The following is a 57,671-nucleotide window of genomic DNA, read 5'->3' on the forward strand; positions in this document are numbered from 1 at the left end:
AATGTGCAAGAGATGGTTGAAGCCCTGATCGGCCGTTCCCTGCCGCAGGACTGGCCGGATCAGGTCCGCATGCGGGACCTGGAAAGCTTCGAGGCCGGCGTTGCGGCCATCCCCGGGATCTCCGGCGTGCTTGACGCGCTGGACACGGCCGGGCTGCCCTATTGTGTCGGGTCTTCCGGACGCTATCAGAAGGTGCGCACGACCCTTGGCAGTGCGGGCTTGCTGCCGCGCCTGGAAGGCCGGCTCTTTTCAGCCGAAGACTGTGCCCGTGGTAAACCTGCGCCTGATGTGTTTCTTCTGGCGGCCCGCAGCCTCGGCTTTGCGCCGGAGGCCTGCGTCGTCGTGGAAGACAGCCTGCCCGGCGTTAAAGCCGCCCGGGCGGCAAATATGCGCGTTTTTGCCTATGTCGATGACCCATCCGCTGACCGGGCAGCCCTACAAAAGGCCGGGGCGGTCCTGTTTGAGCAGATGAGCGAACTGACCGGGCTGATTTTTCCGCAAGCAGGCTGTTCTTGAAAAAAGGTTCTCCGCAGCCTGTTGTCCGGAAAAGTCCGATCCCTTAAAAATTTGCTCAACGGGTCCTATTTTGAGATCCGGTCAACAAGAGCATTTTTGAAAACGTTCCCCGTTTCGATGCGCCTCCCAGACAGGCTGTGCATGACGGGGTCCAGGGAGAGACGGCATGACACTGAAAACATTCGGCCGCGGAAAAATCTATTCCTCCATCACGGAGACCATCGGCGACACGCCCATCGTGCGCCTGAACCGTCTGGCCAAGGCGCATAACGTGCACGCCAACCTTCTGGCCAAGCTGGAATTCTTCAATCCGATTTCCAGCGTCAAGGACCGGATCGGCGTTGCCATGGTGGAGGCCATGGAACAGGACGGGCTGATTGAGCCGGGCCGCTCAACCCTTGTGGAGCCAACCTCCGGCAACACCGGTATCGCACTTGCCTTTGTCGCTGCCGCCAAGGGGTACCGGCTGGTTCTGGTCATGCCGGAAACCATGTCCGTGGAACGGCGCAAAATGTTCAAGATCCTGGGGGCCGAGCTGGAACTGACCGACGGGGCCAAAGGCATGAAAGGCGCCATCGCACGCGCTGAGGAATTGCTGTCGGAAATCGACGGCGCGGTCATGCCGCAGCAGTTTAATAACCCGGCCAATCCGGAGATCCACCGCAACACCACGGCAGAGGAAATCTGGAATGATACCGACGGCCAGATCGATGTGTTCGTTTCCGGCATCGGTACCGGCGGCACCCTTACCGGGGTTTCTGAGGTGCTGAAAGGCCGCAAACCGGAGCTTCATGTGGTGGCTGTGGAACCGGCGGACAGCCCGGTTCTGTCCGGAGGAACACCCGGGCCGCACAAGATCCAGGGGATCGGCGCAGGCTTTGTGCCTGGTGTGTTGGACACAAGCCTCTTTGATGAGGTTCAAACCATAGCCAATGAGGATGCGTTTGCCATGGCCCGGGAAGTCGCCGCAACAGAAGGCGTTCCGGTCGGTATTTCATCCGGCGCGGCGCTGACGGCTGCCATCCGGGTTGGCCAGCGGGACGACATGGCGGGCAAGAACATTGTGATCATCATCCCGTCCTTTGCAGAACGCTACATGACCACGGCCCTGTTCGAAGGGTTTTGAGCCCCTAACACCAGGTTTTGAAGCGGGCCGCGATCGCCTGACGAAAACCCGCTTGTCTTTTGCGTTGAAGTCTCTGATCTCAAACAGCGCAAGGCACATCCGACAAAATGTTGTTTGCCCTCAAAAAACACCCCCGGCCCTTGACCGGGGGCGTTTGTTTCCTGTCCGGGGGTGTCAGGACAGGTGATGCACTTCCTGCAAACCGTAGACCGGTGTCTCAAGACCCTCCATCCGCGCTTTCAGCTGCAAGGAGAGATACTGGGAATAGTGCCGTGACTGGTGCAGGTTGCCGCCATGGAACCATAGCGCCTCCTGCTGCGTCGGCTTCCACATGTTGCGCTGTTCGCCTTCCCAGGGGCCCGGATCCTTGGTGGTGTCTGACCCCAGACCCCAGACCTTGCCGACCCTGTCCGCCATGTCCTGGCCCATAAGGTCGGCCACCCAGCCGTTCATGGAGCCGTAGCCGGTCGCATAGACAATCACGTCCGCTTCCAGCCGGGTGCCATCGTCCAGAAGCACACCGTCCTCGGCAATCTCGGTGACCTGCCCCCGCTTCAGCTTGATCTCGCCGTCGATGATGAGCTGGCTGGCGCCGATATCGATGTAGTAACCGGATCCGCGGCGCAGGTATTTCATGAACAACCCGCTGTCATCATCGCCCCAGTCCAGCCAGAACCCGGCCTTTTCCAGCCCTGCATAGAACACTGCATCGCGCTTTTTCATTTCCGCATAGGCCGGGATCTGAAATTCGTGCAGAATGCGGTAGGGCAGGGACGCGAAGACCAGATCCGCCTTTTCGGTGGTCATGCCGGAGCGCACGGCCTCTTCGGAATACAGCGCCCCAAGCCCCACATCCATCAGGGTCTCGGATTTGACGATATGGGTCGACGAGCGCTGCACCATGGTCACATCAACGTCGTTTTCCCAAAGGGCTGCGCAGATGTCGTGGGCAGAATTGTTGGAGCCGACAACAACAGCTTTCTTGCCGCGATAGGCATCCGGACCAGGATGTCTGGATGAATGGTGCTGGTCGCCCCTGAAGCGCTCCATGCCCGGAAAGGCGGGAATATTGGCTTTGCCGGACATGCCGGTGGCCATGACCAGCTGCTTCGGCCGCAAGGTGATTTCCCGGCCATCCCGCTCCACCACAAGGGTCCATTCCTTGCGCTGCGGATCATAGCTGGCAGATTTGGCCAGGGTTGAACTCCAGTAGTTCAGCTCCATCACCTTGGTATACATTTCCAGCCAGTCGCCGATCTTGTCCTTCGGACTGAAGACCGGCCAGGTGTCCGGAAACTTGATATAGGGCAGATGGTCGTACCAGACCGGATCATGCAGGCAGAGAGACTTGTAGCGGTTGCGCCAGCTGTCTCCCGGGCGGGCATTCTTTTCAATGATGATGGTGGGCACTGAGAGCTGGCGCAGGCGGGCCCCCAGCGCGATGCCGCCCTGGCCGCCGCCAACAATCACGCAATAGGGTTGCTCCATGTGGCCAAGCTCGGCCTCTTCGCGGGTCCGCTCTTCCTTCCAGGTGGTCCGGTGTTTAGACGCCCCGTGTTTGGCGCCGAGCGGCCGGTTGAAGCCCTTGGGCTCTTCATGGCCCTTCAACTCAACCATGGTCGTCAGCAGCGTCCAGATCTTGCCATCTTTCAGCCGGATCAGCCCGTAGCCACGGGCCAGCGCCGTCTCAAAGCGGATCCAGGCGGTGACAACGCCGCCTTCTTCGGCCGGAATTTCCCCGTCCGCCAGCTGCCAGTTGGCCGGGGATGCCGCGCTCAACTGGTGGGTCAGCATATCCCGGACCTGGTCCTTGCCTTCAACGGTCTTGATGTTCCAGGTAAATGCGATCAGATCCCGCCAGTAGCAGTCGTCCTGAAACAGATCCACAGCCTCCTCGATCCGCCCCGCCTCAAGGGCCGCGCCGAATGTGTCGAGAAAGGTTTGGGTTTGATGCACCAATGGTGTGTCGAGCATTTTGTTCCTCCCTGAATGCGCAGGAAGGATCGCAAAGCCAGCTCCTTGATGGCGACTGAATTCAGCCCAAAATGCCAGCACGCGGCCGGATTTTTTCAATTCTGTTGCGCACGCAACAACATGCAACACATCCGCACCAAGGATTGGCAAAAAAGCTCAGGACGGGTCTTTGCCAATCAAGCCGGCCTTGCGCATCCGCCGGAGTACCGTGGACCGGTTGACCCCGAGCCGCCGTGCGGCCTTCGACATGTTCCCCCCGCAAGCCTCCAGAAGCGTTTCAAGCTCCGCCCTGGGGTCCTGCTGCTGCGGCCCGGCCAGGGGGTAGACCGGCAGGTCGGCAACATCGATGACCGGCCCGTCCACAATCGCCAGGACCCCGTGAAGCATATTGGCAAGCTCGCGGATATTGCCCGGCCAGGCCCGTCCGCCTAGCTCCGTGCGCGCGGCCGGAGACAGGCGGACATCCCGGGGCGAACGCCGCAGCAACCGGTCCACCAGCCAATCGAAATCTTTCCGGTGGCGCAGCGGCGGCAGAACAAGTACGGCTCCTGCCAGACGGAAATAAAGATCCGGCCGGAGGCCCTTGAGCTTCAGGGCGCTTTCCGGATCCCGCCGGGTGGAGGCAATCGCGCGCAGGTCGCTGCGCGCGTCCAGAAGCGCCAGAAGCTCTGCCTGCGCCTGCCCGTCCAGATCCTCAACCCCGCGCAGGAACAAGGTTCCGGCCGGAGCCGTGGCAAGCTCAGCCAGCTGTCCGGCCTTGAGCCCGCAGCAGCACAGGCTGTGAAAGGACCGGTCCGACGGGCCCAGCACATGGATTGCCCTGGCCAGATAGTCTTTGCCGGTTCCCGTTTCACCGCTCAGCAGCAGGGGCAGCCGGGTGGGGGCCAGCCGGGCAGCCTGGGCGGCCAAACCGGCAAGGGCCGCATCCGGTCCACAGAAGCTGCGCATCGGGCCCGGCAGCCCACGTGCCACAGGCCCCGCCGGATGCCGGGCCGCCTGCGGGGCAATCGCATGGGCATAGAGCCCCCGGCCATCCCGCAAGCGCAGCACCCTGTCTTCCGGCGGGCGCCCGCGCATGAGGGCGGGCAGCTCGTTGATGTCCAGATCCAGATGCATGTCAATCCGGGACCCGATCAATCCAGACCGCCCTTGGGGCGCGAAAAAATCCTCCGGAGCCAGAAGCTCGCGCGCGCCCCGGGTCATGCCCGTGATGCGGCCGCTGCCGTCGAGGGCAATAGCGGCTTCCGGGTCCACATCCAGAAACTCCGCAGAAGTGGAAAAACGCAGCACCCATTCACGCCGGGTCATGGCCATGAGATTGGCCATTTCCACCCGGCGGGCCGAGGCGGTGACAAGGTTCATGGCCAGATTCTGACTTGATTTCGGACTGGGGGAGCGTAGCAGGGAAATATCCAGCACGGCAGACAGGTTTCCGTTCGTGTCATAGATCGGGGCCGACGTGCAGGAGAGCGGCGTGTGGGGAAGGCCGAAATGGTCTCCCTGATGGATCGTGACCGCCGTGCCCGTGACCAGACACGACCCGACTCCGCAGGTTCCGGCCAGACCTTCCGACCAGTCGGAGCCAAGATAAAGCCCCGCCTGACGCAGGTCTTCCTCAAAACGGGGATCGCCAAAAAAGTCGACGCAGATGCCTTTCGAATCCGCCAGCAGGAGCACATAATTCTGTCCTGCAACCTGCTTGAACAGGCTCCGCAGCCCAGACCGGGCCGTTGCAATCAGCCGTTCGGACTGTTCCTGATGTTCGCGCAGCTGCTGGTCCGTGACGATATGGGCCGGTTCCGGGCGGGCCGGATCCATGCCGTAGGTCTCCACGCAGCGCCGCCAGCTTTCTGACACAAGCGTATCCCTGCCGGTCTCGTGTCCCTGCAAGACCCGGTCGATTTCGCTGACATGGTCTACGTCGCGCATGCCATCCTCCCTTGGCATTGCACATCACGATACCTTTGAAGCGCTCTGCTGTACACTGCGGCGCCCGAAAGGATGCTATGTCTTCTCTGCAGCCCGGCCGATCCGCTTTTCCATGCGCGTTGCCGCCGAAAAACCGAACACATGGCGAAGCGGACCGGTTTTTTCCTCTGACACTGCCTCAAACCCCATCCGTTCATAAAGGGCCCGCGCCCGGGGATTGGTGTCGACCACATCCAGGCGGACCTTCTTCAGCCCGTCCTGGGCCGCCTTGTCAAACACACTTTGCAAAAGCGCGCTGCCAATGCCCTGGCCACGGGCGGCGGCACTGACAAAAATGCCGTCCATCAGCAGCCCGTCCGGTTCAACCGTCCGCTCCAGGCCCTCCAGAAGCAGCGCCCGCCAGAGTCCTCCAAGGGCACCATAGGTGCTGCATAGCTGCCCCAGCGATCCATCGGTCAAGGCCCCCTCTCGGGTCTTGAAGCCTGCAAGACCCAGCAAGGTGCCGTCGGGCGCACTGGCTCCGATTGCAAAGGCCGGGTCCAGGACCGCCTCCAGAAACGCAAGCGCCCTGGGAGCCGGCCGCAGGACAAAGCCGAGTTTGCCCGCAAAGGCGTCCCAGAAGAGCTGCGCCGCCGTCCCGCGCTGGTCTTCGGAAAATCCTGGATGCAGCAGAAAGGTGTCAGGCATTGGTGAGGCAGCGCCTTGCCGCCGGGCTTCCGTCACCGGCGGCCTCAGCGGACAATAACCGCCGTTCCAGTGGCACTGACCATCAGCATGGAGCCATTCTGGCCCACGGTTTCATAGTCAAGATCCACGCCGATCACCGCATTTGCCCCCATGGCCTGTGCCTGCTGACACATTTCGTTGATTGCAATGGTGCGCGCCTTAGCCAGCTCTTCCTCATATGCGCCGGAACGGCCTCCAACGATATCGCGAATTCCGGCGAACAGGTCCTTGAACAGGTTCGCGCCGAGAATGGCCTCCCCGGTGACAAGGCCCTTATAGTCCAGATCCTTGCCCTGAACGGTGTTGGTGGTGGTCACGAGCATCGGGGTCTCTCCTCATGTGAACTCTGCCGGACAATAGGTCTTTGAGACATGGGTCTGATTCGCTCTGTCTTCAATCTGGCGGAGCAAAATCTCCGGGGCCCCCACCTTGCGGACTATATTGTGGCAAGCTGCCAGCGCCTGAACGTCGCCCCGCAACAGGTCAAGTTTGAAGTTACCGAACAGGCCCTCATCCGGGACATTCAAGCGGCGCGGGAAATCATGAGCACGCTTGGCCAACACGGGTTCCGCTTTGCGATTGACGATTTCGGCATCGGCTATTCCAATATGCTGACCCTCAGCCGCCTGCCGTTTCACACGCTCAAGATCGACAGGTCCTTCACCCAGGACGTGACCGGCAACCCGGAGACCCGGACCATTGCAGCCGCAATGATCAAGCTTGGCCAGGCCCTGAACCTTGATGTTGTCGTGGAAGGGGTGGAAACGGACGAGCAGGCCAGGATCATGCGGGAGCTCGGCGGCCACATGGCCCAGGGGTATCTTTATGAACGCTCCGGGACGCTTGCGTCCCTTGATCTTCAAGGCCATGCCAAATGCAGCCTCCAGAAAGCGCCGTCCCGCACCTGACAGGGTCTCACCACCGGCTGGACCGGCGGCCTTTCCCGCCCCTTTGTTCAAGGAGTGCTGTCACGCCGCCTGCCTTGACACATCCCGGCCCCGGTAGCTGAGGGCTTCGGCAAGGTGAATCCGGCCGACCTGATCCTTCGCATCCAGATCCGCCAGCGTGCGGGCCAGTTTGAGAACCCGGTGATAGCCCCGGGCGCTGAGGCGCAGCTTTTCAGCTGCATCGCGCAGGAACGCCAGACCCAAAGCGTCCGGCTGAGCCATGGCCTCCACGGCAGCGGCAGGGGCCTGGGCATTGGTGCGGCAGAGCAGACCCAGGTTCAAGAAACGGTCTTCCTGCAGGCGCCGCGCCTCGGCCACCCGTGCAGCCACAGCCGCAGACGGTTCCGCCTCTGCCGGGCCGATCAGATCGGTGGCGGTGACGGCCGGAACATCGATGCGCAGATCGATCCGGTCCAGAAAGGGCCCGGAGACCCGGGCCTGATAGTCCGCGGCGCAGCGCTCACCCCTCCGGCACTGGTGGCCCGGCTCGCCCGCATGACCGCAGCGGCAGGGGTTCATGGCCGCGATCAATTGAATGCGCGCCGGATAGGTGACCCGGTGATTGGCCCGGGCGATCACCGCTTCGCCGGTTTCCAGGGGCTGGCGCAGACTGTCGAGCACTTGCGGGTTGAATTCCGGCAGCTCATCCAGAAACAGTACGCCGTGATGGGCCAGAGACACTTCACCGGGCCGGGCGCGCAGCCCGCCGCCCACAAGGGCGGCCATGGAGGCGGAATGGTGCGGCGCCCGGAAAGGCCGCCGGTCGGTGAGCTTGCCTTCTGCCAATTCGCCAGCCAGCGAGGCGATCATGGAAACTTCCAGAAGCTCGCGCGGGGTCAGCGGCGGCAGGATGGAGGGCAGGCGGCTTGCAAGCATGGATTTGCCCGAGCCGGGAGGTCCGGTCATAAGCAGGTTGTGGCCTCCGGCCGCTGCGATTTCCAGCGCCCGGCGGGCGCTTTCCTGGCCCTTGACCTCGGCCAGATCGGGCAACGGCCCGGTATTGCCCTGAAGCTTTGCCGCCGGGCGGCTGAGGATCTGCGTGCCCTTGACATGGTTGGCCAGCTGGATCAGCGAACGGGGGGCCAGAATGTCCATGTCCGGATCGGCCCAGGCGGCTTCGCTGCCACTGGCCTCCGGACAGACCAAGCCCTTGCCGAGCCCGTTGGCGCCCATGGCCGCAGGCAGGACACCGGCGACAGGTGCCAGTGTGCCATCCAGGGCCAGCTCTCCCAGCACCACGTACCCCTCCAGAAAGTCCCCCGGCAGGGCGCCGATAGCGGCCATCACCCCAAGCGCAATGGGCAGATCGTAATGGGACCCTTCCTTGGGCAGATCGGCCGGAGCCAGATTGACGGTGACCCGTTTGGCGGGCAACGCCAGCCCGGAGGCAGAGAGGGCGGCCCGCACCCGCTCCCGGCTTTCGGCCACCGCCTTGTCGGGTAGGCCCACAATGGTAAAGGCCACCATGCCCGGACCGACATGGACCTGAACATCCACCGGCACCGCCTCGATGCCCTGAAAGGCAACCGTCGTGACCCGAGAGACCATAGCCTGTCCTCACCCTTGGGAGCGTGTCGCGTTCATCCGGATTCAAATTGTTTCGTCTTTTGCGTTGAAATCTCTGATTCCAGACAGCGGCAGGCACCTGATTTGCTGCAGTTGCGCCAGGAAGGGAACCATAGTGATGCGGGAGAATCAAGAACAAAAATGGAACAAATTTGCCTATGTCAAGGCCTTGTCTGACCGGGAGCTTCTCAACCGGCCCGCAGTTCCGGGAGATGGTATTGAAGACGCGACATCTTCAAACCCTTCATGACAATCAGACTGCTCAGGAGGCGAAAACGCGGAACGCGCTGGCCGTTTCGCTGTTCTGGGAAGCCGCCACCAAAACCTGTTCCAGATAGGCCGGGATCTGAAAATCCGCGCTTATGGTCAAGCCGTTCAGCTCAAGCCAGTCCGACAGGAGCGCAATCATCTTGTCCGGGTCTTTTTCAAACATGGCGCGGCACAGCTCTGTATCGAGCTGGCGCTCCTCCGTCTGCAGCTTGGAAACGATCATCGGCATGTTCACACTTTACTACTATAACGTGCTGTTATGATGCCTGCGTTTTGAGGCAAAAACCAGACGATTGCGGTTATGCCGCTCTGCGACATCATAATTCGCTGTTATGTATTCCTTAAGGTGATCCCCTGCGCAGGCGGCCGCAGGACCGCCATCCCGCAGCACAATAGGCCCGAGCCGGCAAACAGCATCGTATGGCCCAGAACCGGAATGGCAAACCCGCCCACAACAGGGCCGACCGCCTGGCCAAGCGAAATCAGGAAAAATGTCAGGCCGAAACCGATGGATGGGGCATCCCGGAAAATGCGCATGCTCCACATGCCAAAAACGGCGGTCATGACGATGAAGCCGGAGCCGAAAAAGGCGGCGGAAACATAAATGCCATAAGCAATGCCGATCAGAAGCGGCAATGTGGCGATTGCCGAGCCGACGACAAGAGCCAGAACCCAATAGGTGGTAGTCAGACCCCAGCGGTTGACCAGGCCGCCGGCGAAACATCCGGTGACCCCGGCCATGCCGAGCACGATCCAGAACAAAATGGCGTCGCGCCCGTTGCCGGTCAGCGCCAGTAGAAGTTCCACCGCATAGGTCCAGTAGACGGCAGAAAAGATCCCGAACAGAAAGGCGGCCACAAACAGGGGCCTGGCCGCCGTTTGCAACAGAAAGCGGGGCGACAGGGCCGCTCTGGCATTGGAGGCCCGAAGCCCCTGCCGGGGCAAGGTCCACAGATTGCAAAAGGTGATTAGCAGGGCGAGCCCGGCAAAGACGAACCAGGCCAACCGCCAGTCTTCCCCGGCAAACAGCGCCAGCGGCCCGGCCAGCGCCACCCCAAAGCCCGTGCCGGAATTGATCCAGGCATAGATGGCGTTCTGGCGGTGCGGTTCCGTGTGCCGCACAATCACATCGGAGAAGGGTGGATAGGCGAGCCCCGGGCTGGTGCCCGCCAGAAAAACACCAACAGCAAGGGTCCAGGGATCGGGCGCGGCTGCAATGATGGCCATACCGGTGGCAGCCGCCAGACCGCCGAGCAGAATGGGCAGCCTCGGGCCGAACCAGGTTGACAGGCCGGAGCCCAGAAATGTGGCCAGCAGATATCCGGCATAGGACAGGCCCGCAATCAGGCCAACCGTTTCCGTAGACAGACCGAATTCCAGCCGGATCTCGGGCAGGAACAGACCAAAACAATAGCGGGCCAGCCCATAGGTTGCCGCGACAATGGCCAGACCCGCGACCGTGAGGCCCCGGGCTTTCCGGGCCGCTTCATGCCCGGCGGGAGAGCTGGAAGTGAAGTGTCTCGTCATCGGTAAAGGTCTCACCGGCAATCGTGAAAGATCCACCTTGCTCTCTGTAACGGCGATATTGGTCGAGAGTGAGTTTCAGGCAGAAGTTGGAGACGTGCAAGGCTCTTGTTTTGGTTGTGGTTGAAAATTCCTCTCCGAGGATCGCCACTTGCGCCGTCTCCCCGCCCGCAAACGGAACCGGCAGCACGAAGAAGCGGTTTAGGGTGGGCAGGCTGCTGTCCACTGCCTGTTCAAAGGCAATCCTTGAGAAGCGCTGCATGGCCCGGTGGGAATAAAAGGCCGGAATCCGGTCACGGTGATGTTCAGTATAGAGCTGGCTTTCCGAAAGGAGCAGATCGCCGGGCCGGGCGATCTGTTGCAGCCATTCATTCACGACGAAGGGATCGTCATTGCCTTCCTGAAAGCCGAGCATGGTGATCACTGCCGCCGGGGCACCGCTGCCGCGCCCCGGCCCAGCCACATCGCTGAGACGGAACTCTTCAAAGGAACAGGTGACGAATTGCAGCGGCGTTCCGGGCAGAAGCTCTTCCAGCGCCGTGCGCATATGCGCCACCGACATGGGGTTGATGTCCACGGCGATATAGCGCTCGATCCTGACCCCGAGGGCCTGAAGGGTTTTCACGATGACACCGGTTTTGACCGGTTCCGGCCCCAGTTCAACATAGATCAGGGGTTGTCCGGCGGCTTCTGAGGCAATCTTTGCGCAGATGCGGTCCAGCGCATCCTTGAAGGACATTCCCTGCGGACGCAACCGGCCGAGCGTGTCAGAGGCAACGCCCACCTCGTTCAACTCCCGCATGAGCTGGAAAACCTCGTCCAGGTGGCCGGTGTCTTCACCTGGCTCCCCATCGGCTGCATATTTGACCCGGTTGTCCTGAGTGACGATGCGGTCGAGGCTGAATTCGGTATGGGAGGCAAGGGACCGGTGCACCCTGGCTTCAAGCGACAATGTGGCTGCGGCCACACGCTCTGGTTCTGACTGACTGACAGGAAACGCAAGACTCATTTCGGGAACCCATTCTGATGGCGGGACTTCACGGTTTACGGGACTATGGCAGGTGCATAAAATTTATAATTGAACAACTTCATAATAGAACGTTATGCTCGCGACCAAGGCGATCACCCCTTGGGAAAACCCGCCAGATCTGATCAGGATCCGGCCTGAAAGCGGGATGACACAGAATGACAATCGGCCGTTTCAACATTGAGTTGCTGGAAGCCTTTGTCGCCGTAGCGGAAGCTGGCAATGTGACCCATGCAGGCGGGAAGTTGAACCGCACCCAGCCTTGTGTCAGCACCCAGCTTCGGCGCCTGGAAGAACGGGTCGGCAAGCCCCTGATTGAGCGCACTGCGCGCACCATGAACCTGACCCCCGCCGGACGAATTTTGTATCAGCATGCCACGGAAATCCTGAAATCACATGAGGAAGCCCGGCTACGCCTGTCCGCCCCCGAATTGACAGGCACGGTGCATGTCGGCCTGCCGGAATGGTTCGCAACCGGCCAGCTTCAATCGATTTTCTGCAACTTCGTGCGCATCCATCCCAACGTCAAACTGGAAATGACGGTGGCCGACAGCGCAACCCTGCACGAGATGCTGTCCCAGAACGAGATCAATCTGGCGATCGCCCTTGTGCCCCAGGGCAAACCGGAACCCGCCGGGATCGTGGAGGAGCAGCTCCATTGGGCCATCAGCGATGACTGCGCCCTGACGGACCCGCTGCCTCTGATCCTGTTTCCCGAGCCTTGCCCATTCCGTGAGCTTGCTTTCCGGGCCCTCGCCAGCTCCGGCCGCCACTGGTACGAGCGTATCACCACAACAAGCGTTGCCGCTGCCCAGGTGGCCGTCACTTCGGGTGCCGGTGTCTGCTGCCTGCCCTCCGGCGCCATTCTGGACGGCTTCCGGCTCCTGCGCGATCAGGACGGATTCCCGGCCCTGCCCTCTGCAGAGCTTGCCATCTACACCCCGTCCAAGGCCCGCTCGCCGATTGTCGATTATCTGGAAGAGCACCTGACCAAGCTTCTGGAAAGCGTCATCACGCCGCGCTCCGCCCTTGCCGGGAAAAATCAGCCGGATCTCCGGGTCATCTGAACCAGGCCTATAGCCCCGTGCGGTTCACCGGATTTGTGTTCCGCCGACTGAAATTCAGAGTGTTCAACGCAAAAGAAAAACCAGAGTGCCTCCATATGAAAGCCACAGGCATCAAAGCACTCGGGTAGACGCTAGTCTCTGACTGTTTTCCCGGCACAAGATGACGGCGATTGATCAACTTTTCGACTGGCCTTTTTGGAAGTCCCTTGGCAGCATTCTCTTGAAAACAACGAGAGAGAGTGGTGTCATGTGTGATCTTTGTGTTTTGAACTCTGTCAAAGAGCGGATGTTATCCTGGCGGGACTTTTTTAAAGCGGCTGCGGTCAGTGCCGGAGTTGCTGCCGGCGCGTCGGTCTCCGGGGCCCTGCCGGCCCTTGCCGAGGTTCCGTCAACAGTCACGGACATGACCCACGAGCTCCATGACGGCTTTCCGACCTTTGCTGGAGGGCAGCAATTCTTTGCCGAGCAGCTGACCGAATTTGCCAAGGACGGCTACAATCTGTTCGACATGCGGATCAATGAACATACGGGCACCCATCTGGATGCGCCGTTGCATTTTTCCGCTGATGGCCATTCGGTTGCCGAAATCCCGGTGGCCAACCTTGTCGCACCGCTCTGCATTGTCGACGTCAAGGCGAGAGCCGCCGAGAGCGCCGATGCGCAAGTGACCCCGGACGACCTGAAAGCCTGGATTGCCGCAAATGGCGACATTCCCAAGGGCGCCTGTGTGGCCATGAATTCCGGCTGGGACGCCCATGTGGCCACGGAGAAATTCCGCAATGCGGATGCGGACGGCGTGATGCATTTCCCCGGCTTTCATCTGGAAGCGGTGCAAATGCTGATGGATGAGGCGGATGTGGCCGGTATTGCCGTCGACAGCCTGTCGCTTGACTTCGGCAAGTCCGCCGATTTTGCAGTTCATTATGCCTGGCTTCCCAGCAACCGCTGGGGTCTGGAATGCATCGCCAATCTGGATCTTCTGCCTGCCAGCGGCGCCACGCTGATTGTCGGCGCCCCGAAAAACCGTGGCGGCACCGGCGGTCCTTCCCGCGTGATGGCACTGGTCTGACCCGCGTCTTTCACTCCCAAAGCACAGCCCCGGCCTTGCGCCAGGGGGCCTTTCTACGGCTGGAGACGGTCCCGGCGCGAGGCCGGGACGACAGATACGTGTACTACCAAGTGCAGTTGATCGTGACCCGTTTGACCGGGCCGGGGTCAGCCCATATCCCTGCCCAAAGCCCCGGCTCTGGCCCGGGCTCTGGCGCTGTCAACACAAGCCGCGTTGTATCGGCTTTGCCTGTCGCAGCCTGAAATCAACGATCTCAACGCGCAAGACACAACAGCCTGAAACCGGATGAATGCGGCGCGCTCTAATGCGCCTCGTCCCAATTGTCTGCTGCACGGGCATCGACCTGGAGCGGAACGGACAGTTTCAGAACCGGGTCGCAAGCATTTTCCATGACGTCCCGGACCACGGGCAGGGTCGCCTCGACCTCGGCGTCCGGCACCTCGAAAATCAGTTCGTCATGGACTTGCAGCAGCATCTGCGCGCTCAATCCGGCGGCAGAAAGACTCTCTTCCATGCGCACCATGGCCCGGCGCAGGATGTCGGCGGCCGAGCCCTGGATCGGCGCGTTGATCGCCGCCCGTTCATAAAAGGCACGCATGTTCGGGTTCTTGGTGTTCACTTCCGGATAATGGGCCTTGCGGCCGAAGATCGTGGTGACACAGCCATCCGCATGCACCTGTTTCTTGACCGCTTCCATATAATCCTTGATTCCCGGGAAGCGCTCGAAATAGGTCTTGATATAGTCGCCCGCCTCGCCACGCGAAATGCCGAGCTGGTTGGCAAGGCCGAAGGCGGAAATGCCATAGATGATGCCGAAATTGATCGCCTTGGCCTGGCGGCGCACCATCGGGTCCATGCCCTCTATCGGTGTGCCAAACATTTCGCTCGCCGTCATGGCATGAATGTCCAGCCCGTCTTCAAAGGCCTTTTGAAGCTGCGGAATATTGGCCATATGGGCCAGGACCCGCAATTCGATCTGGCTGTAATCGGCGGAGACAAGCTTGTGGCCCTTGTTGGCCACAAATGCCTGACGGATCTTGCGGCCTTCTTCCGTGCGCACCGGAATATTCTGCAGGTTCGGCTCGGACGAGGACAGGCGGCCGGTGGTGGTCGCCGCCAACGCATAGGATGTGTGCACACGGTTCGTTGACGGATTGAGATAGCCGGGCAGGGCGTCGGAATAGGTGGATTTCAGCTTGGAGAGCTGACGCCAGGCAACGATTTTCGACGGCAGGTCATGGCCTTCGGCGGCCAGATCCTCCAGCACCTGGGCCGAGGTGGACCAGGCGCCGGTCTTGGTTTTCTTGCCGCCGGGCAGGCCCATCTTCCCGAACAGGATATCACCGAGCTGTTTGGGCGAGCCGATATTGAAGGTCTCCCCGGCCAGCTCGTAGATTTCGGCTTCGCGCGCGGCCATGCCTTGGGCGAAATCTCCGGACAGACGCGACAGCATCTGCCGATCGACAGAAATGCCCCGCTGTTCCATGCGCGCCAGCACCGGCACCATCGGCCGTTCCAGCGTTTCATAGACAGTGGCCATATGTTCGCTGGCCAGGCGCGGCTTCAGGATCAGCCACAGGCGCAAAGTGACATCCGCATCTTCGGCGGCATAGGCGGTCGCCTTGTCGACCGGCACCTTGTCGAAGGTGATCATCGACTTGCCCGAACCGCAGACCTCCTTGAACGGGATCGGCTTGTGGCCGAGCCAGCGCTCGGACAATTCGTCCATGCCGTTGCCGCCCTTGCCCGCATCCACCGTGTAGGACAAGAGCATGGTGTCATCAGCCGGGCCGATATCGATGCCGTGGCGGGTCATGACCAGCCAGTCGTATTTCAAGTTCTGGGCGATCTTCAGAACCGCCCGGTCCTCCAGCATCGGTTTGAGCACCTCAAGCGCCTTGCTCAAGGGGATCTGGTCCGGCAGCAGACCGCCGCCGCCCAGAAGGTCGCCCTCCCCATCCACATGGGCCAGCGGCACATAACAAGCCTTGCCCGGTTCGGTGGCCAGGGACAGGCCGACCAGATCCGCCTGCATGGCATCCAGCGATGTGGTTTCCGTGTCAAAGGCGACATAGCCCTTCTCAGTGGCGGCAGCGCACCATTCCTTCAAACGCTCCACGGTGGTGACCGTCTCATAGGCGCCGGGCGCCACCGGCAGAGCGCCAATGGCCTGGGCCCGGCTTTCCGCAAGGCTTCCCGGTGTCATCAGGCCGTCCACGCCACCGCTTTCGCCACCGGCCGCCGCACCGCCCTGCACGCTTTGGGCCCGCTCGGCCATACGGCCCTTGTGATCGGGCACATCCCAGCCGGGAACCTCGAACTCCGTTGCGCCCACGCCCGCCAGATCCGCGCCGGTGGTCTCCGCCACCCGTTTGGTCAGGGTCGTGAAGCCCATGGCCTTCAAAAAGCCCACTGCCTTGGGGCCGTCCACCTCGGTCACCCCCAGGCTGCCGACAGGAATCTCCACCGGCACATCCTGCTTCAAGGTAACCAGTTGCTTGGACACCCGGGCCTGATCGGCAAATTCGATCAGGTTTTCCCGGCGCTTCTTCTGCTTGATGGTCTCTGCCTGGGCCAGCAGCGTTTCCAGATCGCCGAATTCGTTGATCAGCAGCGCGGCGGTCTTCAGGCCTATGCCCGGTACGCCAGGCACGTTGTCCACGCTGTCGCCCGCCAGCGACTGCACCTCGATCACCTTGTCCGGGCCGACGCCAAATTTCTCAAACACCTCCGGCTCGCCAAAGACCTTGTTTTTCATGGTGTCGATCATGCCGACCTTCGGCCCGATCAACTGCATCAGGTCCTTGTCGCCCGAGACAATCGTCACCCGTGAGCCCTGCTCCGCGGCCTGGCGGGCATAGGTTGCGATCAGATCATCGGCCTCAAAGCCTTCCTGCTCCACACAGGGCACGGAAAAGGCCCGGGTGGCCTCCCGGATCAAGCCGAATTGCGGCACCAGATCCTCCGGCGGTTCCGGACGCTGCGCCTTGTACTCGGGATAGATCTCACTGCGGAATGTTTTCGAGGAATGGTCGAAAATCACCGCGAAATGGGTCGGCTCGTCGCCTTCCTCCGGGGTCAGGCCCTCCTGCAGCAGCTTCCAGAGCATGTTGCAGAAACCGGAAACGGCCCCGACCGGCAGCCCGTCCGGCTTGCGCGTCAAGGGCGGCAGCGCGTGATAGGCCCGGAAAATGAAGGTGGAACCGTCAACCAGAATAAGATGGTCGTCAGCAGTGAGGGCAGGGAAGGAATCTTGCGTCGACATGGCGCGGATCATGCCTGCCCCACGCGTCTGAGAAAAGTCCTAAAGACAAAAATTCCGGACCGCTCAGCTCACTCAGCCGCCTGCGGCCGGCGCCGGCCGGAAAAGGTGCCGGTCAGATGGGCCCAGGCAGGCCGTTTGAACAGGAACCAGCCCAGGTTTGTCTTGCATATGATCCAGTAGAGGATCACCGGGCTGACCGTGGCGGTGACCGTGACAATCAGCGACACAGTGCCGGTGTCGAACACACCAAGCTTGAGGAGGATCACCCGGGCAAGGCCCATTGGAAAGAAAAACGCCAGATAGATAACAATGGAGTTCTCGCCGAAATGGCGCAGAAAGCCGAGCCTGCCCCAGTTCACAATCAGCGCGCTGGTCAGGATAATCGCACCTGCCCCGGCCACACCGAGGCCAAGGGCAAGCCCCGGAAGATGCGCCCAGCCAAGATAGACAAGGCCGCCATTGATCAGGCTCCAGCCGGACAGATAGGCAAGGCTCACGCCGATCCGCTCCCGCGCCCAGGCGGCCAGACGGAAGATCTGCGGGGCGAAAACATAGCCCGCATAGAAATAGACAAATCGCGCCGCGAATTCGTCGATCAGCAGGATCTGCGTTTCGATGGACGCGATTTGCAGGCAGGCGCCAAAGGCCAGCATGAGCTGCCAGGGAATGCGGGCGTCATGGGCAAGCTTCGTGACCACAAAAAACACCGGCAGCATGTAGATGAACCAGAGCGTGCCGAAGGGCTCCACGAAGCTGATCAGATAAAAGGCAAATGCGCCACCGGCACCCATGTCCTGGATGAAGACAGGCGCCTTGACCATGAACTGGATCGTCATCCAGAGCACATAAAAGTAAGCGAAATGCACGACCTTCCGGTCGAGATAAAGCTTCCAGTCCCGGGTGATGACATTGGACAGGAACAGGCCGGAAATCAGAAAGAAATCGGGCATGCGGAAAGGAGCTGCGAAGGCAACGATCACATGCATCCAGCCTGTGCTGCCTGCTGCGGCTTCCACCCCGAGCACCGAATGCATCATGACGACAAAGACAATGCAGATGCCCTTGGCCGTATCGACCCAGTCAACGCGCCCTGCACTCATGGCCCGCACCTTCCTCCTTGCACCAGACACTCCTTGCCGGGCGAAGCAAGAGCTTTAACCGAAGGCCGTAAATATACTGACTACGGGCGCCCTCACTTTTTAGTGACTGGCGCGGCGGTTTTTCTGCGGGTCCAGAAAGGATCGCAACATGCGGCATTGAAGGCTTCGGGCCGAAAGGCTTCAGGACGGCTCACCGCCGGCGCCATCCTTCCACGGGCTAATCCTGGACTGGCCCCGGGCCCGGTCCGTTGCGGCGGGCCCGTCCTGCTTTTCCGACCAGTCCTGCGCGTCCAGATCGACCACATGCTCGTCCGCCCGGTGGCGGCCCGGCCCCGGAGCACCGCCTGGAACAATCACCACGTTGGAGCGGGAAATGATGAAGCTGGCGAGGGCTGCCCGCACCGGCGGCACGAACAGAAGCAGGCCGACTGCATCGGTTACAAACCCCGGTATCAGCAGCAGAATGCTGGCCAGAACGATCATCGCCCCTTCCATGACCTCATTGCCCGGCGCATGTCCTGCATCCAGTTCGCGCTGCATGCGCATAAGCAGGGACAGGCCCTGCTGGCGCAGCATGACCGTACCTGCCATGGCGGTCAGCACCGTCAAAAGGATGGTCGGCAAAACACCGATCAGGCCCCCTACCCAGATGAACACAGCGATTTCAAGCAGGGGCAGGAAAATAAGGGCCGCAATGATATAAAGTCCCACGGGACCTCCAACGTCTGATAAGCTGATCCGTCATAAGCTGGGAGTCCAACCTAAACCCTGGGGACGGACCCATGATGAAGGTGATTTGGGTCGTCCGGACTGTTTTTGCCACCAAATCATCTTCATTTTTGTGTCCCTACTCTAGACAGTCACTGGCAGAAATGCGAGCAGCCACTTGCAGGAAAGACAACCATTGCGCAATTTTCAGTATTGCCCTCAGGTCTGGATGCTGGTTCAAGAACCTCCTAAATAAGGTGGTAACAGAAATAGGCTGCGGTCAGCGCGCAGCCGGATGTGCAAGGGGCGGCATAACCTGCCTCCAAGGGTAGCCGGAAGTTAAGATGAATGAGATTTTCGATCCACTGAACCTCCTCCTGATGGGACTGGCGGTTTTTATTCTGTTCAGGCTGAGATCCGTTCTGGGCAAACGCACCGGCAGCGAACGCCCGCCCTTCGACCCTTATTCCAAACCGGAGAAGCCGGGCAGCCAGACCCAGGGCCCCGACAATGTCATTCCGATGCCGAACCAGGGTGAGCAGCCGGCCGAGACCCCCATGTCCCCGGCCCCGAACGAGGATATTGTGATCGACAAGATGGCGCCTGAAGGCTCCGCCCTCAACAGCGCGCTGAAGCAGATCCTGTCCGTGGACCGCAGTTTCGAGCCGGAAGAGTTCCTGCAAGGGGCCCGGGCCGCCTATGAGATGATCGTCATGGCCTTTGCCGATGGGGACAAGAAGGCCTTGAAAAACCTGTTGTCTCCCGAGGTGTTTGACGGCTTCGTAGGCGCCATTGAAGACCGTGAGAAGCGCGGCGAGACGATTGACTCCACCTTTGTCGGCATCGACAAGGCCGAAATCGTGGAAGCTGCCCTGAAAGACGCAATGGCCCAGGTGACCGTGAAGATCCACAGCCAGCTGATTTCCGCAACCCGCGATAAGGCGGGCGATGTGGTCGACGGCGACCCGGCCAAGGTCACCGAAGTGGTCGATATCTGGACCTTTGCGCGGGACACAACTTCCCGCGATCCCAACTGGAAACTGGTTGCAACCGAATCCGCAGAATAGACATGCGCTTGAAGACCCGGATGCCGGGGCGGGCGGTCCTGCCCCTGATCCGGCAAAGCCTGAAAGGCGCGGTTCTGGCCGCGCCGCTTTTCTTTGCAGGACCTGTTTCAACCATGGCCTCAAGCGCCAAACTTCCCGACCGGTTTGAAAAAACAGCCTTTTCCGCCCTGCCGGGCTGGGAGAGCAGCGCGCCCCTGGCCGCCTTGACCAGTTTTCGGCGCTTTTGTCCGACCGGCACGGCTGGGACAAACGCGCCAGAGCTGCCCGGATATGGACCAAAGGGCATTGCCGAACTATGCGCGCATCTGCAAGGGGCCGCCCTCAAATCGGACGCAGACGCCCGCCGCTTTCTGGAAGCTTTTTTTCAGCCGTACCGGGTAAAACAGGCCGGGTTCGTCACCGGTTATTTCGAGCCGGAAGTGGCCGCCTCGCGCACCAGAACCGGGGCGTTTACGGTTCCCCTTTTGAAAAAACCGGCTGGCCTTGTGAGCGTTTCAAGCCGCAACCGGCCCCCGGGCTGGCCCGCAGAGCTGAGCCACGGGCGCCGCACCAAGGCGGGCCTTCAAGAAATGCCGGACCGGGCGGCGATCATGGATGGCGCCCTTGACGGCGAAGGGCTGGAGCTGGCCTGGCTTGCCGATCCAGTGGACGCCTATTTCATTCACGTTCAGGGCTCGGCACGCCTGCGGCTGACAGACGGGTCGGTGATGCGGGTCGGCTATGCGGGCAAGACCGGACACCCTTATACGGGCATCGCCCGGCTGCTGGTCAAACGCGGGGAAGGCACTGCGGAGGCGTTCACCATGGCCGGGCTGAAGGCCTGGCTGGCGGCACATCCGGACCGGCGGGACCCGCTGTTCAAGGAAAACCGGTCTTACATATTCTTTCGGGAAGTGACGGAGACCGGCCCGCAGGACGGGCCGGTTGGCGCTGCCGGGCTGCCGCTGACCGCAGGACGCAGCCTTGCGGTTGACAGCCGCTACATTCCCTATGGCGCCCTGGTCCATGTCTCGGCCGGGATATCCGGATTTGACACAAAGACCAAAGAGTTCTCCCGGTTGATGGTGGCCGATGATACCGGTTCGGCCATCAAGGGCCCGGCCCGCGGGGACATTTTCACCGGCTCGGGCAACGAGGCAGGTGCCCTGGCCGGGTCGATCCGCCATCAGGCGGTCTTCACCCTTTTGCTGCCCAAGGCCGCCCCTGCTGGCGGGGCCACGGACTAGGCAATGAGCAAGCGGGGCAAAAAGGGCAGCCTGTCTCCGGAAGACAGGGACCTGTGGGGCAAGGTCACCAAGACCCTGACCCCTCTTCATCCTGAGCGGGCCAAGCGCCTGGATGAGGAGCTGGCCCGGGCAACAGAGGCGTTGCCACCCAAAACAGACAAAGCCCCGAAAACGGAAACAGCCATTCAGGCTCCCAAGCCGAGACAGCAACCGCCCGCCTTGCCGCCCCTGCACCAGCTGGAAACCCGGTACCGCCGCAAGATCGTGCGCGGCGTCCAGGCCATTGACGCCCGCATTGACCTGCACGGCCTGACCCAGCATCAGGCCCATGACCGGCTGCGCGGCTTTGTTTATCAGGCCCAGGCCCGCGGCCATAAGGTGGTGCTGGTGATAACGGGCAAAGGGGCTGGCCCGGGCAACGCCTATATGGACGAACGCGGCGTTTTGCGCAGAATGGTGCCCCAGTGGCTGGCCATGCCGGACCTGCGGCCCGTGGTGCTTGGCTATGAGCAAGCGCATCAGAGCCATGGCGGGGCGGGGGCACTCTACGTCCGGATACGCAAAAGAAGGTAAGACCGTGACACCTCTTGGGGCAAAAATAAGGGAGTTGCGCGCAAAGCGCGGCGTGTCGCTGAAGGAAATGGCCACGGCCCTGTCGGTTTCCAGCGCCTATCTGTCCGCGCTGGAACATGGCAAACGGGGCAAGCCCACCTGGTTTCTCGTCCAGCGCATCATCACCTATTTCAACGTGATCTGGGACGAGGCGGAGGAAATCCAGCGTCTGGCGGAACTGTCCGACCCCAGAATCACCATCGACACGGCCGGGATGCACCCCAGGGCGACGGAACTGGCCAATCAGCTTTCGCTGAAGATCGGCGGCCTGTCGGAAGACTCCCTCACCGGCCTGCTGCACCAGCTCAGGGTCGCTGCCGCCAAGGATGATATCTAGGGGGTGTCGCGTTCAAATGCTTCCAAACCGCTTTGTCTTTTGCGTTGAAATCTCTGATTTCAGGCTGCGAAGGGCAAATCCGGTTCATCGCAACACGCTGCGGATGTGAGCGTTCATCCGGATGCCTGAACACCTTTCAAGGTAAAAGACGTCAGCAGCCGGGACGGCCTGCTCCCAAACGGTGTCCGATCTGCGAAAAATCCCTTGAAAACAGAACATATGTGATCTGATTTTCAATATGTGCCCGTGGCACCAGATAAAAGGCCCAGGCGTTTTTGCCCTCTTTCCGGCCGAATTCGGAATTGACGACCAGATAATGTCTTTTGGGAACCGTCAAGGAAGACCGGTTGCCGAATTGCGGGCGTGCCGCCTCAACCCAGCCGCTATCCGCCGCAAACGGTTTGCCGTCGATCATGTATCCGCTGGCGGTCAGGGAAAAGACCTGCCCCTCACTTGCCGTGACCCGGCGGATGTAGCGTGTCTCTTTCGCACCGGCTGTGAAAGTGACCACATCTGCGGGACAGATGGTTCCGGCCTTTTGACGCGCGTAAATTGTTCTGGTTTCCAGCCCCTTGACCGTGTGGTTGAAGTCCGTGGTCAATGGCTTGAACTGATACTGAAGCGCGGCGCACAAGACGATAAATCCCAGCCACGGGGACACGCCCATGACTGTCTGCCGGTTTATGTCCGGCCAATGTGTGGGAAGCAAGTTCAATTCAATACCTTTCGAGTTTTACGTTCTGTTTGGTTTTGTACAAAAACCCAAGATAGCCCGGAAGCTGAACCAAAATAAATATGAATACAAATACGTAATACATATCAAATCTTAAAATTACATCATTTCCGATCAGTATAGCTATAGCACCTTCCAGAAAATCTGTAGCATAACTTGCATAAATTGTGGCAAATATCAGAGCCGCGACACCTCCGAGCACACCCAGATAGCTGTTCACCAAACAAAAAAACGACATCAGCGCGTTGAAAATATAGAAAACCGGATAGTAATAGAGATAGCTTGCAACAATGAGGACTCGCATGTGCCGGTCGCCTGGCTTCAGACGCAGGGCTATCCTTGCGTATTTCCGGGCGGTTGCCAGTTTGCCCAGCAGCATGCTGTTCATGGCAAGCGACTTGTTAAGCTCAAGATCTTCCGGGAAATACGGATGGGCGGCTTCCATCAATGGCTGTGCCCGGTACATGCTTCCTGTTTTGTGATACAACATTCCGTGTTCACGCTTGTCGTTCATATCCAGAGCGTCTGCATCAAACCCATCCAGATATTTGTTCAGCTTGTCTGTCCGGCCCGCCAGCGCATCGAGCCCACCCTCCATGGAGTCGATGTAGTCATGGCAATCCGGAAAGTCGATCTTGAACTTTTCAACTGCTCTGCGGACAGCTTTCTTCCACCTGAGATGAAAGAGAGCGTCAATTTCCAGAAACCGCAATTCAATACTCTCCGGAAATTCAGGCAGTGCATTGCGGCAGATGCGAAGGGCTGCTTCATACTCTTCCGCCTCACACTCAATCTCAACCCGCAAGCACCAGCTTTCAAGATCGTAGGGTTCTGTTTCGAGCGCCTTGTTAACGAGCTTGCGCGCGCCTTCAAAGTTCTCTGCCTTCAGCAGAGCCCGCGCGGTGTTAAGGGAACGGGTCACGGCTTACCTCGCATATTTCTTCAAGAACGCGGTCAGATCGTCATACATGCCTCCGGCATTGGCATATTCGGCGAAATTGCGCGCCTGTCCGAGCCATTCCCCGACAGAGGACCTGACCTCAAGCAGCGCCTCCTGAAAGTGACCGTTTGACAGCGGAGACAGCGCACTGACGGAGGGGCTTTCTTCAATGGCAATATCGACGGCGGTCTCAACCAGCGCCGAAAGATCCGCTCCGGAAAACCCGGTGCAGGCCTCCACAACAGTCTCAAGATCCAGATCGTGGGCCACAGGGCGGTCCTGCAACAGCCCGCTCAGGATGAACTTGCGGGCGATCCGGTCCGGCGGCGGCACAAACAGGGTCCGGTCAAACCGGCCCGGGCGCCGGAACGCGGAATCAATCGACCACGGAACATTGGTTGCCCCCAGAAACAGGACCCCCTCATTGTCATTGAAGCCGTCCATCTCCGTCAGCAGCGCAGACACGGTCGTGTTGACCCGGGCGCTGCTCTCGAACTGGCGTTTTTGCGCCAGCGCCTCCACCTCGTCAAAAAACAGGACAACCGGCCGGGCGGCCCGTGCCTCCTGAAAAATCTCCGCAATCCGCTTTTCGGCATTGCCCACATACTGGTCGAGAATATCGGCAGCGCGCACATTCATAAATGTCGCCTTGCACTCAGTGGCCAATGCCCGCGCCAGCATGGTCTTGCCGCATCCGGGCGGGCCATACATCAGGACCCCGCCGCCCGCCTTGCGTTTGAACCTTTCAAACAAGGCTCTCTTGTTTTGAAACGGGTTGATGATCTTCCGGCGGATCTGCTTCTTGACGTGTTCCAGACCGCCAACGTCCTCAAAACTGATCTGCCCGGCCACCTCCGGCACAGGCAGGCTGGCTGAGGCCAGAGCGACAACATTTTTCGGCAGCCCGGGTTGCGGAGCCACTTGCCATTTGCCGGCAAGATCAAGCGCATCCGCCTTGCGCAGCAAGGTGGCCGCCCTGGCCTTCAGCTCCGCATTGGCGATCTGGTCCGGATCGATCTGCGCCAGCCCGTCGATGATGACGCTGCTGTCCGGCGCTTGCTCCAGAAGCACCAGAACGGCGCGTAAGACGCCGTCATTTTCCGGGCTCTGTGTCATCACATTAATAAGAGCCTGGATTTCACCGGAAATGTCAGCCTGCACGAGATCCCCCACCTGAAAATGTGCGCGAAAGTTGTTTCACTTCCAGCCTGCGTTGTTATTTTAAAATGATTTAATAAATGAAAGGCTTCAACTTAAAAGCGATCAATCCAGGAGTTTTTGTGCAGACGGCGGCGGGATGGTTCATATTTACCTGTCCTTATGCGCCTTCAGCTATATAACCGCCTTGACACTTGCCCGTTGAACGGACCCCCTGACACGCATGAAACCCAGCCAAGATGAATTGACCGGCCTGATCGATGCGGACGCTCTGCGCGCCCGGCTGACGGACATGACCCGCGAGACAGACGGCGACGGCTCTGGCCTTGAGATCAGATCCGCTGTCCTGACCAGCTTGAAAGCGCAGGTGAAAACGGCCCGGGATGCCGCCGAGGCCCGGTTGAATGCGGATGGCGGTGGTCTTTTATGCGCCCGCAGACTGTCTTTCATCCAGGACGAACTGATCCGGGTGATCTATGATTTTGCAGTCAATTACGTCTACCGGGTCACCAATCCGTCCGCCGCAGAGCGCATGTCGGTGGCTGCGGTCGGTGGCTATGGGCGCGGCACCCTTGCCCCCGGATCGGATATCGATCTTCTGTTCATCCTGCCCTACAAGCAAACCCCCTGGGGGGAGCAGGTGGTGGAATATATCCTCTACATGCTTTGGGATCTGGGCTTCAAGGTCGGTCATGCCACCCGTAATATCGACGAATGCGTGCGCCTCGCCCGCTCTGACATGACCATCCGCACTGCCGTTCTGGAGGCGCGCCACATCTGGGGGGACGCGCCCCTTTTTGAAGAACTGCTCGGCCGGTTCGGCCAGGAAGTGGTCAACGGCACCAGTTCCGAATTCATCGCCGCCAAGCTGCAGGAGCGGGACGACCGTCACCGGCGCCAGGGCACCTCGCGCTATCTGGTGGAACCCAATATCAAGGAAGGCAAAGGGGGCCTGCGCGACCTCAACACCCTGTTCTGGATCGCCAAATACCACTACCGGGTCGACAGGCAGTCGGATCTGGTCAAAAAAGGGGTGCTGACCCGAGCCGAATACAGCCGCTTTCTGAAGTCGGAGGACTTTCTGTGGGCCGTGCGCTGCCACCTGCATTTTCTCACCGGCCGCCCGGAAGAACGGCTGGCGTTTGAATTTCAGCGCGAGATCGCAATCCGCCTCGGCTACACCCAGCATCCGGGCATGCGCGACGTCGAGCGCTTCATGAAACACTACTTCCTGGTTGCCAAGGATGTGGGAGACCTGACCCGTATCATCTGCGCAGCGCTGGAGGAAGAGCATGTCAAGGAGCCGCGCGGCAAGGGCCTGACCGGCATGATGCGGCGCCTGCGAACCGGCCGCATGAGCGACACGGCCAAACCCGTTCAGGGCGCCCCTGGTTTCGTGGTTGAGAACAACCGGCTCAATTGCACGAACGACACCCTGTTCGAGACCAGTCCGCTCAATCTTTTGAAAGTGTTCCAGCTGTCGGACAAGCATGACTACAACATGCATCCCCGGCTGACGCGGCTGATCCGGCATTCGCTGAAATTTGTCGACAATGACCTGCGCACCAATCCGGAAGCCAACCGGCTGTTCCTGTCGATCCTGACCTCGCGCAACGCACCGGAAAAGACCTTGCGCAAGATGAACGAAACCGGCGTGCTCGGCCGGTTCGTGCCGGAATTCGGCAAGGTCGTGGCGATGATGCAGTTCAACATGTATCACCACTACACGGTGGATGAGCACCTGATCCGCTCCGTTGGCGTTCTGGCGGAGATCGAGCGCGGTGAGTCCGGCGAGGACCATCCGCTGTCCACCGACCTGATCCTGACCCTCCAAAATCGCAAACTGCTTTATGTGGCCATGTTCCTGCATGACATTGCCAAGGGGCGGCCGGAAGACCATTCCGTTGCCGGGGAAAAGGTGGCCCGCAAGCTCTGCCCCCGGTTCGGCCTGAACGAAGCGGAAACGGAGACCGTGGCCTGGCTGATCCGCCACCATCTGGACATGAGCACGATTGCCCAGTCGCGGGATCTGAGCGACCGCAAGACAATCACCGACTTCGCTCACACCGTGCAGTCCCTGGAGCGATTGAAGCTGCTGTTGATCCTGACCGTTGCGGATATCCGGGCCGTCGGGCCCGGTGTTTTCAACGGCTGGAAGGGTCAGTTGCTGCGCACCCTTTATTACGCTACCGAACCGCACCTGTCCGGCGGCCATACCAAGATGTCGCACAAACAAACGATTGCAGCGGCAAAGGAAGATCTGGCTGGCAATCTCGGCCACTGGAGCATTGAGGACAGAGCCGGATATATGGACCGGCATTATCCGGCCTATTGGCTGCGCACCGAACCGGAGCGGCTGCTGACCCATGCGGAGCTGCTGCACACCGCCGCGCAGGCGGGCAAACAGCTGGCCTTCAAGGTCATTCCGCGCGCCTTTGAAGGGGTGACGGAACTGAACATCATGGCACCGGATCACCCGCGCCTTTTGTCCATTATTGCCGGGGCCTGTTTTTCCACCGGGGCCAATATTGTGGACGCCCAGATCGACACGACCACAGATGGTTTTGCCATCGACACGATCTTTATCGGCCGCGAATTGCCCGACGATGACGACGAACGGCGGCGGGGTGAGCGCATCACCCATTTGATCCGCTCCACCTTGCGCGGCGAAGAGCGCCTGCCCGAACCCGTTGCCAAGAAAAGCGCCATGAAGGGCCGGGTGAAAGCCTTCAAGGTCGCGACCGAAATCCTGGTCAACAATACCCTGTCAGACGACTACACGGTTCTGGAGATTTCCGGACTGGACCGGCCCGGCCTGCTCTATGACCTGACCCGATCGATTGCAACGCTTAACCTGAATATCGGCTCCGCCCATATCTCCACCTTCGGGGAAAAGGTGGTCGATGTCTTTTATGTCACCGATCTGACGGGGCAGAAAATCGCCAATATCGGCCGCCAGGACATTATCCGCGAGCGGCTGGCAAGGGCCGTGGAGGGCAAGGTAGAGCTCGACCCGGCCGCGCCGGTGGCCCGCAAAGCGCAGCGGCAGGCCTCCTGAATGGCGTCCCCGTCCACTGAAGCGCCCGCGCCCGCCGCTGATGTCTGCTCCATCCCGGCCGGGATGCCCAGGCCATGAGCCTTGTGCGCAACTTCACCACGGTTGGCGGCGCAACCATGCTCAGCCGCCTTTTGGGATTTGTGCGCGACGTGCTTCTGGCTGCCGCCGTCGGCACGGGCCCGGTGGCCGACGCCTTTGCCGTGGCCTTCCGCCTGCCCAACCTGTTCCGGCGGCTGTTTGCCGAAGGGGCGTTCAATTCCGCCTTCGTGCCGCTGTTCGCCCGGGCGGTGGAAGAAGACGGCGAGGAGGGTGCCCGCCGCTTTGCCGGGGAAATCGGTGCGGCTCTGCTGTTCTGCCTGCTGGCCCTGACCGCCGCCGCCCAGATTTTCATGCCGCTTATTGTCTGGGGTCTGGCCCCCGGCTTTCAGGCCGATCCGGACAAGTTCGACCTTACGGTTCTGATGGCGCGGATTACTTTCCCCTATCTGGTGTTCATGTCCCTGCTGGCCTTTGCCGCCGGCATCCTGAACACCTATCAAAGGTTTGCGGCCGCCGCCTTTGCCCCGGTCATGCTGAATGTGGTTATGAGCATCGTTCTGGGCGGCGTGCTTGTGGCCGGGATCCGGGACAATCAGACACTCGGGATTGTCCTCAGTGCCGGGGTCGCCGTCAGCGGCATTGTCCAGCTTGTGGTGGTGGTGGCCGATCTGCGACGGCTCGGCTTCAGCCTGCCCATCTACCGGCCCCGCTACACCGCTTCGGCAAAGCGGCTGCTTGTGCTCGGCATCCCGGGCGTCATTGCGGGCGGCGTCACCCAGTTGAATATCGCCGTTGGCACCATCATCGCCTCCCTTCAGGACGGCGCCAATGCCATGCTTTATTTTGCCGACCGGCTCTACCAGCTGCCGCTTGGGGTCATCGGTATTGCCATTGGTGTCGTGCTTCTGCCCAGCCTGACCCGGCAATTGCGTTCCGGCGAAACACAGGCCTATCAAAGCAGCCTCAACCGGGCGCTGGAGATCTCGCTGGTCCTGACCCTGCCCTCCGCCGCCGCCCTGGCCGTGGTCCCGGACGAGATTGTCTCCGTCCTGTTCCAGCGGCAGCGCTTTGATGCGGCCGCTGTCGAAGGCACGGCAGCAGCGCTGATGGCCTTTTCCTTCGGCCTTCCCGCCTTTGTGCTCAACAAAGTGTTCTCGCCAGGCTATTTCGCCCGGGAAGATACCAAGACCCCGATGCAATTTGCAGCCGTCGGCATGGTGGTGAATGTGGTACTGTCTGTCGCCCTGTTTCCGGTTCTCGCCCATGTGGGCATTGCCCTGGCAACCACGATCGCCGGATGGGTCAATACGGGCCTGCTGGTTGCCGTCCTGTGGCGGCGGGGCCATTTCGTGCCGGATCTGGAGCTTTTGCGCCGGTTGTCGCTGGTGCTTCTGGCCAGCCTTATCATGGGGGTGGTGATTCATTTCGCCGCTTCAGCCCTGGCGCCGCTTCTGGCCAGCCACTGGCTGCTGGTACGGATTTCCGGTCTTCTGGCGCTTGTCCTGACCGGGATCGTCTCCTTTGCAGTCTGCGCCCAGGTCAGCGGCGGGGCCGATCTGCTCGCCATGGTGAAGGCGTTGACCCGGCGCAACAACTAAGGCCGAAATGCCACACATCCCGCATTCTTGCTTGCATCCCGGGCGCCCGGAGCTTAAACCCGGCGCGCCCAAAGTTTCACAGCGCCCTTCCAACCGGCCGCATCAATAAAGGGATCGAAAATGACGGCGTTCCAGCCCCGTGTCTTTTCCGGCGTTCAGCCGACCGGCAACCTTCATCTTGGCAACTATCTGGGGGCCGTGTCCCGCTGGGTCCCGCTTCAGGACCAGATGCCGACCATTTTCTGCGTCGTGGACAGCCACGCGATCACGGCCGGTTTTCCCGACCCGCAGGAGCTGACCAACGCGACCCGGGAAGTGACCGCCGCCTATATGGCCGCCGGCATTGATCCGAAGAAGTCAATCATATTCAACCAGTCCCAGGTTCGCGAACATGCGGAACTGGCCTGGATCTTCAACTGCGTGGCGCGGATGGGCTGGCTCAGCCGCATGACCCAGTTCAAGGAAAAGGCCGGCAAGAACCGTGAAAACGCCTCTGTCGGCCTGTTTGCCTATCCGAACCTGATGGCCGCCGACATTCTGGCCTATCGCGCAACCCATGTGCCTGTGGGGGACGACCAGAAGCAGCATCTGGAACTGACGCGCGACATTGCGGCCAAGTTCAACAATGATTTTGGTGGCCGGATCAAGGAACTGGGCGTCGGTGTGCCCAATCCGGATCCGTCGCCGGAACTGCCCGAAGAGCTGTATTTTCCGATGACCGAACCGATGATCGCCGGACCGGCCACCCGGATCATGTCGCTGCGCGACGGCACCAAGAAGATGTCGAAATCCGATCCTTCCGACCTGTCCCGCATCAACCTGACCGACGATGCAGACGCGATTGCCAAGAAGGTCCGCAAGGCCAAGACCGATCCGGACGCACTGCCCTCCGAGGTGGACGGTCTTGACGGGCGCCCGGAAGCGGACAATCTGGTCGGCATCTACGCGGCGCTGAGTGGCGCCACCAAGGAAGCCGTGCTCAAGGAGTTCGGCGGACAGCAGTTCTCCGGGTTCAAACCGGCCCTGGCCGAGCTGGCCGTCACCAAACTGTCACCGATGACAGACGAGATGCGCCGGTTGATGGAAGACCAGACCCAGATTGATGCGGTGCTGAAGGAAGGCGCTGAAAAAGCGTCCTCCATTGCCGAACCGGTCTTGAAAGATGTGCGCCGGATCATCGGCTTTCTGGACGTGCGCTGACCGGCCGGGTGCGTTCTCATCCCCGGACCTGCAGCGCTCCCGGTCTCCTGACATCTGACCCGGTCAAATTCGCCCCGGCGCTTGTTTGTCCGTGCCGCGGGTCAACACCTTTTGGCCTTGCGTCCCTGTCCGGGACACATGGCTTTTTTTGTGTGAAACGGTTTCTAAAAGTTTAAGCGGCACTCTCACGCCAAACAGGTGATTAGAGAGCAGTCATGTCCAATCGAAGCGGAGAGCAAGCCTACGGCCCTGATCCCGAAGGGGACGAACGCGAAACCGGTTGGCGGCAGGAGCGGCTGGAAACAGCCCCGGTCGACGCCCGGATTTCTGACGCGGACGCCGCATTTCTTGCAGATCGCGGCCGCAGGGTCACGGACCGGCCCGTTTCCAAGGCCGCCAAGCGTCTTCAGCATGTGGCCACCGCCGGGCTGTTGATTGCGCTTGCCGCTGCCCTGTTTCTGGTGACCTTGGACGGCCTAAACCGCTTTCTTGGCCTCGGTCTTGTGTTTTTTGCCGGCGGGCTTGCCGTCTGGCGGCTGATGGCGGATGAAATGCAGCAGGCGCAGGAAGCCCTTCTGGTCAAGGACCGGAAAATCCGCCGCCTGACCAGCCGTTGCGAGGAGCTGGAAGACCGGGCCTGGGAGCTTGGCGAATCCGACGAACGGCATGCCAGCATTCTGGCGACCCTTGGCGATGTTGTGGTGCGCAGAGACACGGATGGCCTGATCACCTATGTCAATTCTGCCGCCGAAAACATCTTCGGTCAGACCCATGACCTTACCCCGGGCAGACCCCTGCATCTGCCGCTGGTCGCCGGGGATTTGCCTCAGGACCAGGGCAACACGCCGCATCCCGCCAGCCCTTCGGCCAGAGGGTTTCAGGACCTTCACATTCAAACGGCGGCCGGGCCGCGGTGGTTTTCCCGCATTGACGTGCCCGTGCGCGACACCGGGTCGGACCGGCAACTGGTCCAGACGGTACTGCGGGACGTGACCGACCGGCGGCTGATCGAAGAAGAGCTTCTGGCTGCCCGGCATTCGGCCGAAACCTCGAATGAAGCCAAATCCCGCTTTCTGGCCACGGTCAGCCATGAGATCCGCACCCCCCTGAACGGCATTCTGGGCATGGCCTCTCTGCTGAAGGACACTCGCGTGACCAAGGAGCAGGGCGCCTATATCGATGCGCTGGAAACCTCCGGAGAGACCCTGCTTCTCCTGATTGACGAGGTGCTCGACTTTTCCAAGGTGGAGGCGGGCAAGCTGGACATTCAGCTGGCGCCAGTGAAAGCCGGGGCGCTGGCAGAACATGTGGTGGAGCTGCTGGCCCCGAAAGCCCATGCCAAGGGCTTGGAAATTGGCATGATGCTGGACCCGTGCCTGCCCGAAGAGCTGACCCTGGATGCAACCCGGGTTCGTCAGATCCTGTTCAACCTGATCGGCAATGGGATCAAATTTACAGATGAGGGCGGCGTGGCAGTTGAACTGACCGGCCAGCCCAATCCCGTGGGCGGCAGTTTTCTGGCCATTGATGTGCGTGATACCGGCATCGGTTTTGACGAGGCCGAGGCGGAACGGTTGTTCAAGGAATTCGAACAGGTGGATCACGGCCCGGCGCGCAAATTCGGCGGCACCGGACTGGGGCTGGCCATTGCCCAGCGTCTGGTCCGGCTGATGGGCGGCCAGATCACCGCCCGGCCCGGCGCAGAGGGCGGCGGTCATTTCCGGGTCACCCTGCCTATTCCCGAAGTCCTGAACGAAAGCGAAGATCCGCGTCTGGCGGCTCTTTCGGGCCGCAGCATCGTCTTTGTCACCAACAGCCGGATCGAATGCCCGCTGCTGGCCAGGCGTCTGGAGCGCCACCGGGCGGATGTTTCCATTCAAGTGCCCGGCAGCCCGACCCTGGAAAAGGCGCTTGCGGGCGCAGATCTTCTGGTGGTCGACAATGCGGCCCTGTCGGACAGCGGCGGCTGGCTGGCCTCCGCCCGGCTGGCCGGGTGCCCGGTTCCCGCCATAGTGCTGATTTCACCGGGCGAACGGGACCGGCTCGCGGATCTGCGCTCGGCCGGCTATGCCGCCTATCTGATCCGCCCAGTGCGGATCGAGACCCTGGTTCAGGTGTTTTCCGGCCTCTTGAGTGGCTCCGCCCAGGACCATGCCTGGGAGGCCGGAGCCGATCCTGTCAGCACGGAAGCGTCCGCGCGCCGCCCTGCGGCGCCCGCCCGGCCTCTGCGCCTGCTTGTGGCTGAAGACAACGATATCAACCGGCTGCTCAGCGAAGCCATGCTGCGCAAGCTCGGCCATGTACCGGTGATGGTGGTCGATGGGGAGGCAGCGGTCGCAGAGGCGTCCTCCGGCGGCTTTGATGCCATCTTGATGGACCTGCACATGCCCGGTCTCGACGGGTTTGAAGCGATCCGCAAGATCCGCGAAGAAGAGATGGCCCATGGGCGTCCTCCCGTACCGGTGCTGATCGTCACTGCCGATGTGATGCAGGATGCCCGCGACAAGGCCGTAGAGATGGGGGCTGCCGGATATCTGACCAAGCCCCTGTCCGCGGACGCCATTTCAGCGGCCCTCGACAGCATCGCCCGCTAAAGGATCTTGCTTTTGAACCTGAGGGCCACCACGGCCGGAGCAGATCCGGGTCTGGGGCCGGGGTTTGGTCTGACTGCGGCAATGTTCCAGTTTTCACTTATCCAATGCTCATATACACTTCCGCGATGGGATATCCGGAAATCAACCCGGCTGTCATCCAGCTGTAGGAAAGATGTGTTCTAGGACGCGTTTAAAGCATGTGGGCCCGCGCCGGAGATCCTGTACCGGCGAACGTAAAAAGACACGTGAAACAGCTTGCAAGCTGTGAAACGGACCACGTGCCGCTGAAGGAATGCAAGAGGGTAGACTGTCCATGATGCGTGAAGGACTTTTTTCTCCGAAGAAACTGGTGCGCAAATTTTCGCCAGCTCTGCGCGCTGACGCTGCGGCCTCAACGCATATGCGCCCGGGAGCGCCAGTCCACACACCGGGCGAGACGCTCGGCCGCATCGGCTCGCTGGAAGTGCGTCTGGCGCGCAATTTCAAGGAAGTGAAAAAGGCGCAACGGCTGCGCTATCAGGTCTTTTATGAAGAAATGTCCGCCATTGCCGATGCCCATACCCAGGCAACCCGGCGCGATGCGGACCCGTTTGACACCTATTGCGACCATCTTCTTGTCGTGGATCACGCATCCTTGAAACGCAACAAACTGGGCCGGTTGAAACCGCAGATCGTCGGCACCTACCGGGTGCTGCGCCAGGAGATTGCCGATCGCCATGGCGGCTTCTACACCTCTGCCGAATATGATATCCAGCGCCTGATCGATGCCAATCCGGGCAAGCGGTTTATGGAACTGGGCCGGTCCTGCGTGCTCAAGCCCTACCGCAACAAAAAAACGGTTGAACTGCTGTGGCACGGCATCTGGTCCTATGTGCTGCGGCACAAGATCGACGTCATGCTTGGGTGTGCTTCCATTGAAGGCACCCAGCCCGATGCACTGGCAGAGCAGCTCTCCTTCCTGCATCACGCCTCACGCGCGCCAGAAGAATGGCGTGCACGGGCCGTTCAGGACCGCTATGTGGAAATGAACCGCCTCGCCTCTGAAGACATCAACCAGAAAGCCGCCCTGCGCGCCCTGCCGCCTCTGGTCAAGGGCTACCTGCGGCTCGGGGCCTTTATCGGCGACGGCGCGGTGATCGACCACCAGTTCGGAACCACCGACATTCTCATCATCATGCCGGTCAGCGAACTCAACACCCGCTACGTGAATTACTACGGCGCCGACGCAAGCCGTTACGCAAGCTGATGCCGGTGTGGTGGACTTGAAATACGCCTGATTTTTGCAACGCGCGCCGTCGCGTATTTCAGTTCCGAAAACCTCATTAGAAACATAGGTTTGCTGGTCACCTTCTTTACTCTGAAGTTCGTTCGGAGCGTGCCGGGAAATGAGACGAGCTTCAGATTCAGGTGGCTCGTAAAAACTGCCATCAGCAAAGCGACGGATCTGCCCGCCGGAATCTGGCACTATGGAATTGCACGGGAAGGGCGAAGCCTTAACGCCCCCTTAAATTGCCGCATTCTATCTTCATCACCGGGGACCGGTTTTCAACCGGACATGATGACGGGACGAATGAGCGATGGCGCCTCGGGCGAAACGCCAGGCACGGATTGAGCCGACCTTCGGGGAAACGGACAGCACTCTGCTTGACCTGCGCCTTGGGCCGCAGGACCGCCCAACTGCACCCGCCTCCAAATCCGGTGCCAAACCCAAACGCAAGACTGCCGGCGCCCGCACCCGCAAGAAAGCACCAGCCAAAAAGACGGGAAAACCCTCCAAACCGAAAGCCGCAACCGGCAGATCCCGGGGCACAAAACCCCGGCAGAGCAAAGGCCGGGGCAGTCGGTCCGGAGCAAAGCGGCGCAGCAGTGTGCGCGGCTTCCGTTTGCGCATTCCCCCGGTGGTCGGCAGGCTGTTCAAGCGCAGTCTTTACTGGAGCGCGGTTCTTGGCATCTGGGGCGTGATCGCCGTGGTCTGCGTAGTCGGCTACTATGCCGCCTATCTGCCGCCGACCTCCGAGTGGCAAGTGCCGGCCCGGCCCCCCAATGTGAAAATTGTGGCTGGAAACGGAGATCTGATTGCCAACCGCGGCGACACGGGCGGCGAGGCGGTACGGCTGGAACAGCTGCCCCCCTATCTGCCCAATGCGGTCATTGCCATTGAGGACCGCCGCTACCGCTCCCATTTCGGCGTCGACCCGGTGGGCCTGCTGCGGGCCGTCTACACCAACCTGACTGCCGGGCGTGTGTCCCAGGGCGGCTCGACCCTGACCCAGCAGCTGGCCAAGAATCTGTTTCTGGAACCGGACCGCACCGTGAAGCGCAAGATCCAGGAACTGGTGCTCGCCTTCTGGCTGGAAGCGGAATATTCCAAGGACGAGATCCTCGAAATGTATCTGAACCGGGTCTATCTCGGCTCCGGTGCCTATGGGGTGGATGCCGCCGCCCGGCGCTATTTCGGCAAGTCGGCGCGCCTATTGACGATCGCGGAAGCTGCGACCATCGCCGGTCTGTTGAAAGCCCCCTCCCGCTATTCCCCTGCGCGCAATCCGGATCTGGCCGAGGACCGGGCGCAGCTCGTACTGGCTGCCATGCATGACGAGGGCTACATTACTGCAGATGAAGCCAAAAACGCCCTGGCCGCTCCGGCCAAGGTGGTCCGCCGCTACACGTCAGCAAGCGAGAACTATGTGGCCGACTACGTGATGGACGTGCTGCCGCATTTTGTCGGCTCAATCGAAAAGGACATTGTGGTCGACACGACCATCGATCCGGCCATGCAGCAGTCCGCCGAAACAGCCCTGCGCGCTGCGCTTAAGGAAAACGGCAAGACCCTCAGGGTGTCTCAGGGTGCGATTGTCACGCTGGATACGGCCGGGGCGATCAAGGCCATGGTCGGCGGTGCCGACTATGCCAGAAGCCAGTACAACCGGGCAGCCTATGCCAAGCGCCAGCCTGGCTCAGCTTTCAAACCCTTTGTCTATCTGTCGGCTCTGGAAAACGGTATGACGCCGGACACCATCCGTCAGGATCAGCCGACCACCATCGGCAAATGGTCGCCGAAGAACTACACCAAGCAATATTACGGGCCGGTCTCCCTCACCCGGGCGCTCAGCCTGTCCCTGAACACCATTGCCGCGCAACTGGCCAACCAGGTCGGACCCGGAACCATCGCCAGCACAGCCAAGCGGCTTGGCATCACCTCGCCCCTGAAGGCGAACCTGTCGCTGGCCCTGGGCACATCGGAAGTCTCGCCGCTGGAAATCGCGTCGGCCTATGTGCCCTTTTCCAATGGCGGCTATGGGGTCCTGCCGCATATCATCCGCCGGATCCGCACCGTTGACGGCAAAACCCTTTATTCCAGATCCGGCGACGGCCGGGGCCGGGTGATCCAGCGCCAGCAAGTCGCGGACATGAACCGGATGATGGCCGAAACCCTGCTCACCGGTACGGGCCACAAGGCCCGTCTTGACAGCGGGCGGCCAGCAGGCGGCAAGACCGGCACCACACAGGATTTCCGCGATGCCTGGTTCATCGGCTATACGGGCAATCTGACCACAGCGGTCTGGTTCGGCAATGACGACAATTCGCCGACCCGCAAGGCAACCGGCGGCAGCCTGCCAGCTGCCACCTGGAAAGCCGTGATGGATTCGGATCACAAAGGCCTGCCGGTGGCCGATCTACCCGGCGTTCCAAACCTTCCGGCCACGATTGCCGCGCCGCGCAAACCCCGGACCCAGCGGCCAGCCACTGTCAGTTCCGGCAGTGCGCCAATCCCACCCGCTCCAATTGGCGGCGAAGGCGGCGATGGCGAACGGCGCGGCCCGCTCAATCTCCTGCGCAATATTTTCGGCGGCGGGTAGCGCCCCCCTGTCGCGCGTTATAAAAGCCGGTGACCTGCGAACTCAGTAGGCTAGGCCCGTGGATCCAAACTCACTTGACAAGGACCCATCCGACCGGGTTTTGGCATGTGGTATTAGCCGTAGCCGTGCAGGTGAAGACCGTTTTCCTTAAGCCAGACGCGGGCCCGCGGGGTTTGCGGCGCAAGATGTTCGCACAGGCGCCAGAACCGGCTTGAATGGTTCATTTCCTGCAAATGGGCAACCTCATGGGCGGCCACATAGTCCAGAATATCGGGCGGGGCCAGGATCAGGCGCCAGGAAAAGGATAGCCTGCCATTGGAGGCACAGGAGCCCCAGCGGCTTTTGGTGTCGCGGATGCTAATGGCGGCGATTTTCTTGCCCAGGACCCTGGCGTGATGATGGGCCCGCTCCGTCAAGTCCCGCCGCGCCTCTTCCTTCAGCCAGGATATCGCCTTGCGCGGAATATGATCGTCTGCGCCGGGCACCAGCAGGGCCGGCATTCCGTCTTCCGCCCGGCCCACCGTGACCAGCCCGCGCAGTGTGCCGGTTGGAACGATGACATGCTCTTGCCCGCGCAGAGGAACGATGTCCCCGGCGCGGAACGCCACATGGTCCGGCCGGTCCTGCAGCCGGTCGATCAGCCAGTCGATATGCTGGCGGGCAAACCGTTCGGCGCGGGAGAGATCGCCACCCTTGGGCACCGTTAGAACGGGGCCGGACCGGTCTGCCGGCAGACGGAGCAGATAGCGCTGTGCTCTGGGATTGGCCCGCAGACGGATGCGCACAGCCGCCGTCTCCGTTTCAATCTCGATATGGTCCGGCAGCTTGGAAGGCGTGCGGCGCAGGCGCATGGTCAGGGGTCCGGTCGAATCACTTGCAGGGAGTTTAAAGCAAATCGCGTTTCATGGGTTTTGCCTTTCGCTGCCTGACATCAGAAACGTTAACGCAAAAGACAAACCGGTTTCCCCACAGGAACATGGCGCTCCGGGATCGGGAGCCCAAACACTATTTTTAAGGAATGAAAATGACGAAAGCGGCGCTTTGGGCGCCGCCTTCGGTCAGGCCGTCCGCAGACGGGTCCAGGACAATCCGTTTCAGGAGGCGGGCGCCTCGCCGCCAGTTGAACGGCCCCGTTTGGCCATGAAGCGGTCGAATTCTTCCTGGTCGCGGGCCCGGTGCAACTCCCGCAGAAATTCGTCGAAATCCGCCCGCATCGCGTCCAGCTTCGCGCGCTCTTCTTCCAGTCGTTTCAGCTCACGCTCACGGTAATCGTCGAATGCCACGTTTCCGGTCCGTGCATAGGCAGGTGTGTTTGACATCTGGTCGAAAGCTCCCTTCAGCGGGCTGCCCCGCCAGTGATCTCTTGCATCGCGGGCCATGGCCTCGAACCGGTCACCCCACAAGATATAGGCGAGCATGGCGAGGCCAAGCGGCCAGAACACCACGAACCCCAGCACCATCAGGCCGATGGTCGCAGGCGTCCAGGCAGGTTTGATCATGCAACTTTTGGTCGTCGTCATCGTCCTATCCATTAAAGACATCCACCCCAAAAAGGTGGGCATTGCCCGCCGCCGCTTCAAGGATTTGTGATGCGCGTCGCATCGGTAGACTAGACACGCGCCCCAGAAAGCGCATTGTCTAAAGGAATGACAACTCTTTGGCTTTGTTTACGGAATCCGCCGCTTCGGAAAGTAGAACCGGCGCAGGAATTCAACGAAAAGAAAATGAAGAAAAATTCATTTGCCTGCGCGGGACAGGGTCAAACCAGCTTTTGACCGTGCAACACCCCGGTTGCGGGCACCGTCCGGCATCGCCCCGGCCCCGGTGCCCGATCCATCTCTTGTCAACTGACAGCTTCCGAGAGCTGGCGGGCCTGCTCGATCCAGTTGTCCCGCGCAATGCGGCCCCGGAAGTCGAGTTTGCTGTCCAGCGCCTCGATTTGGTCGCCGGTGAGCCCGGCAATCTGCCAGTAATGGAAAATACCGGCCTCATTCAAAGCCGTTTCCAGCTTCGGCCCGACACCGCTGATCGCTTTCAGGTCGTCCGCCGCCCCATCGGGCTTGGCCAGCAGGATGTCTGCCAGCGGCCCGGGTTTCCTGGCAGGTTTCCTGGCAGAGACCGTTCCGGTCTTGGCCACCGGCTTGGCTTCGGTTTTGGATTTGGCGGCCGGTTTCGTCACCGCTTTAGCGGCGGATTTGACGGCTGCGACCACTTTTGCCTGGGTAGAGGTTTTCTTTGCTGCAGCAGGGCGCCGGGAGACACCCGGCCGGTGACTGCGGATGAAGTCCATCACACGCGGAGCAATTTCTGACCGCCAGCGGGAGCCGTTGAAAACGCCATAATGGCCCACATTGGGCTGCTCGTAATGGGCCTTCATGTCGTCCGGCAGGCTGGTGCACAGGTCATGGGCCGCCCGTGTCTGGCCCCGGCCGGTGATATCGTCCTTCTCGCCTTCCACCGTCAGCAGCGCCGTGCGTTTGATCTGAGTGCAATCGATCGGCGTGCCGTTATGCTCCATCTTGCCCTTGGGCAGGGAATGATCGATGAATACGGATTCCACAGTCTGCAGGTAGAATTCGGCCGTCAGGTCCATGACGGCCAGATATTCATCATAAAAATCCCGGTGTTTTTCCGCACTGTCTCCGTCTCCGGCGACCAGATGCTGGAAGAAATCCCGATGCGCCGTGACATGGCGGTCCAGATTCATGCTCATGAAACCGGACAGCTGCAAAAAGCCCGGATAGACATCGCGCATGAACCCCGGATGCGGGAACGGCACTTTCATGATGACGTTGTTCTTGAACCAGTCGATGCCCTTGGAAACTGCCAGATCATTCACTGCTGTCGGGGCAACGCGGGTATCGATCGGACCACCCATCAGCGTCATGGTCGCCGGGACATATGGGTCTTCCCGGGCTTCCATCACCGCCGTTGCCGCAAGAACCGGAACCGACGGCTGGCACACGCCGAGCACATGGGAATCCGGCCCCAGGAAATGGAGCATGGAAATGATGTAGTCGATATAGTCGTCCAGATCGAACTTGCCGTCCTGGACCGGTACCATGCGCGCATCGATCCAGTCGGTGATGTAGACATCCGCGTTGGGCAGCAGCGCTTCCACCGTTCCGCGCAGCAAGGTCGCGTAGTGGCCGGACATCGGCGCGACGATCAGCACCTTGGGATCGTTGCGGTGGGTTGCGGTGCCCCGCTCAAAACGGATCAGATCGCAAAAGGGCCGGCTCCAGACAATGTCTTCGCGCACGGGCACCCGCACACCGCCCACCGTGGTTTCGCGCAGGCCAAATTCGGGTTTTCCGTAGCGCCGGGTCGTGCGTTCCAGCACCTCGCAGCCAGCCGCCACCTGGCGGCCATAGCTGGTATGGGTCCAGGGATTGAGCGGATTTTGAAAGCAGAGCCGGGTCATGTCGGCGACCGCGCGCAGCGGTGCCATGGCAGCATGGTTCAGCTCGTACAGATGATAAAATGGCAAAGGCGCGTCTCCTTTGTTTGCGAAGCCGCGCGCCTCATTGATGAAATTGAACATCTTTTGTCGCGGCCCGCTTGTTATGGCACCATCTATTGCATTGCAGCACAATAGCTAGGCAGGCAGCCTGCGGCAATACTGCTATTTGCTACGCTGCAAGACCTGTAAATGGTCTGTGCTATTGGCAAACTTGCTTCGGCACCGAAACGCTTTGCAGCGCAAAAGGCAGATTGGGTATTTAAATCAACTTGGTAGATTTATGTGCCGTATGGGCAAATCGCGACGGTCAGGCTGCCAGATCGGCGACCACCGCGTCGAGCACAAAAAATCCGTCCGGCGTCGCCCGGACCCGGTTTTCCCCGATTTCTTCCACCATGCCGTGTTCCAGAAGCGCTTTCAATCGCATTGGATCAATGGCTCTGTGCGCAAACGCTTCATAGCGCTTCAGATCAATGCCTTCGGTCAAGCGCAAGCCCATGAGCAGGTATTCATCCCCCTGCTCCTCTTCATTCAGGCCCGCCTGTTCCACCAGCCCATGGCCATGGTTTTCGACCGTTTCCAGCCAGGTTTCCGGGTGGGATTCCGTGGATGTTGCCAGCCGGTTCGCCCCCACCGTCAGGCGTCCATGGGCTCCCGGGCCCACACCGGCATAGTCGCCATAGCGCCAATAGACCAGATTGTGCCTGCATTCGGCGCCGGGCCGGGCATGGTTCGACACTTCATAGGCAGGCAAGCCCGCCTCTGCCGCAATATCCTGGGTCAGCCCGTAAAAATCGGCCCCCAGTTCCGGTTCCGGGGTCTTCAGCTTGCCCGCCTGATGCAGCGCGAAGAAGGGCGTTCCCGGCTCAATGGTCAACTGGTAGAGGGACAGGTGATCGGCCGCGAGCGAAATAGCGTCTTTCAGCTCCGCCTCCCACGCGCCAAGAGTCTGGTCGGGCCGGGCATAGATCAGATCAAAGGACAGGCGCGGGAAGGTGGCCCGGGCGGTTTCAATGGCCGCACGCGCGGTAGCTGCATCATGCAGGCGGCCCAGAAGCTTCAGATCCTGATCATGGAGGGACTGCACCCCGAGGGAAACCCGGTTCACGCCGGCCGCCCGGTACCCCTTGAAGCGGGTCGCCTCGACAGAGGTCGGATTGGCTTCCAGCGTGATCTCGATCTTCTCGTCCATGCTCCAGCAATCGGAGACCGCCACCAGCACCCGTTCCACTGTCGCCGGGTCCATGAGCGACGGGGTCCCACCACCCAGAAACACGGACTGGACGGTTTTTGGGCCCGTCAGCCCGGCAAGATAGGTCATTTCCCGGACAAGAGCGTCCGCGAACCGCTCCTGGTCGACCGGCTGGTGGCGGACATGGGAATTGAAGTCGCAATACGGGCATTTGGCCGCGCAGAACGGCCAGTGGATATAAACGCCGAAACCGCCTTCTGCCGCCTCTTGACCGGTCACCGTGTCGCCCCCTCCAGGCAGCCTCGAGCAAAGGCCGTGAATGCACGGGCGCGGTGGGACAGCGGCTCTGCTCCGGCTTCCAGGCCATGTTTTTCCTCTGACGTCATTTCGCCAAAGGTGCGCGTATGCCCGTCCGGTCTGAACATGGGATCATATCCAAAGCCCTGGCTGCCACGCGGCGGCCACACAAGGTCGCCTGCAACCTCGCCCCGGAAAAACTCCTTGTGGCCATCGGGCCAGGCAAGGCACAGCACTGCTACAAAGGAGCCCCTGCGGTTGCCGGGTGCGCCGCCTTCAAGCGTCTGCAGCTTTTCCTCAATGGTGCGCATGGCCATGGCAAAATCCTTGTCCGGCCCCGCCCAACGCGCGGAATAAATGCCCGGATCTCCCTTCAGCGCTTCAACGCAGAACCCGCTGTCATCGGCGAGCGAAGGGAGGCCGGACGCCTCTGCTGCCGCCTCAGCCTTGATCGCAGCATTGTCCTCAAATGTAAGCCCGTCCTCAACCGGTTCCGGCAGGTCCAGATCCCCGGCAGAGACCACCTCGAACCCGTATGGCCCCAGGAGTTCATTGATTTCCCGGATCTTGCCCTTGTTGTGGCTGGCAACAACGAGTTTGCCGGGGATGAGTTTGCGGTGGCTCATGATGCTATGTTCCCGGGCCGGCTCAACCTGGTCAAGCCAGCCCCCTCTTGGCGGGCCTCACCAGCGGGAGACCGGCACACTGATTTAGAGAATGGCCATTTTCTGAAGATCGACCAGACGGGTGATCCCTGCCTTGGCCAGTCCCAGAAGCTGGTTGAATTCGTCCTCGGAGAAGGGCGCGCCCTCTGCCGTGCCCTGAATTTCGACAATGCCGCCCGATCCGGTCATCACGAAATTGGCGTCCGTTTCCGCCGTGCTGTCTTCCGCATAGTCCAGATCCAGCACCGGGCTGCCCTCATGAATGCCGCAGGAAATGGCGGCAATATGGTCTTTGAGAACCGTACCAGACACCATGTCCCGGGAACGCATCCATTCCACGCAGTCGCGCAAGGCCACCCAGGCGCCGGTAATGGCGGCCGTCCGGGTGCCACCATCGGCCTGGATCACATCGCAGTCTACGGAGATCTGCACTTCGCCCAGCGCTTGCAGATCAACAACCGCCCGCAGGGACCGGCCGATCAGACGCTGGATTTCCTGGGTCCGGCCGGACTGTTTGCCTGCGCTGGCCTCACGGCGCATGCGCTCACCGGTTGCCCGCGGCAGCATGCCGTATTCCGCCGTCACCCAACCACGGTTCTGACCGCGGAGCCAGGGCGGCACCCGCTCTTCCAGGCTGGCGGTGCACAGGACATGGGTGTCGCCGAACTTGACCAGGCACGATCCTTCCGCATGTTTGGATACTCCCCGCTCAAGGGTCACAGCCCTGAGCTCGTCAGCTGCGCGTTTAGACGGACGCATGAAACTTCCTTTCGACTTTCGCCATGAAACGGAACAGTCCAGTGCAACACCGCTGTTTCCTTCAAATCCCGTGCGCCTTGTAGACCTCATTTTCGTGCAAGGTAAAGGGCCTGCTTCACGCCGGACCCATTTTGCGCCTATATCTTGGGTATCAGCGCCAAAACCCGGTGCAAAACATGGTCAGTCATACGGAGAACGCCCTTTGAGCCTCAGCGACCTCGACAAGAGATCCCGCGAGATTTTCCGCTCCATCGTGGAAAGCTATCTGGAGACCGGCGAGCCGGTCGGCTCCCGCAATGTCTCGCGTTCCCTGTCCATGTCCCTGTCGCCGGCTTCCGTGCGCAATGTGATGTCCGATCTGGAACATCTTGGCCTGCTGCACTCGCCCCATACCAGCGCAGGCCGGCTGCCGACGGAGGTCGGGCTGCGGTTTTTTGTCGACGCCCTGCTGGAAGTGGGCGACCTGACCGAAGACGAGCGCCGCCAGATCGACGTTCAGGTGCGCGCCTCCCAGGAAGCCACCTCAAGCGAACAGGTGCTGACAGAGGCCAGCCAGATGCTCTCGGGGCTGTCCATGGGCGCGGGGGTCGTGCTGACCCACAAATCCGATACCCGGCTGAAACATGTCGAATTCGTGCGCATTGAACCGCAAAAGGCGCTGGTCATTCTGGTGAGCGAAGACGGGTCCGTGGAAAACCGGGTTGTCGACCTTCCGGCCAACCTGCCGTCTTCCGCCCTGGTAGAAGCCAGCAACTATCTCAACGCCCAGATCCAGGGCCGGACGCTTTCAGACATCCGTACAGAGCTGGAGCGGGTGCGCGATGCGGACCAGGCCGAACTCGACCAGCTCAGCCAGAAGGTAATTGATGCGGGTCTGGCCGTGTGGAGCGGCGACACGGCCACCGACCCGGGCACCCTGATCGTGCGGGGCCGGTCCAACCTGCTGACCGACCTGGACGCAGCAGAGGATCTGGAGCGCATCCGGCTTCTTTTTGACGATCTGGAAAACAAGAAGGATCTGATCCAGCTTCTCGGCCTTGCGGAAAAGGGCGACGGGGTGCGGATCTTCATCGGCTCTGAGAACAATCTTTTTTCCCTGTCCGGCTCGTCCCTTGTCGTCTCGCCCTACAGGGACAGCAACCAGCGCATTGTCGGCGTGCTCGGCGTGATCGGCCCCACGCGCCTGAATTATGCGCGGGTCATTCCCATGGTCGACTACACGGCCCGCCTTGTCAGCCGCATCTTGAAATAACCCCCTTCCGTTTCGCAGGACCCCAGATGCTTTCCTCCGCAGAACTTGAACGCTACGCCCGCCACATCGTCATGCATGAGATTGGCGGGGCCGGGCAGCAGAAACTGAAAGCGGCCAAGGTGCTGGTGATTGGCGCTGGCGGCCTTGGGGCACCGGTCCTGCAATATCTGGCGGCCGCCGGAGTTGGCACCCTCGGCATTGTTGATGACGACACGGTGTCGCTGTCCAATCTGCAGAGGCAAGTCATTCACGATACCGACCAGCTTGGCGAGCCGAAAGTTGCCAGTGCCGCAGAGGCCATCGCCCGGCTGAACCCAAATGTGCAGGTCACGCCCTATCCAACCCGCATAGCCGGGCACAATGCGCTCGCCCTTGTGTCCGGCTATGATCTGGTTGTGGACGGCTCCGACAATTTCGACACCCGCTATCTGGTTTCTGACGCCTGCTTCTTTGCCAAGAAGCCGCTGGTGACAGCGGCGGTCGGCCAGTTCGACGGCTCCATCACCACCTTGAGGCCCTTTGAAACCGGTGCGGATGGTGCCCCCAACCCCACCTACCGGTGCCTGTTTCCGAAAAAACCCCGTGCCGGGCTGCTGCCAAGCTGCGCGGAGGCCGGAGTTCTGGGGGCCTTGACCGGGATCCTCGGCGCCATGCAAGCCATGGAGGTGATCAAGGAGATCACCGGAACCGGCGAGGGGCTCACCGGGCGCATGGTGATGTTCGACGCGCGCAGCTTCCGGATGGAAACGGTCCGCTACAAACGCTCCCCCAAAAACCCGCTGAACGGGGAGGCGCCAAAAAGCTGGGCGGCGCTTCTGGAAGAGGCCTGAGCCCACCACCAAGCTCACGAGGAGGATAGCCATGGCTACGGTGCGGCTGATTTCAGATCAGGAGGCAGAAGACCTGCCGGACGTCAAAGCGGTCTTTGACGATATCCGGCACACCCGCGGCTCCGATTTCATCAACAATGTCTGGCGGGCGCTCGCCAATGACCCTGCCGGCCTGAAACGCACCTGGGAACAGGTGAAGACGGTGATGGCCACGCCCGGCGCGCTCGACCCGAAAACCCGCGAGATGATCTATATCGCCGTGTCGGCTGCCAATGGCTGCAGCTACTGTGTGCATTCCCATACCGCATCCGCCAGGGCGAAAGGCATGAGCGATGAGGAACATGGCGAACTGGTGCAGATCATCGGTCTCGCCTCCATGACCAACGCCCTGGTGACCACGCTTCAGGTTCCCGTCGATCCAGAATTTGAAGCCCAATAGAGCCAATCCCGTTTCATCGGATTGACTGGGGATGGCCAGGGAACATTCTTACACGTCACTCTCTAGAATGACGCACAGAGGGTCCCTGTCCGTTGAAATTGGTCTTCAATGCAAAACCCCGCGCCGGAGACCGGCACGGGGTTTGAGCGCCTACCTAAAGGCTGAACCTTGAAGCTGAATGCGCCTGGTGCGCGTCAGTTCGGCTTCTGGTCGCCAGCCTGCTGGGCCATGTTCTGGCGGTAGAGCTGGGCAAAGTCGATCGGATCGAGCATCAGCGGCGGGAAGCTGCCATTGCGGGTTGCTTCGGCCAGAATGTTGCGGGCGAAGGGGAAGATCATGCGCGGGCATTCGATCATCACAAACGGATGCATGTGCTCCTGCGGCACACCGGTGATCTTGAAGAGACCGGCATAGACCAGCTCGACATTGAACATGACCATGTCGGGACGGGCAGCCTTGGCCGTCAGGGTCAGAACAACCTCGAACTGGTCCTCACCCATCTGCTGGGCGCCGACATTCACATTGATGTCAAGCTTCGGCTGAACTTCGCCCTGCTGGAGGGAGCGCGGCGCGTTCGGGTTTTCAAACGACAGATCCTTGATGTACTGACCCAGGATATGCATGCCCGGTGCAGCAGCACCTTCCGTCTGCGGCTGTGCGCCGCCGTCATTTGTGTCGGTCATCGTATTTCATTCCGTTTCGCGGTGCTGATCTGAAATGAAGAGTACTGAAATCCCTCCGGCTGGCCGCCGGCCCGCGTGATCCGGACAGCCGTGTTAGCGGCTGGCTAACATCTACCAACGGCGGGCACAAGGGCCATGACCTTGCCAGCAAGCCGATTCCATTTCAAAAGAAGGTCATGACGGATCAACCTGCGTCGATGATCACGCTGCCGCACAGGCGGCTGAAGCTCGACACCCTGGTCAGGCTGCGCTGGCTTGCGGTGGGCGGTCAAACAGCAGCCCTTCTTCTGGTGCATGTCGGCCTGGGCTATGGCCTGCCCGCCGGCCCCGCCTTTGCCATGGTCGCCCTGTCCGCCTGGCTCAACATCTTTTTGAAGATCCGCTGGCCCTCCGCCATGCGCCTGTCGGAACGGGCCGCCGCGCTGCAGCTGGCCTATGACATTATCCAGATGAGCGTGCTCCTGTTTTTGACCGGCGGCCTCGGCAATCCGTTCGCCTTTCTCCTGATGGCCCCGGTCATGGTCTCCGCCACAGGCCTGTCGGCGCGCTATACGGTCATGCTGGGGGTTCTGGCCACGGCCAGCGCCAGTTTTCTGGCGGTCTTCCACTTTCCGCTGCCCTGGCCAGATACGGAGAATTTCGCCCTGCCGGTGGTATATTCCGCCGGGATCTGGATCGCCCTGGTGCTGACACTCGGTTTCATGGCGGTCTATGCGTTCCGGGTGGCCGAAGAAGCCCGCCAGCTGGCCGATGCCCTGGCGGCCACCGAACTGGTTCTGGCCCGGGAACAGCATCTCAATGCCCTGGACGGGCTGGCCACCGCTGCCGCGCATGAGCTTGGCACGCCGCTGGCCACCATCTATCTCGCCGCGAAGGAGCTGGACAGCGAGTTCGAAACCGGAGACGCCAGGGGCGAAGACGTCGCCCTGATCCGCTCCCAGGCGGAACGGTGCCGGGAGATTCTGAAACAGCTCACCAGCCTGTCCAGCGAAGAGGACCGGACCTACCAGCGGATGCCGGTGTCACAACTGCTCGAGGATGTGATCGACCCGCACCGGGGCACTGGCGTTGCCATTCATGCCACCTGGACCGGGGAGGGCGCAGAACCGGTCGGCACCCGCAATGCCGCCATCCGCTACGGGCTCGGCAATCTGGTGGAGAATGCGGTCGATTTCGCAAGATCACGGGTGGATGTGACCGCCACCTGGGACGAGACCACCCTGTCGATCGTTATTCTGGATGACGGGCCCGGCTTTTCAATCGATATTCTGGGCCGGATCGGAGACCCCTATGTCTCCGTGCGCGGCAGCAGATCCGCACATGGTGGTTCTGGCGGCACAGGCGGAGGGCTCGGGCTGGGCATCTTCATTGCCAAGACCCTGCTGGAGCGCACCGGGGCAAAGCTGGTTCTGGACAATCAGCCACCGCCCAAAAACAGTGCGCAGATCCGCATCAGCTGGCCACGCGTAATCTTTGAGAGCAGCAATGGAGTGGACGAAACATCGTTTTCGCCCCATAACGGCTGAAATTGACTGTACAGGCGGGTGATGCTTCTGATGGATCGGGCGCCTGACGAAAGAATGGAAGACCAGACGGTAAGACGCCATGACGGACCACATGATCCCTTCAACCGGCTCCGGAGACACAAGTCTCCTCATCGTCGATGATGACAAGCCGTTTCAGCAACGGCTTGCACGCGCCATGGAAAAACGCGGCTTTGCCGCTGAAACAGCCGATGGTGTCCAGGATGCCACAGTGAAGATCGCCCAGAACGCTCCGGCTTATGCAATTGTCGATATGCGGCTGGAAGACGGCAACGGGCTGGATGTCATCGAGAAAATCCACGCCAAGCGCCCGGATGCGCGCGCCATCGTGCTGACAGGCTATGGCAACATTGCCACGGCAGTCACGGCGGTGAAGCTCGGGGCCATTGACTACCTCGCGAAACCGGCCGACCCGGACGACATTGTCGCCGCCCTGGCGCGCAAGCCGGAAGACAAGGCCCAGCCGCCGGAAAACCCCATGTCGGCGGACCGGGTGCGCTGGGAACACATCCAGCGAGTCTATGAGCTGTGCGACCGTAATGTCTCCGAAACGGCACGCCGCCTCAACATGCACCGGCGCACCTTGCAGCGTATCCTAGCAAAACGGGCACCACGCTGACGGTTTCAGCCCGCTTTCCCGCGGGCGGGCCGCATGGAGGCTTGCCCTTCCAACGCCATTTTGCCTAATTAGGTCCTATCGGGAATTCACGCGTGTGAGGCGATTCGGCCTGGCACCGGCGGAACGGAAGCACCAGCCGGGGCCCAAGCCCAACTCACACGAAAAACTGGTCTTGCCCGGCCCTGAACGCCGCGCCCGGACCTGTCGAGATGGCAGGCGGTGCGCAGCTTGTTGAGGCCGGCGCTCCGACGGAGATTGCTCATGCGGCTTCTGGCTGCCCGCAATGAAACTGCGCTGTTCCTCAAATCCGGCCTGTTTGCGGCCTGCGGTCTGGCTGTTCTGTCGCTGGGCGCCCACGCCCAATCCGTCCCGGAAACCTTGCGCATCAATGTGGATCCGCCGGAACCGGGCATTCGTTCCATCACCGTCGACAAAAAATACCGGGCCATCATCAGCCGGGACGACAAGGGGGTGGTCATCGACACGATGGGCAGCGACAACACGCTGCCGCCCTGTGATGTGAAACTGGAAGTGACCCTGGAAAACAGCCGGGTTCTGCACCGGGACGCCAATCTGTGCAGTGGCGGTACCCTGGTGGTGGACGTGTCCAGCGACGGCAAGCCAGGCGCAGCCGCCCGGGTTGTGGGCACGGAAGCCGGTGTTGCCGCTGGGCCCTCAAGCTCGGCACCTGCACAGACACGGCCGGCCGAACTGCCCAAACCGGCGTCCGAGCCGACAGAGACGGCGAAAGAAGCCACCAAGACGTCACCGTCTGTCGTTGAGGTGAAGCCGCCTGAAGATCCCGGCTCCCTGAAACCGCTTGAACAGGTCAACACACCGATTTCAACCCCGGGCCCGAACACGGCCGTGACCGGTGCTGCGTCCGGACCGGGCACTGGCCAGGCACGTCTTGTTGCCCCGTCCGACAGCCGCAGCTGGGTGACCGATCCGGGCAACCAGGCAGGCTCGCTCTCCCTGATCCAGCATGCCGTGCCGCAGACAGATGACCGGGACTTCCGTGCCGACTGCACCACGCAGTCCGGCTTTGCCCGCATCCTGTTCCAGCAGGCCCCGGCCGCGCTGCAAGAGGGCATGCCCCAGACGGTTCAGATCACCGCAGGAACCTATGCGGCCACGTTCAACGCCTTCGGCTCGTCCAGCGCCAATGAAGCGGGCGTCTCGCTGCCGGAAGTCAATGTGGAGATGACGGATCCCCTTTGGGAAGCCATGATCCGGGAATCCGAATTGTCCATTTCGGTGGAGGGCCTACCGCCTTATTCGGTTTCGCTGAAGGGCAGCGCCAACCCGGTGCGCCTGTTTGTGGCCACCTGCGCCCTGCCGCAGCAAATTGTCGGCGAAGAGGGCCTTGGCGGCACCGGTGAGGACCCCGGCTCGGATCTGTCCTGCGCCGAACTCGGCCGCGTCCGTTCCATTGAGGCCGTGCAACCGGGACAGATCGTGTTCCGCAATTCCAGCCAGGAGCCGATCGAAGTTCACTGGGTGGACTACCGCGGCGGGGAACGCCCCTATGCCCGTCTGGAACCCGGCCAGATCCTGGAACAGCAGACGTATGTCTCCCATGCCTGGACCGTGCGCGGCGCAAATGGGCAGTGCCGGGGGATCTATGTGACCCAGTCACCTTACCGGGAAGTGGTCATTACAGGCGGCGGCGCAGGCGGGTTCGCCCCGCAGGGCGGGTTCCCGGGCGGTGCGCAAAATGGTGTCTTTCCGGGCAACAACCAGGGCAGTTTTCAGGGCGGAGACCAGTTCAACCAGGGCGGCCAGGGCGGGCCAGTGCCTCCAGGCAGCGTTGGCGGCGGCGGGCAACCCGCCGTCCAGCAACGGAACGCCCAGGCCAGTGTGGCCGACTACCTGTGCACTGCAGGAATTGACCTCAATGTGGTCTTTTCGCCTGACGGGCAGAGCGCAACGGTTGCGGAGATGGGCTATGGCACTGTAACCCTGCAACGTCTCGGCAGCCCGAATACCTTCCACTATGAGGCGCAGGGCCACGTCCTGAAGGGCCAGATCCAGAATGCGACCTGGTCGCGGCCCGGTCTCAGGGATGTGTTTTGCGCAAGGCGATAATCCGATTAAATTTAGATGATTACAAAAAATACTTTAGGTATTTTTTCCAAGGGTAGTTTTTATTCTTTTTCATAAGATTGAATTGTGTTGATTTCCTAGAGATCTTTAAGAATTTGATCAATCATTACAGCGTTATATCCCCCGACTGCAACCCTTGGGGGAATCACTTAGCCATGTCTTTTTCACGCTGGCCAATAACTTGGAAAATCACCTTACCCATCGCAACGATCCTCGTGTTCACGGTCGCCATCTGTGCCCTCAGCCTGAACAATCTTTACGCCGCCATGTTCGCAGAGCGGATCACCAAAATTGAGAACATCTCAAACAGCGCTGTCGCCATTGCCGCCCATTTCTACAAGAAGGAGCAGATGGGTGAGATGACCCGGGAAGAGGCCCAGGCACGGGCCAAGGACGCCATCGGCGCAATCCGCTTTGAAGGCAATAACTATGTCTTTGCCTATGAGTTCAGCGGCATCAATCTGGTTCACCCGAAAACGGCGCTGAACGGCACCAACATGATCGGCCTGAAGGACAAGACCGGCAAGGAAATGGTCCGGGAGCTGATCAACAAGGCACAGACCGGCGGCGGTGCGGTGCTTTATTTCTGGCCCCGCGCCAACAGCGATATTGCCATTTCCAAATATGGCTGGGGCGCCGGGTTCGCCCCCTGGAACTGGATGGTTGGCACAGGCGTTTATGTGGATGATCTGGATGCGGCCTATTGGAGCACCGCAGCCAAGATCATTGCGCTGGCGGTTGCCGGAGCGCTGGTTGCCATCGCCATTGCCATTGTTGCCCTGCGCCAGACCGTGCGCCCCCTCAGAGCCCTTACCGAGAACATGAGCACGCTGGCGAACGGCAACACGGACATTACCATTGAAGGGTCAGACCGGGGCGATGAGATCGGCCAGATGGCCGCCGCCATGGAGGTTTTCGTCAAGAACGAATCCGAACGGCGCAGCCTGGAAGAGCAGCAAACCGCAACCCAGGAAGATGCCGCCCGAAAAGGCGCCGAGATCCAGACCCTGAGCGGCGATTTCGACCGGCAAATCATGGAGATGCTCAACATTATCGACGGCTCCGTCCAGCACCTCCAGTCGGCCTCCTCGGACATGACCGGCGTTGCGGCACGCACCAATGAACAGAGCGGGCTGGTGTCCCATGCCTCCTCTCAAGCGGCTCACAATGTGGAAACGGTGGCCGCAGCAGCTGAAGAGCTGTCTGCCTCTGTCAATGAGATCCGCCGTCAAGTGCAGACCTCCAGCGAGATCGCGGCCAAAGCCTCTGAAGAAGCTGGAGCCACCAATCAGCGCATGAACGGCCTGTCGGAAGCCGCCAGCCGGATCGGGGAAGTGGTCACGCTCATTCAGGCGATTGCCGAACAGACCAATCTTCTTGCCCTCAACGCGACCATCGAGGCGGCACGGGCAGGGGAAGCCGGCAAGGGCTTTGCCGTTGTCGCGGCCGAGGTGAAGGAACTGGCCACCCAGACCTCCAAGGCAACGGAAGAGATCTCCAGCCAGATCAGCGCGATCCAGGAAGAAACCAGCCATGCGGCCAGCGCGATTTCTTCAGTCACCGAGATCATCAACAACATGAACGAGATCGCCTCGTCGATCACGGCCTCTGTCGATGAACAGGGTGTTGCAACCCAGGAGATCGCTTCCAACGCAACAGAAGCGTCGCGCAGCACGGTTGATGTGACCACCAATATTGAAAGTGTTGCGGAAGCTGCGGAAAACACCCGCGACACGGCGGAAAAGGTTGATGCTTCGGCCCAGGAGCTGCGGGCCAACGCCTCCCAGCTGCGTGGCCAGGTGGCGCATTTCCTGGAAGAGGTGCGCAAGCGCTCCGCCGCATAAAGCAAACAAACCAGGGGCCGGTTTCCCAAAAGGAGACTGGCCTCTTTTCCTCGCCAAAGAGGCGGCAAGCCGAATGGTTTGCAAAACCCTCAATGGGAATGGCTGAGGTCCCGCACTGCAATTCAAGTCTTTTTTGAACCGTCAGACCCGGCGCAGAGCCACCTTGGAAATCCGGTGGCTGGCATTCTTCGTGAGAATAAGATCTGCGCGCGGCCGGGTGGGCAGAATGTTTTCACGCAGATTGATCAGATTGATCTCCGACCAGATCCGGGTGGCGGTTGCCACTGCTTCCTCATCCGAGATCCGGGAATATTTGTGAAAGTAAGACCCTGGATCCCGGAAGGCGGTTTCTCGAAGACGCATGAACCGGTCCACATACCAATGGTGCAACAGGTCTTCATCCGCATCGATATAGACAGAAAAGTCAAAGAAATCGGAGACAAACGGCACCGCGCGCCCATCCTTGGGCAGCTCGCGAGCCTGCAGCACGTTCAAGCCTTCGACAATCAGGATATCCGGCCGGTCAACTGCAACCGTGTGACCGGGCATGACGTCGTAATAGAAGTGCGAATAGACCGGCGCGCGCACATGGCGCTTGCCTGCCTTGATATCCGACAGGAACGTGAGCAGACGGGGCCGGTCAAAGCTTTCCGGAAAGCCCTTTTTTGACATCAGGCCTTCGGCTTCCAGAACCGCGTTCGGGTAGAGAAACCCGTCGGTCGTAATCAGATCCACCTTCGGGCTGGCGGGCCATCGGGCCAGAAGTTCGCGCAACACGCGGGAGGTGGTGGATTTGCCGACGGAGACGGATCCGGCAACCCCAATGATAAAGGGGGTCTTGCCGTCCCGATGGCCGAGAAAGGTCTGGGTGGCCCGGTAAATGCTGATCGTGGCTTCCGCATAGAACGCCAGCAGGCGGGACAGGGGCAGATAGATAGTTTCCACCTGCTCCATGGAGACCGGCGCATTCAGGCCCTGAAGCTGCTCAACCTCGTGCTCGCGCAAGGTCATGGGCGTGTCGGCACGCAAACGGGACCACTGGCGCTCGGTGAACACCCGGTAAGGGGACAAATCCATGTCCAGGGCCGTTGCGACTTTCTGATCCATCGTCTTGCGTGTTCCGCAGAGTTTCTTCCCGTCCAGCGCCCGATTGCTACTCCTGAGGCCGGGACGCCTTTTCCTCAAGTCCGGTCTGTCCCGTACGCCGCCCGAGTTCGGCCATGACATCTTTCAGAGGTACATTGCATACCTTCAGAACAACCAACAAATGATAAAGGACATCAGCGGCTTCCGCCGTCAGGTCTTGCCGGTCGTTCTGAACGGCGGCGATCGCCGCCTCGACCGCCTCTTCCCCCAGTTTCTGGGCGCATTTGGCAACACCCTGGCCCACCAGTTTGCGCGTATAGGACTTTTCGTCGCTGCTTTGCGCTCTGAGTGCGATAATGGCATCCAGATCATCCAGAGTGAACTTGGTCATTTGGCTATGTCCTTCCGGCAGGCGTCAGGCATCAAGACGCATGGGAATACCCGCGCCGGCCATATGTGTCTTGGCATCCTGGATGGTGTATTCCCCAAAGTGGAAAATCGAGGCGGCCAGAACAGCTGTTGCATGGCCGTCGCGCACGCCCTCGACCATGTGGTCAAGCGTGCCGACTCCGCCGGACGCGATCACCGGCACGCGCACCGCATCGGCAATTGCCCGGGTGAGTGCGATATTGTAGCCCGCCTTGGTGCCGTCCCGATCCATGGAAGTGACCAGCAATTCACCCGCGCCCAGCTCGACCACCTTCATGGCAAACCCAATGGCATCAATCCCGGTCGGATTGCGGCCGCCATGGGTGAAGATCTCGAATTTTTCCGGTGTGCCCGGAGCGTTGACCTGCTTGGCATCAATGGACACCACGATGCACTGGGCGCCGAATTTTTCCGCTGCCTCGCGCACAAAATCCGGATTTTTCACCGCTGCCGTGTTGATGGACGCCTTGTCCGCCCCGGCAATCAGCAACTTGCGGATATCCTCCACCGTGCGAACCCCGCCGCCCACAGTGACCGGCATGAAGCAGGCCTCCGCCGTGCGCCGGACAACATCATAGATCGTGTCGCGGCCCTCATGGCTGGCGGTAATGTCCAGAAAGCAGAGCTCGTCAGCCCCGGCAGCATCATAGGCCTTGGCCGCTTCCACCGGATCACCGGCATCCACCAGATCCACAAAATTGACGCCCTTGACGACACGGCCGTCTTTCACGTCGAGGCAGGGAATGACACGGGCTTTCAGGGTCATGACGCAGCGCTCCGGGACGCCAGAATAAGATCCATCGCTTCCTTCGGATCGAGGCGCCCGTCATAGAGCGCCCGGCCCGAAATCGCGCCTTCCAGAATGGCGCAGTCCGGTTCCAGCAGGCGGTGAATATCGTCAATCGAAGCCAGGCCGCCGGAGGCGATCACCGGGATGGAGACTGCTTGGGCCAGCTCCAGCGTCGACGGGATGTTGAGGCCCTTCAGGACCCCGTCCCGGTTGATATCCGTATAGATGATTGCCGAAACGCCAGCGTCCTCGAATTGTTTCGCAAGATCGACGGCTGTCAGCTCGGAGGTTTCCGCCCAGCCTTCCACGGCGACCTTGCCGCCCCGTGCATCGATCCCGACCGCGATCTTGCCCGGAAATTTTTTGCAGGCGTCTTTGACCAGCTGCGGATCGCGCACGGCCACTGTGCCGAGGATCACGCGCGTGATGCCCTTTGACAGCCAGGTCTCGATATGCTCCAGGGTCCGGATCCCGCCGCCGAGCTGAACCGGGTTGCCGGTCGATGCCAGGATGGCATCCACAGCCGCGCCATTGACGCTTTCCCCGGCAAAGGCACCGTTCAGATCGACCACATGCAGCCATTCAAAGCCTTGGGTTTCAAAGGCTTTGGCCTGGGCGCCGGGATCATCATTAAAAACGGTCGCCTGGTCCATGTCGCCCAGTTTCAGGCGCACACATTGGCCATCCTTCAGATCGATGGCGGGAAACAGGATCATGTTAGTCCATTCCTTCCACGATGACGATTTCGCCATCGGCAACTTTCTGGCGGATTTTTACTGCGTCCTGATATTCGGGGGAGTTATAGCAATCGACTGCAGCCTGGAAGCTCGGAAATTCAATCACCACATTGCGGGCCCGGCCCGGGCCTTCAATGGCATTGGTCTTGCCGCCGCGCACCAGGAACCTGGCGCCAAACCGCTCGAAAGCCGGTTTGGCCGTTGACACATATTGCGGATAGCTGTCCGCATCATGCACATCCACCCGCGCAATCCAGTAGCCCTTGCTCATAAACGTCTCTCCACGGTTTGGTATTAAGGCGCCCAGTTTAGAAAATTCGCGATCAGTTCCAGGCCCAGCCGCTGGGACTTTTCCGGGTGGAACTGGGTGCCGATCATGTTGTCTTTCGCCACCATGGCCGTGAAGGTGCCGGCATAGTCAAAGGTGGCCAGCCGGTCGTCCTCGCGGGCACAGGCAAAGTGGTAGGAATGCACAAAATAGGCGTGCAAGCCGTCTGGCCCGGTTTTCAGCCCCTTGAACACTTCGTGGCTTTCCGGCCGGACATCAATGGTGTTCCAGCCCATATGGGGAATTTTCAAGGACGCATCCGCCGGTTTCATGGCCGAAACGTCGCCGCTGATCCAGCCAAGCCCCTCGACAGTCTCGAATTCCAGCCCCCGTTCGGCCATCAGCTGCATGCCGACGCAGATGCCGAAAAAGGGTTTGCCCTGCTGCCGCACCACCTCGTTGAGGGCATCCGGCATTCCGTCAACCGCCCAAAGGCCACGCTTGCAATCAGCAAAGGCGCCCACTCCGGGCAACACGACCCGGTCGGCCTTGCGCACCCGGTCCGGGTCTGCGGTCACGATCACGTCGGGAGACTTCGCGTGGGCACGGGCCGCACGCTCAAACGCCTTTTCGGCCGAGCGCAGATTGCCCGAGCCGTAGTCGATAATCGCGATGGTCATTGATTTGTCTCCGGACCAAGGGTCAGGCCCACCACCCGTTCCGAGCCCACGCGCGGGACAATCGGCTCACGGACCCGGCGGGGCTGCCGGTCTTCTTGTTGCTCTGCCGGCGCATCCTGTCCGGCTTCTTTGTTGAGGAAGCGCAATTCGGCTTCCGCCCGGTTCGCCCCATCGACAATTCCGATCACCCGCCAGCCCTTGCGCTCCAGGGACCAGCGGCGCAGGGCCTGGGCCTCAAACCCGAACAGCAGCGACACGAAAAACGCCGTGACCGCGCTCGCCTCCGGGTTCAGCGACAGCGCCAGCAGCTCCAGCCCGACGGTTACCGCCAGATAGGCAAGAAAGACCACCCACATGCGGTGGACCAGCAGCCAGATGAACGAGAACAGAAAGGCCAGAAAGGAAAACGTGTCCGGCACAAACACAATCCGGTCGCTTTCGCGCGGATCTCCAGCCAGAGTGTCAAACTCCGGCGGAGCCATGACAACATAGGTGCTCATGTGTCCATCGCCTTTCAGCCGCCCAACTGGCCCTTTGTGGTCGGAACCCGGTCCGCCTGGCGCGGATCGATTTCAATGGCCTTGCGCAAGGTGCGGGCCACCGCCTTGAAACAGGTTTCCGCAATATGGTGGCAATTGGACCCGTAAAGCGTGGCGATATGAAGTGTGATGCCCGCATTCATGGCAAAGGCGCGGAAAAACTCCTCAAAGAGTTCCGTATCGAAATCGCCGACCTTGTCCCGGTCAAAGGCC

Annotated in this window: 51 protein-coding genes (2 of these 51 running past the window's edge); 22 read left to right on the top strand and 29 right to left on the bottom strand. The window is 60.8% G+C overall.

Features of this window, described 5'->3' with window-relative positions:
- Together ACXAH0_RS14380 and cysK are read left to right on the top strand one after the other, a co-directional pair.
- On the top strand, positions 1-516 hold the 3' portion of the coding sequence (locus ACXAH0_RS14380; RefSeq protein ID WP_475192318.1) for an HAD family hydrolase. It extends 153 nt beyond the left edge of the window; the window shows 516 of its 669 coding nt (coding positions 154-669); its start codon lies off the left edge, out of view; its stop codon occupies positions 514-516.
- A gap of 166 nt (positions 517-682) precedes the next feature.
- Entirely contained in the window at positions 683-1,642 is a 960-nt protein-coding gene (cysK, locus tag ACXAH0_RS14385) for a cysteine synthase A (protein WP_475192321.1), read from the top strand.
- Between the two features lie 174 nt (positions 1,643-1,816).
- Here the strand turns inward: cysK and ACXAH0_RS14390 are convergent, their stop codons facing one another.
- From ACXAH0_RS14390 to ACXAH0_RS14405, 4 genes are all read right to left on the bottom strand, one after another.
- Positions 1,817-3,616, bottom strand: a complete 1,800-nt coding sequence (locus ACXAH0_RS14390; protein WP_475192323.1) for an NAD(P)/FAD-dependent oxidoreductase — start codon at positions 3,614-3,616, stop codon at positions 1,817-1,819.
- 156 nt (positions 3,617-3,772) lie between these two features.
- Positions 3,773-5,545, bottom strand: coding sequence for a sigma-54-dependent Fis family transcriptional regulator (locus ACXAH0_RS14395; RefSeq protein ID WP_475192324.1), 1,773 nt, complete (start codon positions 5,543-5,545; stop codon positions 3,773-3,775).
- A gap of 75 nt (positions 5,546-5,620) precedes the next feature.
- Complete coding sequence (locus tag ACXAH0_RS14400) at positions 5,621-6,232, bottom strand: GNAT family N-acetyltransferase (RefSeq protein ID WP_475181834.1); 612 nt, start codon at positions 6,230-6,232, stop codon at positions 5,621-5,623.
- A 44-nt stretch (positions 6,233-6,276) separates the two neighbouring features.
- Positions 6,277-6,594: a heavy metal-binding domain-containing protein gene (locus tag ACXAH0_RS14405; protein WP_475181839.1), complete on the bottom strand. Its 318-nt coding sequence runs from the start codon at positions 6,592-6,594 to the stop codon at positions 6,277-6,279.
- Between the two features lie 48 nt (positions 6,595-6,642).
- On the opposite strand from ACXAH0_RS14405, the gene ACXAH0_RS14410 reads away from it, so the two are divergent.
- A complete protein-coding gene (locus tag ACXAH0_RS14410) occupies positions 6,643-7,179 on the top strand; it encodes an EAL domain-containing protein (protein WP_475192327.1) in 537 nt (178 codons plus the stop codon).
- A gap of 60 nt (positions 7,180-7,239) precedes the next feature.
- Here the strand turns inward: ACXAH0_RS14410 and ACXAH0_RS14415 are convergent, their stop codons facing one another.
- From ACXAH0_RS14415 to ACXAH0_RS14430, 4 genes are all read right to left on the bottom strand, one after another.
- Positions 7,240-8,766, bottom strand: a complete 1,527-nt coding sequence (locus tag ACXAH0_RS14415; RefSeq protein WP_475181848.1) for a YifB family Mg chelatase-like AAA ATPase — start codon at positions 8,764-8,766, stop codon at positions 7,240-7,242.
- Positions 8,767-9,046: 280 nt separating this feature from the next.
- Positions 9,047-9,283, bottom strand: a complete 237-nt coding sequence (locus ACXAH0_RS14420; RefSeq protein WP_475181853.1) for a hypothetical protein — start codon at positions 9,281-9,283, stop codon at positions 9,047-9,049.
- A 101-nt stretch (positions 9,284-9,384) separates the two neighbouring features.
- Complete coding sequence (locus ACXAH0_RS14425; RefSeq protein ID WP_475192330.1) at positions 9,385-10,581, bottom strand: MFS transporter; 1,197 nt, start codon at positions 10,579-10,581, stop codon at positions 9,385-9,387.
- Entirely contained in the window at positions 10,541-11,587 is a 1,047-nt protein-coding gene (locus ACXAH0_RS14430) for a hypothetical protein (RefSeq protein WP_475181862.1), read from the bottom strand. Before ACXAH0_RS14430 ends, ACXAH0_RS14425 begins: the two co-directional genes overlap by 41 nt.
- Positions 11,588-11,763: 176 nt before the next feature.
- Here ACXAH0_RS14430 and ACXAH0_RS14435 point away from each other — a divergent pair, with 176 nt between their 5' ends.
- Both ACXAH0_RS14435 and ACXAH0_RS14440 read left to right on the top strand, forming a co-directional pair.
- Positions 11,764-12,672, top strand: coding sequence for a LysR family transcriptional regulator (locus ACXAH0_RS14435; RefSeq protein ID WP_475181867.1), 909 nt, complete (start codon positions 11,764-11,766; stop codon positions 12,670-12,672).
- 247 nt (positions 12,673-12,919) lie between these two features.
- The gene (locus ACXAH0_RS14440; protein ID WP_475192333.1) at positions 12,920-13,741 is read left to right on the top strand and encodes a cyclase family protein; all 822 of its coding nucleotides are present in this window, start codon (positions 12,920-12,922) and stop codon (positions 13,739-13,741) included.
- 301 nt (positions 13,742-14,042) lie between these two features.
- On the opposite strand, the gene polA is transcribed toward ACXAH0_RS14440, so the two are convergent.
- The 3 genes from polA to ACXAH0_RS14455 form a co-directional block, all read right to left on the bottom strand.
- Positions 14,043-17,018 (bottom strand): DNA polymerase I, encoded by a 2,976-nt coding sequence (gene polA, locus ACXAH0_RS14445; protein WP_475192336.1) that lies wholly within the window; start codon positions 17,016-17,018, stop codon positions 14,043-14,045.
- A gap of 56 nt (positions 17,019-17,074) precedes the next feature.
- Complete coding sequence (locus tag ACXAH0_RS14450) at positions 17,075-18,106, bottom strand: acyltransferase family protein (protein ID WP_475192337.1); 1,032 nt, start codon at positions 18,104-18,106, stop codon at positions 17,075-17,077.
- A 180-nt stretch (positions 18,107-18,286) separates the two neighbouring features.
- A complete protein-coding gene (locus ACXAH0_RS14455) occupies positions 18,287-18,817 on the bottom strand; it encodes an FxsA family protein (protein ID WP_475192338.1) in 531 nt (176 codons plus the stop codon).
- Between the two features lie 341 nt (positions 18,818-19,158).
- On the opposite strand from ACXAH0_RS14455, the gene ACXAH0_RS14460 reads away from it, so the two are divergent.
- Genes ACXAH0_RS14460 through ACXAH0_RS14475 form a run of 4 tightly spaced genes read left to right on the top strand, consistent with a single transcriptional unit; the run spans position 19,159 to position 22,056 of the window.
- The gene (locus tag ACXAH0_RS14460) at positions 19,159-19,881 is read left to right on the top strand and encodes a Tim44/TimA family putative adaptor protein (protein WP_475192340.1); all 723 of its coding nucleotides are present in this window, start codon (positions 19,159-19,161) and stop codon (positions 19,879-19,881) included.
- Between the two features lie 2 nt (positions 19,882-19,883).
- Positions 19,884-21,107 (top strand): murein transglycosylase A, encoded by a 1,224-nt coding sequence (mltA, locus tag ACXAH0_RS14465; RefSeq protein WP_475192342.1) that lies wholly within the window; start codon positions 19,884-19,886, stop codon positions 21,105-21,107.
- 3 nt (positions 21,108-21,110) lie between these two features.
- Positions 21,111-21,680: a Smr/MutS family protein gene (locus ACXAH0_RS14470; RefSeq protein WP_475192345.1), complete on the top strand. Its 570-nt coding sequence runs from the start codon at positions 21,111-21,113 to the stop codon at positions 21,678-21,680.
- 4 nt (positions 21,681-21,684) lie between these two features.
- Entirely contained in the window at positions 21,685-22,056 is a 372-nt protein-coding gene (locus tag ACXAH0_RS14475; RefSeq protein ID WP_475181896.1) for a helix-turn-helix domain-containing protein, read from the top strand.
- Between the two features lie 151 nt (positions 22,057-22,207).
- Here the strand turns inward: ACXAH0_RS14475 and ACXAH0_RS14480 are convergent, their stop codons facing one another.
- Genes ACXAH0_RS14480 through ACXAH0_RS14490 form a run of 3 tightly spaced genes read right to left on the bottom strand, consistent with a single transcriptional unit; the run spans position 22,208 to position 24,890 of the window.
- A complete protein-coding gene (locus ACXAH0_RS14480) occupies positions 22,208-22,723 on the bottom strand; it encodes a S26 family signal peptidase (protein ID WP_475181900.1) in 516 nt (171 codons plus the stop codon).
- A gap of 49 nt (positions 22,724-22,772) precedes the next feature.
- A complete protein-coding gene (locus tag ACXAH0_RS14485; protein WP_475192347.1) occupies positions 22,773-23,711 on the bottom strand; it encodes a hypothetical protein in 939 nt (312 codons plus the stop codon).
- Between the two features lie 3 nt (positions 23,712-23,714).
- The gene (locus ACXAH0_RS14490; protein WP_475192349.1) at positions 23,715-24,890 is read right to left on the bottom strand and encodes an ATP-binding protein; all 1,176 of its coding nucleotides are present in this window, start codon (positions 24,888-24,890) and stop codon (positions 23,715-23,717) included.
- A 220-nt stretch (positions 24,891-25,110) separates the two neighbouring features.
- Here ACXAH0_RS14490 and ACXAH0_RS14495 point away from each other — a divergent pair, with 220 nt between their 5' ends.
- The 6 genes from ACXAH0_RS14495 to ACXAH0_RS14520 all read left to right on the top strand — a co-directional run bounded on the left by ACXAH0_RS14495 (position 25,111) and on the right by ACXAH0_RS14520 (position 37,236).
- Positions 25,111-27,945: a [protein-PII] uridylyltransferase gene (locus tag ACXAH0_RS14495; RefSeq protein ID WP_475192351.1), complete on the top strand. Its 2,835-nt coding sequence runs from the start codon at positions 25,111-25,113 to the stop codon at positions 27,943-27,945.
- A gap of 74 nt (positions 27,946-28,019) precedes the next feature.
- On the top strand, positions 28,020-29,582 hold the full coding sequence (gene murJ, locus ACXAH0_RS14500) for a murein biosynthesis integral membrane protein MurJ (protein ID WP_475192354.1): 1,563 nt from the start codon (positions 28,020-28,022) through the stop codon (positions 29,580-29,582).
- Between the two features lie 120 nt (positions 29,583-29,702).
- Positions 29,703-30,782: a tryptophan--tRNA ligase gene (gene trpS / locus ACXAH0_RS14505; RefSeq protein WP_475192356.1), complete on the top strand. Its 1,080-nt coding sequence runs from the start codon at positions 29,703-29,705 to the stop codon at positions 30,780-30,782.
- Between the two features lie 215 nt (positions 30,783-30,997).
- A complete protein-coding gene (locus ACXAH0_RS14510; RefSeq protein ID WP_475192358.1) occupies positions 30,998-33,376 on the top strand; it encodes a hybrid sensor histidine kinase/response regulator in 2,379 nt (792 codons plus the stop codon).
- A 313-nt stretch (positions 33,377-33,689) separates the two neighbouring features.
- On the top strand, positions 33,690-34,622 hold the full coding sequence (gene olsB, locus ACXAH0_RS14515) for a l-ornithine N(alpha)-acyltransferase (protein ID WP_475192360.1): 933 nt from the start codon (positions 33,690-33,692) through the stop codon (positions 34,620-34,622).
- Between the two features lie 331 nt (positions 34,623-34,953).
- On the top strand, positions 34,954-37,236 hold the full coding sequence (locus tag ACXAH0_RS14520) for a transglycosylase domain-containing protein (RefSeq protein ID WP_475192363.1): 2,283 nt from the start codon (positions 34,954-34,956) through the stop codon (positions 37,234-37,236).
- A 113-nt stretch (positions 37,237-37,349) separates the two neighbouring features.
- Here ACXAH0_RS14520 and ACXAH0_RS14525 read toward each other — a convergent pair whose 3' ends face one another.
- The 6 genes from ACXAH0_RS14525 to rph form a co-directional block, all read right to left on the bottom strand.
- On the bottom strand, positions 37,350-38,087 hold the full coding sequence (locus ACXAH0_RS14525) for a M48 family metallopeptidase (protein ID WP_475192364.1): 738 nt from the start codon (positions 38,085-38,087) through the stop codon (positions 37,350-37,352).
- 243 nt (positions 38,088-38,330) lie between these two features.
- The gene (locus ACXAH0_RS14530) at positions 38,331-38,756 is read right to left on the bottom strand and encodes a DUF2852 domain-containing protein (protein WP_475181941.1); all 426 of its coding nucleotides are present in this window, start codon (positions 38,754-38,756) and stop codon (positions 38,331-38,333) included.
- A 323-nt stretch (positions 38,757-39,079) separates the two neighbouring features.
- A complete protein-coding gene (gene phaZ / locus ACXAH0_RS14535) occupies positions 39,080-40,687 on the bottom strand; it encodes a polyhydroxyalkanoate depolymerase (protein WP_475192467.1) in 1,608 nt (535 codons plus the stop codon).
- 319 nt (positions 40,688-41,006) lie between these two features.
- Positions 41,007-42,170 carry a radical SAM family heme chaperone HemW gene (gene hemW, locus ACXAH0_RS14540; RefSeq protein WP_475181944.1) on the bottom strand — a complete coding sequence of 388 codons (1,164 nt, stop codon included), beginning with the start codon at positions 42,168-42,170 and terminating at the stop codon, positions 41,007-41,009.
- Positions 42,167-42,814 carry an RdgB/HAM1 family non-canonical purine NTP pyrophosphatase gene (gene rdgB / locus ACXAH0_RS14545; protein ID WP_475181949.1) on the bottom strand — a complete coding sequence of 216 codons (648 nt, stop codon included), beginning with the start codon at positions 42,812-42,814 and terminating at the stop codon, positions 42,167-42,169. The genes hemW and rdgB overlap by 4 nt, the downstream gene beginning before the upstream one ends.
- 84 nt (positions 42,815-42,898) lie before the next feature.
- A complete protein-coding gene (gene rph / locus ACXAH0_RS14550) occupies positions 42,899-43,612 on the bottom strand; it encodes a ribonuclease PH (RefSeq protein WP_475181955.1) in 714 nt (237 codons plus the stop codon).
- A 202-nt stretch (positions 43,613-43,814) separates the two neighbouring features.
- Between rph and hrcA the strand changes: the two genes are divergently transcribed.
- The 3 genes from hrcA to ACXAH0_RS14565 are packed head-to-tail and all read left to right on the top strand — an operon-like array spanning position 43,815 to position 46,133.
- Entirely contained in the window at positions 43,815-44,864 is a 1,050-nt protein-coding gene (hrcA, locus tag ACXAH0_RS14555) for a heat-inducible transcriptional repressor HrcA (RefSeq protein WP_475181960.1), read from the top strand.
- A gap of 26 nt (positions 44,865-44,890) precedes the next feature.
- Positions 44,891-45,694, top strand: a complete 804-nt coding sequence (locus tag ACXAH0_RS14560; protein ID WP_475192366.1) for a HesA/MoeB/ThiF family protein — start codon at positions 44,891-44,893, stop codon at positions 45,692-45,694.
- A 31-nt stretch (positions 45,695-45,725) separates the two neighbouring features.
- Entirely contained in the window at positions 45,726-46,133 is a 408-nt protein-coding gene (locus ACXAH0_RS14565) for a carboxymuconolactone decarboxylase family protein (RefSeq protein WP_475192368.1), read from the top strand.
- Between the two features lie 194 nt (positions 46,134-46,327).
- Here the strand turns inward: ACXAH0_RS14565 and secB are convergent, their stop codons facing one another.
- On the bottom strand, positions 46,328-46,816 hold the full coding sequence (gene secB / locus ACXAH0_RS14570; RefSeq protein ID WP_475181974.1) for a protein-export chaperone SecB: 489 nt from the start codon (positions 46,814-46,816) through the stop codon (positions 46,328-46,330).
- A 176-nt stretch (positions 46,817-46,992) separates the two neighbouring features.
- On the opposite strand from secB, the gene ACXAH0_RS14575 reads away from it, so the two are divergent.
- The 4 genes from ACXAH0_RS14575 to ACXAH0_RS14590 all read left to right on the top strand — a co-directional run bounded on the left by ACXAH0_RS14575 (position 46,993) and on the right by ACXAH0_RS14590 (position 52,929).
- The gene (locus ACXAH0_RS14575) at positions 46,993-48,342 is read left to right on the top strand and encodes an ActS/PrrB/RegB family redox-sensitive histidine kinase (protein WP_475192370.1); all 1,350 of its coding nucleotides are present in this window, start codon (positions 46,993-46,995) and stop codon (positions 48,340-48,342) included.
- 91 nt (positions 48,343-48,433) lie between these two features.
- A complete protein-coding gene (locus tag ACXAH0_RS14580) occupies positions 48,434-48,979 on the top strand; it encodes an ActR/PrrA/RegA family redox response regulator transcription factor (RefSeq protein WP_475181983.1) in 546 nt (181 codons plus the stop codon).
- Between the two features lie 261 nt (positions 48,980-49,240).
- Complete coding sequence (locus tag ACXAH0_RS14585; RefSeq protein WP_475192372.1) at positions 49,241-51,067, top strand: VHL beta domain-containing protein; 1,827 nt, start codon at positions 49,241-49,243, stop codon at positions 51,065-51,067.
- 173 nt (positions 51,068-51,240) lie between these two features.
- Positions 51,241-52,929 (top strand): methyl-accepting chemotaxis protein, encoded by a 1,689-nt coding sequence (locus ACXAH0_RS14590; protein WP_475192374.1) that lies wholly within the window; start codon positions 51,241-51,243, stop codon positions 52,927-52,929.
- A 141-nt stretch (positions 52,930-53,070) separates the two neighbouring features.
- Here the strand turns inward: ACXAH0_RS14590 and coaA are convergent, their stop codons facing one another.
- The 8 genes in view from coaA to hisB are tightly spaced (at most 46 nt apart) and all read right to left on the bottom strand, a layout consistent with a single transcriptional unit that may run on beyond the window.
- Positions 53,071-54,036, bottom strand: a complete 966-nt coding sequence (gene coaA / locus ACXAH0_RS14595) for a type I pantothenate kinase (RefSeq protein ID WP_475181990.1) — start codon at positions 54,034-54,036, stop codon at positions 53,071-53,073.
- 46 nt (positions 54,037-54,082) lie between these two features.
- Positions 54,083-54,406, bottom strand: a complete 324-nt coding sequence (locus ACXAH0_RS14600; protein WP_475192376.1) for a phosphoribosyl-ATP diphosphatase — start codon at positions 54,404-54,406, stop codon at positions 54,083-54,085.
- 24 nt (positions 54,407-54,430) lie between these two features.
- Positions 54,431-55,210: an imidazole glycerol phosphate synthase subunit HisF gene (gene hisF / locus ACXAH0_RS14605; RefSeq protein ID WP_475192378.1), complete on the bottom strand. Its 780-nt coding sequence runs from the start codon at positions 55,208-55,210 to the stop codon at positions 54,431-54,433.
- Positions 55,207-55,950, bottom strand: a complete 744-nt coding sequence (hisA, locus tag ACXAH0_RS14610) for a 1-(5-phosphoribosyl)-5-[(5-phosphoribosylamino)methylideneamino]imidazole-4-carboxamide isomerase (RefSeq protein ID WP_475192380.1) — start codon at positions 55,948-55,950, stop codon at positions 55,207-55,209. The genes hisF and hisA overlap by 4 nt, the downstream gene beginning before the upstream one ends.
- Before the next feature lies 1 nt (position 55,951).
- Positions 55,952-56,242, bottom strand: coding sequence for a DUF1330 domain-containing protein (locus tag ACXAH0_RS14615; RefSeq protein ID WP_475182005.1), 291 nt, complete (start codon positions 56,240-56,242; stop codon positions 55,952-55,954).
- Between the two features lie 23 nt (positions 56,243-56,265).
- Positions 56,266-56,919: an imidazole glycerol phosphate synthase subunit HisH gene (gene hisH / locus ACXAH0_RS14620; protein ID WP_475192382.1), complete on the bottom strand. Its 654-nt coding sequence runs from the start codon at positions 56,917-56,919 to the stop codon at positions 56,266-56,268.
- The gene (locus ACXAH0_RS14625) at positions 56,916-57,419 is read right to left on the bottom strand and encodes a DUF2628 domain-containing protein (protein ID WP_475192383.1); all 504 of its coding nucleotides are present in this window, start codon (positions 57,417-57,419) and stop codon (positions 56,916-56,918) included. The genes hisH and ACXAH0_RS14625 overlap by 4 nt, the downstream gene beginning before the upstream one ends.
- A gap of 14 nt (positions 57,420-57,433) precedes the next feature.
- On the bottom strand, positions 57,434-57,671 hold the final stretch of the coding sequence (gene hisB, locus ACXAH0_RS14630) for an imidazoleglycerol-phosphate dehydratase HisB (RefSeq protein WP_475192385.1). The gene runs 356 nt beyond the window's last position; only the last 238 of its 594 coding nucleotides appear in the window; its start codon lies beyond the right edge, outside the window — the gene reads right to left on this strand; its stop codon occupies positions 57,434-57,436.

This window comes from Roseibium sp. AWQ4_290 (assembly GCF_056160985.1).

Bases quoted from the DNA above. Each gene is read 5' to 3' on its own strand.
- ACXAH0_RS14450 (WP_475192337.1), bottom strand. From the start codon at position 18,106: ATGAGTGCAGGGCGCGTTGACTGGGTCGATACGGCCAAGGGCATCTGC.
- olsB (WP_475192360.1), top strand. From the start codon at position 33,690: ATGATGCGTGAAGGACTTTTTTCTCCGAAGAAACTGGTGCGCAAATTT.
- ACXAH0_RS14405 (WP_475181839.1), bottom strand. From the start codon at position 6,594: ATGCTCGTGACCACCACCAACACCGTTCAGGGCAAGGATCTGGACTAT.
- ACXAH0_RS14520 (WP_475192363.1), top strand. From the start codon at position 34,954: ATGGCGCCTCGGGCGAAACGCCAGGCACGGATTGAGCCGACCTTCGGG.
- cysK (WP_475192321.1), top strand. From the start codon at position 683: ATGACACTGAAAACATTCGGCCGCGGAAAAATCTATTCCTCCATCACG.
- ACXAH0_RS14425 (WP_475192330.1), bottom strand. From the start codon at position 10,581: ATGACGAGACACTTCACTTCCAGCTCTCCCGCCGGGCATGAAGCGGCC.
- ACXAH0_RS14435 (WP_475181867.1), top strand. From the start codon at position 11,764: ATGACAATCGGCCGTTTCAACATTGAGTTGCTGGAAGCCTTTGTCGCC.
- ACXAH0_RS14575 (WP_475192370.1), top strand. From the start codon at position 46,993: ATGACGGATCAACCTGCGTCGATGATCACGCTGCCGCACAGGCGGCTG.
- ACXAH0_RS14440 (WP_475192333.1), top strand. From the start codon at position 12,920: ATGTGTGATCTTTGTGTTTTGAACTCTGTCAAAGAGCGGATGTTATCC.
- ACXAH0_RS14430 (WP_475181862.1), bottom strand. From the start codon at position 11,587: ATGAGTCTTGCGTTTCCTGTCAGTCAGTCAGAACCAGAGCGTGTGGCC.
- hisF (WP_475192378.1), bottom strand. From the start codon at position 55,210: ATGACCCTGAAAGCCCGTGTCATTCCCTGCCTCGACGTGAAAGACGGC.
- secB (WP_475181974.1), bottom strand. From the start codon at position 46,816: ATGACCGACACAAATGACGGCGGCGCACAGCCGCAGACGGAAGGTGCT.
- ACXAH0_RS14560 (WP_475192366.1), top strand. From the start codon at position 44,891: ATGCTTTCCTCCGCAGAACTTGAACGCTACGCCCGCCACATCGTCATG.
- ACXAH0_RS14410 (WP_475192327.1), top strand. From the start codon at position 6,643: ATGGGTCTGATTCGCTCTGTCTTCAATCTGGCGGAGCAAAATCTCCGG.
- hisH (WP_475192382.1), bottom strand. From the start codon at position 56,919: ATGACCATCGCGATTATCGACTACGGCTCGGGCAATCTGCGCTCGGCC.
- polA (WP_475192336.1), bottom strand. From the start codon at position 17,018: ATGATCCGCGCCATGTCGACGCAAGATTCCTTCCCTGCCCTCACTGCT.
- ACXAH0_RS14530 (WP_475181941.1), bottom strand. From the start codon at position 38,756: ATGACGACGACCAAAAGTTGCATGATCAAACCTGCCTGGACGCCTGCG.
- hisA (WP_475192380.1), bottom strand. From the start codon at position 55,950: ATGATCCTGTTTCCCGCCATCGATCTGAAGGATGGCCAATGTGTGCGC.
- ACXAH0_RS14460 (WP_475192340.1), top strand. From the start codon at position 19,159: ATGAATGAGATTTTCGATCCACTGAACCTCCTCCTGATGGGACTGGCG.
- ACXAH0_RS14565 (WP_475192368.1), top strand. From the start codon at position 45,726: ATGGCTACGGTGCGGCTGATTTCAGATCAGGAGGCAGAAGACCTGCCG.
- ACXAH0_RS14420 (WP_475181853.1), bottom strand. From the start codon at position 9,283: ATGCCGATGATCGTTTCCAAGCTGCAGACGGAGGAGCGCCAGCTCGAT.
- ACXAH0_RS14615 (WP_475182005.1), bottom strand. From the start codon at position 56,242: ATGAGCAAGGGCTACTGGATTGCGCGGGTGGATGTGCATGATGCGGAC.
- ACXAH0_RS14580 (WP_475181983.1), top strand. From the start codon at position 48,434: ATGATCCCTTCAACCGGCTCCGGAGACACAAGTCTCCTCATCGTCGAT.
- ACXAH0_RS14510 (WP_475192358.1), top strand. From the start codon at position 30,998: ATGTCCAATCGAAGCGGAGAGCAAGCCTACGGCCCTGATCCCGAAGGG.
- mltA (WP_475192342.1), top strand. From the start codon at position 19,884: ATGCGCTTGAAGACCCGGATGCCGGGGCGGGCGGTCCTGCCCCTGATC.
- ACXAH0_RS14470 (WP_475192345.1), top strand. From the start codon at position 21,111: ATGAGCAAGCGGGGCAAAAAGGGCAGCCTGTCTCCGGAAGACAGGGAC.
- ACXAH0_RS14415 (WP_475181848.1), bottom strand. From the start codon at position 8,766: ATGGTCTCTCGGGTCACGACGGTTGCCTTTCAGGGCATCGAGGCGGTG.
- ACXAH0_RS14525 (WP_475192364.1), bottom strand. From the start codon at position 38,087: ATGCGCCTGCGCCGCACGCCTTCCAAGCTGCCGGACCATATCGAGATT.
- ACXAH0_RS14495 (WP_475192351.1), top strand. From the start codon at position 25,111: ATGAAACCCAGCCAAGATGAATTGACCGGCCTGATCGATGCGGACGCT.
- ACXAH0_RS14590 (WP_475192374.1), top strand. From the start codon at position 51,241: ATGTCTTTTTCACGCTGGCCAATAACTTGGAAAATCACCTTACCCATC.
- ACXAH0_RS14395 (WP_475192324.1), bottom strand. From the start codon at position 5,545: ATGCGCGACGTAGACCATGTCAGCGAAATCGACCGGGTCTTGCAGGGA.
- ACXAH0_RS14585 (WP_475192372.1), top strand. From the start codon at position 49,241: ATGCGGCTTCTGGCTGCCCGCAATGAAACTGCGCTGTTCCTCAAATCC.
- rdgB (WP_475181949.1), bottom strand. From the start codon at position 42,814: ATGAGCCACCGCAAACTCATCCCCGGCAAACTCGTTGTTGCCAGCCAC.
- ACXAH0_RS14400 (WP_475181834.1), bottom strand. From the start codon at position 6,232: ATGCCTGACACCTTTCTGCTGCATCCAGGATTTTCCGAAGACCAGCGC.
- ACXAH0_RS14480 (WP_475181900.1), bottom strand. From the start codon at position 22,723: ATGGGCGTGTCCCCGTGGCTGGGATTTATCGTCTTGTGCGCCGCGCTT.
- rph (WP_475181955.1), bottom strand. From the start codon at position 43,612: ATGCGTCCGTCTAAACGCGCAGCTGACGAGCTCAGGGCTGTGACCCTT.
- ACXAH0_RS14625 (WP_475192383.1), bottom strand. From the start codon at position 57,419: ATGAGCACCTATGTTGTCATGGCTCCGCCGGAGTTTGACACTCTGGCT.
- murJ (WP_475192354.1), top strand. From the start codon at position 28,020: ATGAGCCTTGTGCGCAACTTCACCACGGTTGGCGGCGCAACCATGCTC.
- trpS (WP_475192356.1), top strand. From the start codon at position 29,703: ATGACGGCGTTCCAGCCCCGTGTCTTTTCCGGCGTTCAGCCGACCGGC.
- ACXAH0_RS14390 (WP_475192323.1), bottom strand. From the start codon at position 3,616: ATGCTCGACACACCATTGGTGCATCAAACCCAAACCTTTCTCGACACA.
- phaZ (WP_475192467.1), bottom strand. From the start codon at position 40,687: ATGGCACCGCTGCGCGCGGTCGCCGACATGACCCGGCTCTGCTTTCAA.
- ACXAH0_RS14600 (WP_475192376.1), bottom strand. From the start codon at position 54,406: ATGACCAAGTTCACTCTGGATGATCTGGATGCCATTATCGCACTCAGA.
- coaA (WP_475181990.1), bottom strand. From the start codon at position 54,036: ATGGATCAGAAAGTCGCAACGGCCCTGGACATGGATTTGTCCCCTTAC.